Origin of the sequence: Kluyvera sp. CHPC 1.2972, from assembly GCF_036759925.1 — a bacterium.
GTDB lineage: Bacteria > Pseudomonadota > Gammaproteobacteria > Enterobacterales > Enterobacteriaceae > Kluyvera.
The window spans coordinates 1-57,671 of record NZ_JAPKIB010000003.1; the positions used below are offsets into that span (position 1 = coordinate 1).

The window sequence follows — 57,671 nt, forward strand, 5'->3', positions numbered from 1 at the left end:
CTCTTTAAGCCATCTTAAATGACTCTGAGGTGTCTGTTAAACCCGTGGCGATTCAATTGGCCGTAATATTGAGACTATTGCTAAGTATCTTTTGCCCGTTATTGACTACCTGCTTTTGCGTTTTGGTATCAACCTGTACTCTTGTCACGCCATCGTGACCGTCAGCACCATCTTTACCATTGGCTCCAGCTACGCCCTGAATACCCTGTAAACCCTGTGCGCCGGTGTCACCTTTGTCACCTTTGTCACCTTTAGCGCCATCATGACCGTCAGCACCATCTTTACCATTGGCTCCAGCGACGCCCTGAATACCCTGTAAACCCTGTGCACCGGTGTCACCTTTGTCGCCTTTAGCGCCATCGTGACCGTCAGCACCATCTTTACCATTGGCTCCAGCGACGCCCTGAATACCCTGTAAACCCTGTAAACCCTGTACACCGGTGTCACCTTTGTCACCTTTGTCACCTTTGTCACCTTTAGCGCCATCATGACCGGCAGCACCATCTGTACCATTGGCTCCAGCGACGCCCTGAATACCCTGTGCACCGGTGTCACCCTTGTCGCCTTTAGCGCCATCATGACCGTCAGCACCATCTGTACCATTGGTTCCAGCTACGCCCTGAATGCCTTGCAGACCCTGAGCACCGGTGTCACCTTTGTCGCCTTTGTCGCCTTTGTCGCCTTTAGCGCCATCGTGGCCATCAGCACCATCTTTACCATTGGCTCCAGCGACGCCCTGAATGCCTTGTAGACCCTGAGCTCCGGTGTCACCTTTGTCGCCTTTAGCGCCATCATGACCGTCAGCACCATCTGTACCATTGGTTCCAGCTACGCCCTGAATGCCTTGCAGACCCTGAGCACCGGTGTCACCTTTGTCGCCTTTGTCGCCTTTGTCGCCTTTGTCGCCTTTAGCGCCATCATGACCGTCAGCACCATCTTTACCATTGGCTCCAGCGACGCCCTGAATACCCTGTAAACCCTGTGCGCCGGTATCCCCCTTGTCGCCTTTAGCACCATCGTGACCGTCAGCGCCATTTTTACCGTCAATACCATCTCGTGGGGCATTAGCCGCCGCATATTTGCTGGTGGTAAGCGCCGCTTGCGCTAGTGCTCTTACATCAACAGGCTGGCCCGTAGGATCATTTTTGGTATAGCTAACGTTCAATACCGTATTACTTTTCGCTACGGTCACCGTGCTGACTGCAACAGGAGGCGATATGACAGCAAGAAGACCAGGTTCATTCTGAGGCACCGTAGGCGGTACAATGACGGGCTTATTCGCGTTTACCGCTACGGACGGTAAAGTAGGATTAAGTATTACTGTTGTGGTAGGGGGAGTAACGACATTACCAATCTGAGAAACATAAATAACCTCGTGTTTTACGGGGTCGTAATAGCTATTTCTCACCAGTTTATAGTTCGCATCTTTCAGCGTGTCGGACGACATGACCGCAGTGCGAATCCACGATGCGTATTTATCAATATCGGGGTGTGCGCTAAAGTATGCGTTAGCGGCATCCAGATCGGCACCTGTAAGTGATGCATTTGCAAAGGAATTAACCGCTAACAGCGTAGCAGTTATAAAAATACCTATAGCGGTGTTTTTCATTAGAGCGTTCTCAAAAATAATGGATAAGTAGCAGACAATCCATTACCCGCTCGTTTGATATTTAATAAAAAGAAACCCACAAGCCCAAAATACTCATAAATAATTGTTTTTAAAAAATTAATCTGCAATGAACAACCATCTTTTAATTGGTGTTTCTAGCCAAGGTGCTTGGCTATAATGCAAATAATATTTTCGTTTGAAAGCATGACGCCATCAAAAAAACAAAATAATTAACAACCTTCAAAAAAACCGAACTCAAATTAACAATTTAATAACTTATTTCGACTCGCGAACTAATGATAAAGATATTACATTTGCCATTTATATTTTCAATATAATAATTCTAATGAATGATGACATTAATATCAGGCTAAGTATTCATTGAAAAACACAAGTTATAACTTCGTAAATAAAAAGTGTTTTTTGTTTTATTTTGGCCTTCATATGAAAAATAAATCATGTCATCTGAGCGTCATTGCCTCCTGAACCTTCACATGAAACCAAACGATGACCACAGCACATTTATCGTTGGGTATCGCATTCACAAGAATGCAGAAATACTTGATCCAGTGTACTCTGCCAGGATAAGCATGGTTAACCGCCGCCAACTTCCCTTTGGAGTCGACGTATCCATAGATATCGCCTTCCCTTTGTGGGAAATATGAATAGTTAACACATTGAACGTTCGGTGATTTTCCATGAAAAAGCTGTTTGTACAGTTTTACCTGCTGCTGTTTGTCTGCTTTCTGGTCATGACCATGTTGGTCGGGCTGGTCTATAAGTTCACCGCCGAACGGGCCGGTCGTCAGTCGCTTGACGACCTGATGAAAAGTTCCCTGTATCTGATGCGTAGCGAACTGCGTGAAATTCCGCCGCGTAACTGGAGCAAAACGCTCAACGAGCTTGACCTTAATCTGTCGTTTGATCTGCGTATTGAGCCGCTGAGCAAATTCCAGTTGGGAGAAAGCTCCATGCAGCATCTCCGGGCGGGTGATATCGTCGCGCTTGATGACCAGTACACCTTTATTCAGCGCATCCCGCGCAGCCACTATGTGCTGGCCGTCGGGCCGATCCCCTATCTCTACTTTATGCATGAGATGCGGCTGCTGGATATTGCGCTTATGGCGTTTATCGCCATCTCACTCGCCTTTCCGGTGTTTATCTGGATGCGTCCACACTGGCAGGACATGCTGCGTCTGGAGAGCGCCGCACAGCGCTTTGGTGAGGGGCATTTGAATGAGCGTATTCACTTTGACAGTATGTCCAGCTTCGAACGTCTTGGCGTCGCCTTTAACCAGATGGCCGATAACATCAATGCGCTGATTGCCAGTAAGAAACAGCTGATCGACGGTATTGCCCATGAGCTGCGTACGCCCCTGGTGCGTTTGCGCTATCGGCTGGAAATGAGTGAAAACCTGACCGAAGCCGAGTCATTGGCGCTCAATCGCGATATTGGGCAACTGGAAGCGCTGATTGAGGAGCTGCTGACCTACGCGCGCCTCGACCGCCCGCAGACCGAACTGTCACTGACTACGCCAGACCTACCGCAGTGGATCGCCACACACGTCGAAGATGTGCAAGCAGTGAATCCGCAACGCGAAGTGACCGTTGACCAGATTACGCCAGGCGATTACGGCGCGCTGGATATGCGCCTGATGGAGCGCGTGCTCGATAACCTTATCAACAACGCCATGCGCTACAGCCAATCACGAATTCAGGTCAGCCTGATACTGCACGGCAGCATGGCCTGCCTGCAGGTCGACGACGACGGCCCCGGCATTGCCGAAGGCGAGCGTGAGCGCGTATTCGAACCGTTTGTCCGCCTCGACCCAAGCCGTGACCGGGCGACCGGTGGCTGTGGATTGGGGCTAGCCATCGTCCACTCTATCGCCGTGGCGATGGGCGGACAGGCGCACTGTGACGTCAGCCCGCTGGGCGGCGCACGTTTCAGCCTGACCTGGCCTATCTACCACCATATCACCCTGCCCGCGGCTAGCTGACCGCGGTTTGCACGGTGCCAGATTCTGGCTTATAGTGAACGGCACATATAGTATGTTGTAACTAATTTAATCGCGGAGTGCTAATCATGGCCAGCTACGACCTCGTTGAGCGGTTAACAGACACCTTTCGTCAGATAGAGCGTAACCTGCTGGATCTACGCGATGAACTCTCCGCCTTTCGTCTGCTCACCGCGCGGATATTTGAGCTGCCTGAAGTCAAGAAAACGTCAGAGCACGCGCCGCTATCCCAGATTCAGGTTGTCCAGCATCTGGGGCAAACCGCCTTTGAGATGGCACTGAAACACTTTAACCATCTGTTTATTCAGCAGCAGTCGGAGAATCTCAGCAGCAAGGCGGCGGTACGTCTTCCCGGTGCTATCTGCCTGCAGGCAACCAATGAGCAGCATGAAGCGCTCGCCGCACGCGTGCAGCACATTAACGCGTTAAAGGCCGCGCTGGAGCAGATAATCACCGTCGATTCGGGCCTGCCGTCGGTGGCGCGTTTTGAATGGGTTCACCGCTATATTCCCGGTTTGATCACCCTCAACGCCTACCGCTCGCTCACCCTGCTCTCCGACCCAAGCACCATCCGCTTCGGCTGGGCGAATAAACATATCATCAAGAATCTGACCCGCGATGACGTGCTGGCACAGCTCGAAAAAAGCCTGAAGTCACCGCGTGCGGTGCCGCCGTGGACCCGTGAACAGTGGCAGTCGAGGCTGGAACGAGAATATCAGGATATTGCGGCGCTGCCGCAGCAGGCGAAGCTGAAAATCAAACGCCCGGTGAAGGTGCAGCCGATTGCCCGCGTTTGGTACGCCGGCGAACAGAAACAGATACAATACGCCTGCCCTGGCCCGCTGATTGCGGTGATCTCCGGGCGTAACGGCGTCAGCGTGCCGGACCTTGGTGAATTGCTGAACTATGATGCCGATAACGTCCAACACCGACACAAACCGGAAGCGCAGCCGCTTAAGCTGATGATTGAGCGGCTGCACCTGTGGTTAGCGCCGGATTAAGCCCCGCTTACCTGACTGCCGACCATCTCTTCAGGTCGCACCCAGCGGTCAAACTCCTCGGCGCTGAGATAACCTAACGCCAGCGCCGCGTTCTTCAACGTCAGCCCCTCTTTATGCGCTTTTTTGGCAATCTCCGCCGCTTTGTCGTAGCCGATGTGGGTGTTTAGCGCCGTCACCAGCATTAACGACTCGTTAAGCAACTGGTCGATACGCTCACGGTTAGGCTCAATCCCCACCGCGCAGTGCTCGTTAAAGCTCTCCATGCCGTCGGCCAGCAGACGCACGGATTGCAGCACGTTGTGGATGATCATCGGGCGATAAACGTTAAGCTCGAAGTTGCCGGATGCGCCGCCCATATTAACCGCCACATCGTTGCCCATCACCTGGCAGCACAGCATGGTCATCGCTTCGCACTGGGTCGGGTTGACTTTACCCGGCATGATGGAGGAACCCGGTTCGTTTTCCGGAATAGCAAGTTCGCCGATACCGCAGCGCGGGCCGGAGGCCAGCCAGCGAACGTCATTGGCGATTTTCATCAGCGATGCCGCCAAACCCTTTAGCGCCCCGTGGGCATGAACCAGCGCATCGCAAGTCGCTAACGCTTCGAATTTATTCGGCGCCGTGATAAACGGTTGCCCGGTCAACGACGCCAGCTCTTTTGCTACACGGACGGCGTATTCTGGATGGGTGTTCAACCCGGTGCCGACGGCGGTGCCGCCCAGAGCCAGTTCGCTCAGGTGCGGCAGGCTCTGTTCCAGATGGCGACGATTGTGCTCCAGCATCGCCACCCAGCCGGAGAACTCCTGGCCGAGCGTCAACGGCGTAGCGTCCTGCAGATGCGTACGGCCAATCTTGACGATATCGCGGAAGCTTTCCGATTTCTGGCGCAGCGTCTCCTGCAATACCGCCAACTGCGGCAGCAGATGTTCGCGCAGCGCAATCACCGCCGCTACATGCATCGCCGTTGGGAAAACGTCGTTTGAGCTTTGGCTTTTGTTCACGTCATCATTCGGATGCACTTTGCGCGTCATGCCGCGATCACCGCCCAGCAGTTCGCTGGCGCGGTTAGCCAGCACCTCGTTCATGTTCATATTGCTTTGGGTGCCCGAGCCGGTCTGCCAGATAGCCAGCGGGAACTCGTCGGGGTGCTGGTCTTTCAGGACTTCATCGGCGGCAGCCATAATGGCATCGGCTTTATCCGCTGCTAACAGGCCTAAATCCTGGTTAACCTTAGCCGCCGCACGCTTGGTTAGCGCCAGGGCATAAATCAGCGAAAGCGGCATTTTCTCGGTGGAGATCCGGAAATGCTCCAGAGAGCGCTGGGTTTGCGCGCCCCACAGTTTGTCGGCAGGAACCTCAATCGGCCCCATAGAATCGCTTTCGCGGCGTGACGTTGTCATTACCTTCTCCTTGAATTCAAAGTGATTGTGAAGTGACATTGCTCTTGCGAAAAAGATAAGTATGAACGGAGAAACAAAAACCGCCCCGAAGGGCGGTAAAAGAGATTATTTTACGCAGCGAGCGCACTGCGACGCCTGAATCTGCTGGAAGAAGTCGTTGCCTTTGTCATCCACCAGGATAAACGCCGGGAAGTCTTCCACTTCAATTTTCCAGATAGCTTCCATACCCAGCTCCGGGTACTCCACGCATTCCAGACTCTTGATGCTGCTTTGTGCCAGCACCGCCGCCGGGCCGCCGATGCTGCCGAGGTAGAAGCCGCCGTGCTTATGGCAGGCGTCGGTCACCTGCTGGCTACGGTTGCCTTTTGCCAGCATGATCATGCTGCCGCCTTCCGCCTGCAGTTGGTCAACGTAGGAGTCCATGCGCCCTGCGGTGGTTGGCCCCAGTGAGCCTGAGGCATATCCTTCAGGGGTTTTCGCCGGGCCCGCGTAGTAGATCGGGTGATCTTTAATGTACTGCGGCAGCCCTTCGCCTTTATCCATACGCTCTTTCAGCTTGGCGTGCGCAATGTCGCGGCCCACGATGATAGTGCCGCTCAGCGACAGACGCGTAGAGACCGGGTACTGGGAAAGTTGCTTGAGGATGTCGCTCATCGGACGGTTCAGATCAACCTTCACCGCCTCGCCCTCGCCCGCTTTACGCAGTGATTCTGGGATGTACTTGCCTGGGTTATTTTCCAGTTTCTCAATCCAGATGCCGTGGCGGTTGATTTTGGCTTTGATATTACGGTCAGCGGAGCAGGAAACGCCCATCCCGACCGGGCAGGACGCGCCGTGACGCGGCAGACGCACCACGCGGATATCGTGCGCAAAGTATTTGCCGCCGAACTGCGCCCCGAGGCCCAGATTCTGCGCCTCAACCAGCAGCTCTTTTTCAAGCTGTACGTCGCGGAATGCCTGGCCGTGCTCGTTACCTTCGGTTGGCAGACCGTCATAATACTTGGTCGACGCCAGTTTCACGGTTTTCAGCGTGGCTTCCGCAGAGGTACCGCCAATCACAAAGGCAATATGGTACGGCGGGCAAGCAGCAGTGCCGAGGGTACGCATCTTCTCCACCAGGTAAGTTTTCAGCTTGGCTGGGGTGATCAGCGCTTTGGTTTCCTGGTAGAGGTAGGTTTTGTTAGCCGAGCCGCCGCCTTTGGCAATGCACAGGAACTTATATTCGTCACCATCCACGCTGTAGAGATCAATCTGCGCTGGCAGGTTAGTGCCAGTGTTGACCTCTTTGTACATATCCAGCGGCGCGTTTTGCGAGTAGCGCAAGTTGTCTTCGATAAAGGTGTCGTACACACCGCGAGCCAGCGCCGCTTCATCGCCGCCACCGGTCCAGACGCGCTGGCCTTTTTTACCCATGATGATCGCCGTACCGGTGTCCTGGCAGGTCGGCAGGATACCTTTCGCCGCGATATCGGAGTTACGCAGGAACTGCAACGCTACGTACTTGTCGTTTTCGCTGGCTTCCGGGTCATTCAGGATATCCGCAACCTGCTGCTGGTGCGCGGGGCGAAGCATAAAGGAAGCATCGTGGAAGGCGTGTTTGGCAAGAAGCGTCAACGCTTGCGGGGCAACTTTGAGGACTTCCTGCCCTTCAAATTCTGCGACGGAAACGTAGTCGTTGCTTAACAGGTAGTATTCGGTCTCATCCTTTTCTAACGGAAAAGGATCCTGATAGTAGAAAGGTTTATTCGACATTGTGCTCTCACTTACTGCTTTGATGATGTTATGAAGGGCAGGCTTTCCATTTGCCCAGGTTAAAAGCGAGTTACCCTATCGTACACAATTTTTTAACAAAAACTGAGACAAGTACGACTTTTTATTTCTGCGGCATACGACAGCGCATTTTTTTGCTTTAATACAGCCCAAAGAATCCACATTGAAACAGGGCTTGATAATGCAAAAACTCATCAACTCAGTGCAAAACTATGCCTGGGGCAGCAAAACTGCGTTAACGGAACTCTACGGTATGGCGAATCCTGAAGGTCTGCCGATGGCAGAGCTGTGGATGGGCGCACACCCGAAGAGCAGCTCAAAGATTACCGACAGCCACGGCGTCGAGCAGTCGCTGCGCGACGTGATTGATGCCGATAAAACCACGCTGTTGGGGGCCAACGTTGCCGCCCGCTTTGGCGAGTTACCTTACCTGTTTAAGGTACTTTGCGCCGCACAACCGCTCTCTATTCAGGTCCACCCGAGCAAAAAAGCAGCGGAAGTGGGTTTTGCGAAGGAAAACGCTGCCGGGATCCCGCTGGACGCTGCCGAACGCAACTACAAAGATCCAAACCACAAACCAGAGCTGGTCTTTGCGCTGACGCCGTTCCTGGCGATGAACGCCTTCCGTGAGTTCGCAGAAATCGCCTCACTGCTGCAGCCGGTTGCTGACGCAAACCCGGCTATCGGCGAGTTTATCGCCCAGCCGACCAGCGAACGCCTGAGCGCCCTGTTCGCGGGCCTGCTCAATATGCAGGGCGACGAGAAAGCCCACGCGCTGAAGGTGCTGCGCGCGGCGCTGGAAGGCCAACAAGGCCTTGCCTGGGATGCGATTCGCCTGATTGCTGAGTTCTATCCGGACGACAGCGGCCTCTTCTCCCCGCTGCTGCTGAACATTGTTCAGCTCAACCCGGGCGAAGCGATGTTCCTGTATGCCGAAACCCCGCACGCCTACCTGCGCGGCACCGGGCTTGAGGTGATGGCGAACTCCGATAACGTTCTGCGCGCTGGCCTCACGCCGAAGTATATTGATATCCCTGAACTGGTGGCGAACGTTAAGTTCACCGCCAAACCGGCAAACGAACTGCTGACCCAGCCGGCACAGCACGGCGAGACGCTGGACTTCCCGATTCCGGTTGAAGATTTCGCCTTCTCACTGCACACCCTTAGCGCCAGCGAAGCCACGCTGACTCAGGATGGCGCCGCTATTCTGTTCTGCGTAGACGGCGAATCCGTACTGAGCAAAAACGACCAGCGCCTGGTGCTGAAACCGGGTGAATCCGCCTTCGTCGCGGCGAATGAATCACCGATTCAGGTCAGCGGCAGCGGCCGTTTAGCGCGTGTTTATAATAAGTTAAAGTAAATACTGAAGTTTCAGGACAGGCTTGCTACTCTTTTGCATAGCCTTATGACTCAACCAGGCGGCTTTCCCGCCTGGTTTCATTTTTATGGACAAATACTATGAAAAAAACGCTGGTAGCCGCAGGTATTATCGTCGCTTTAGGGGTGGTCTGGACGGGTGGAGCCTGGTACACGGGCAAACAACTGGAATCACATATTGCGGAAATGGTCTCTCAGGCAAATGCCCAGTTGAAGCTGAGCGCGCCGGAAGCCGGTCTTGAGATCGGCTATCAGGACTACCAGCGCGGCGTCTTCAGCAGCCAGCTAAAAATGGTGGTGAAGCCGCTGACTGGCGCGGAAAATTCATGGTTAAAACCGGGTCAAAGCGTGATTCTGGATGAGTCCGTCAGCCACGGTCCAATCCCGCTGGCGTCGCTGAAATCCTTCAACCTTGCCCCTGCGATGGCAAGCGTGAATACCGTGTTGGTCAACAACGACGTGACCAAGCCGCTATTTGATATCGCCAAAGGCACCTCACCATTCGATATCAACACCCGCATCAGCTATAACGGCGATACCGAATCCACCATTGCGCTCAAACCGCTGGATTACGAAAAAGATGCCGAGAAGGTCACCTTCAGCGGCGGTGATTTTGTGCTCTCTGCAGACCGCCAGGGTAGCCTGGTATCGCTGACCGGTGAAGCCAAAAGCGGCCAGGTCAACGCGGTTAACGAATACGATCAGAAAGTGCAGTTCACCTTCAACAACCTGAAAACTGACGGCTCCAGCAAGCTGACCTCGTTTGAAGAGCGCATCGGTGATCAGACCCTCTCCCTGGAGCGCCTGGCGGTCTCCGTTGAAGGAAAAGATCTGGCCGAACTAACCGGTATGACCATTGCCGGGAAATCGACCCTGACGCCTGATGGCAAAAAAATTAACAGCCAGCTCGACTACACGCTGAATAACCTCAAACTACAGAACCAGGATTTCGGCAGCGGGCAGCTGACGCTGAAAGTGGACGGTATTGACGGCGTGGCGATGCATCAGTTCAGCCAGCAGTATCAGGCGCAGACTCAGGCGCTGATGGCGCAGCCGGATCTGGCGCAAAACCCAGAGTTGTACCAGCAAAAAGCGGTCGACGCGCTGTTCAACACCCTGCCGATTCTGCTGAAAGGCGATCCGGTTGTGACACTGTCACCTCTGAGCTGGAAAAACGCGAAAGGCGAAAGTTCGCTGAACCTCTCACTGGCGCTGAAAGACCCCGCACAGGCGACCGGTGAAGCCACCACGCTGGCTCAACAGGTTGACCGCGGCGTGAAATCGCTGGATGCCAAGCTGGTGATCCCAATGGAGATGGCAACCGAGTTGATGACTCAGGTCGCGCGCCTGGAAGGCTATCAGCAGGCAGATGCGGCCAAGCTGGCCGCACAGCAGATTCAGGGCCTGGCGGCGATGGGACAGATGTTCCGTCTGACCACCACACAGGACAATGCTATCAGCAGCAGCCTGCAGTACGGTGAAGGTCAGGTCACGCTGAACGGGCAGAAAATGCCGCTGGAAGAGTTTGTTGGTATGTTCGGCATGCCGGGCCTGGCCCAGCCGGATGAACCCGCAACCCTCCCTGCACCATAATCAAAAAAAGCGCCTTTAAGGCGCTTTTTTTATTACCGTAGTAATCCGAGCCCGGCCGAGCAACGCGACGCCGGGAACGTCTCCCGCACCCTATTTCCGCGCCACCAGCCGCGGCGGCATAATCACGTTTCTCGCCGTCCCTTGCCCGGTATCAATACGCTGCAAAATCCGCTCGGCAACGCTTTGCCCCATTTCGCGTGCTGGCGTCGTCACCCAGGTCAGCGGCACGTCATCAAGCGCCTTTTCAGGCACATCGGCAAACGCCGCCAGCGCGACGCGCTGCTCAAAATAGCTTTCGACACTGTCTTCACCGCTCTGCTTACCCGCCCGCATCAGACCAAACCACGCGCCCATCGCAATCACGCTGTTGTAGCACAGCACGGCGCTAATCGTCGGGTTATGGCGCAACAGTCTGGTGATCGCTTCCGACGCCTGCTTCTGGCTGGTCTCACACTCCAGCACCCAATCGCTGTGGAATGGCAGCCCGTATTTAATCAGCGTGGCACAGTAGCCGCCGACCCGCTCAGCGCGGGTCAACGATGAGCTCTGCCCACCGAGCCAGGCAATGCGCTGATGGCCCCGGCGGATCAGATGTTCGGTCACCAGTTGCGCCGCCTGCATATTGTCCGGACGAATAATGTCGACTTCATCGAGGTAGCTGGCGCGTGAAGCAAACACCAATGGTGTTTCCGTTTCTGCCGCTTTTGCCCGCAGTTCAGCGGCCTGATCGACCGAACCGGCGATCACCACCCCGTCAACGCCCTGCGACACCAGCGCATCGAAACGCTGCAGCATCTGCTCGCCCCGCTTCCCGCCCTGGGTCAAAAACACCATTTTGCCCTGCGATTCAAGGGCGGCGGTCATCCCCGCAGTCAGTTCGGCATAAAACGGTGACGAAAGGTCGCCGACAATCAGCCCAATCACCCCCGTTTGCCCCCCGCGCAGCGAGACGGCCTGGCGGTTACGCACAAAGCCTAACTGGTCAATCGCCTGGTAGACGCGCTCACCCGTCGCGGAAGATATTCGCCCTTTACCGCTGAGAACCAGCGAAACGGTACTGACGGACACACCGGCCGCCAGTGCAACATCGTTAATGGTGACTTTCTTTGCAATCGCCATGGTTCCAGCAGGGCTCCTTTTGCTCAAGAGATAAAACGTTTTATCAATAGACGTACTTTATAAACCTTATTATCACTTGCTTTTGTGATTTGTTTCTCACTAAAAAATGGTAAAACGTTTTATCTTCCTGTCCCGTGATTGTTAGAAACCCTTTTTTCAGGATTAAGGAGTCGTTTCATGACGGCGAATACCGCACCAAAAGTCACCCTCTGGGAATTTTTCCAGCAGCTTGGCAAAACCTTTATGCTGCCGGTTGCCCTGCTTTCCTTCTGCGGGATCATGCTCGGGATCGGCAGCTCGCTTAGCAGCCATGACGTCACCACGCTACTGCCGTGGCTTGATACGCCGTTCCTGCAGGCCGTCTTTATCTGGATGAGCAAAGTTGGCTCCTTCGCCTTTAGCTTCCTGCCGGTGATGTTCTGTATCGCCATTCCACTGGGGCTGGCGCGTGATAACAAAGGCGTCGCCGCTTTCGCGGGTTTCGTCGGCTATGCGGTGATGAACCTGGCCGTCAACTTCTGGTTGACCGCCAAAGGCATCCTGCCAACCACCGACGCCGCGATCCTGAAAGCCAATAACATTCAGAACATTATCGGTATTCAGTCCATCGACACCGGTATTCTCGGCGCGGTTATCTGCGGGATTATCGTCTGGATGCTGCATGAACGCTTCCACACCATCCGTCTGCCGGATGCGCTGGCCTTCTTTGGCGGCACCCGTTTTGTACCGATTATCACCACCATCGTGCTGGGTCTGGTCGGCCTGGTGATCCCGCTGGTATGGCCGGTATTTGCCATGGGCATCAACGCGCTGGGCCACGTGATCAACAGCGCCGGTGATTTTGGTCCGATGATCTTCGGTACCGGTGAACGTCTGCTGTTGCCGTTCGGCCTGCATCACATTCTGGTGGCGCTGATTCGCTTTACCGAAGCGGGCGGCACCATGGACGTCTGCGGCCATGACGTCAGCGGCGCACTGACCATCTTCCAGGCGCAGCTGAGCTGCCCGACCACCCACGGCTTCTCCGAAAGCGCGACCCGCTTCCTGTCTCAGGGTAAAATGCCAGCGTTCCTCGGCGGCCTGCCTGGCGCAGCGCTGGCGATGTACCACTGCGCTCGTCCGGAAAACCGTCATAAAATTAAAGGCCTGCTGATTTCCGGCGTTATCGCCTGCGTCGTGGGCGGCACCACTGAACCGCTGGAATTCCTGTTCCTGTTCGTTGCTCCGGTACTGTACGTAATCCACGCGCTGCTGACCGGTCTGGGCTTCACCATCATGGCGGTGCTCGGCGTGACCATCGGTAACACCGACGGCAATATCATCGACTTCGTGGTGTTCGGTATCCTGCACGGTCTGTCGACCAAATGGTACCTGGTGCCGGTCGTCGCAGCCATCTGGTTCGCGGTTTACTATGCGATTTTCCGCTTCGCTATCGTGCGCTTTAACATCAAAACGCCGGGTCGCGATGTGGATACCGCGCCTGCGGCAGAGCACACCTCCAGCGGCGTGACCGGAAAATCCGGCTACAACGTGCCGGTTATCCTTCAGGCGCTGGGCGGTGCTGAGAATATCGTCTCGCTCGACAACTGCATCACCCGTCTTCGCCTGTCGGTAAACGACATGGACAAAGTCGACGTCGATACGCTGAAAGCCAACCGTGCTATTGGCGTGGTAAAACTGAACCAGCACAACCTGCAGGTGGTCATTGGCCCGCAGGTACAGTCGGTGAAAGACGAAATGTCGGTACTGATGAACTCCGTTCAAGCGTAAGCCCTTTGCCCCTGTGCGTAACAGGGGCAAAATAGCCCAATCTTCCCTTCGTTAGGATCTCCACATGTTTGATTTTTCAACGGTGATTGACCGACACGGCACCTGGTGCACCCAATGGGACTATGTTGCCGACCGCTTTGGCGACGCAGACCTGCTGCCGTTTACTATTTCTGATATGGACTTCGCCACCGCGCCCTGCATTCTGGACGCGCTGAGCAAACGTCTTTCCCACGGTGTGTTTGGCTACAGCCGCTGGAAAAACGATGAGTTTCTTCCCGCCATTGCCCACTGGTACGCCCACCGTTTTCATGCGGTAATTGATACCAACACCCTCGTCTACGGTCCTTCTGTCATCTATATGGTGTCTGAAATGATCCGCCAGTGGTCAAAACCTGGTGACGGCATCGTGGTGCATACCCCTGCCTATGACGCGTTCTTTAAAACCATCGAAGGTAATCAACGCCGGGTGGTTGGTGTGCCGATGGATAAGCACGATGGCCAGTGGTTCTGCGATATGGGCAAACTCGAAGCCGTGCTCGCTGAACCTCATAACAGCGTGCTGTTGCTGTGTAGCCCGCAAAACCCGACGGGTAAAGTCTGGACGCGTGAAGAGCTCGAGACCATGGCGGCCCTGTGCGAAAAACATAACGTGCGCGTGATAAGTGATGAAATTCATATGGATATGACCTGGCAAGGCCATGCGCATATTCCATGGAGCGACGTGGCTCGCGGCGAGTGGGCACTGTTCACTTCGGGGTCTAAAAGCTTCAATATTCCGGCGTTGACCGGTGCATACGGCATGATTGTCGATGACGTCTCACGCGAAGCCTATATTACTGCGTTGAAAAACCGCGACGGCCTCTCTTCCCCCTCCGTTCCGGCGCTGGTCGCCCATATTGCGGCCTACAAACAGGGTGAACCCTGGCTGGATGCCCTGCGCGAATATCTGCAGGAAAATATGCGTTATATCGAGAAAACGCTGAACGCCGCCTTCCCGGAACTGCAATGGTCGATGCCGCAGGCAACCTATCTGGCATGGATTGATTTGCGTCCGCTGAAGATTGACGATCGTAAACTGCAGGATGTGTTAATTAAACAGCAGAAGGTCGCCATTATGCCGGGCTATACCTACGGCGAAGAAGGTAACGGTTTTATTCGTCTGAATGCCGGTTGCCCGCGAGTGAAGCTGGAACAAGGCGTCGAACGCTTGATTGCGGCGATTCGTACGCTGCGTTAACCCGCTATTGCGCAATGCTGCCAGGTATTGCGCAACAATAATGTATTAGCCCTAAGTTGTTAATATCAGATCTTGCCATTCACATCTCGTAGACATAGCACGATTACTCAATCTAAGAAAATTCCTAATCTTTATTCTCCGCCCCCCGTTAACACCCCACCCCAAAACAATTGAGAATTTAGTGAGTTTTAAAATGATTAACCGTCAAGCCACTGCATTAACGCTGACTGCGATTAGCATTTTATTTTCATCCGCCGCGTTTGCGGATGATTCATCCCTGACGGCATCTGCGGATATGCACGTCAATCTGACCGTTCAGAAATCCTGCCAGATAAACGTTGCGGATATGGATTTCGGTTCGCATGCCAGCGACTCCGGAGAAATTGATGTTTCCGCTGACGCTTCCGTGACCTGTACCTCAGGAACAAGCTATATGCTCAACAGCGAGAGCGGCCGCGCTTATTCCATGAAGAACAAGGATACGTCGGAAACGGTGGCCTACAACCTGTACAGTGACGCCAACAGAACAAGCGACCTCGCGACGACGGCTATTTCGGGTAGCGGTAGCGGCTCCGCCCAGGTGATCCCAATCTACGGTAAAGTGGCCGCCGATGCGCTGGCACAAGCTCCTGCAGGGGATTATGCCGACACCGTAACACTCACCGTCACCTACTAATTTAGCGCTGGATCAAAGCATATGAATCGTAAACTGGCTGGCATCTTGCTTTCAACATTGGGCTTGTTATTCGCCTTACCTTCATATGCTGCCACCCTCCAGGTGTACCCGGTTAACGTCGGTTTTTGCGCCAGGGAAACCGCGCAGGCTATCTACGTGAAAAACGTGGGTAGCGCTGCTATCGGCGCACAGATTCGCGTTTACGCCTGGCACCAGCAAAACAATAAAGACACGCTGAGCGACACTGAGGACTTACTGGTCAGCCCGCCGATGACCACCATTCCCGCTGCTCGCGAGCAGCTTATCCGCATTATCCTTCCGGTGCCGCCAGGCGGAGATACCGAACTGGCTTATCGTCTGGTGGTGGATGAACTTCCCAGCAGTAGCAACATGGCGGAGAAAGATGGCGTGCGGTTTCTCCTTCGCTACTCCATCCCGGTTTTTGTGAACTGCAAAGAGCAGCAACCGGATCTCAACAGCGTGACTTTCTCCATCGACCAGCTCGCGCATCCGGTGATGCTTAAAGTACGTAACAATGGCACACAGCATCTCAAGCTAAGCGACATCACGCTTCACGTTGGTGCCCAGAGCGTGCCGATGAGTAAAGGGTTACTCGGGTACGTACTGCCACAGAGTGAAAAGGAATGGCCTTTACCGAAAGGAATGACGACTGCGTCATCTTTATCACTAAATCTGAACGATAATGAGAAAATACAGACCATCAATATTACCCCGTAATACCTTACCGCTCTGGTTTTTGGTCTGTACTCACGCATATGCCGCAACAAATGCAACACTTTACCTGACCGCAACGGTTAACGGGCAGGTAGTTAAAGGATTTGTGAAGGCCAAAAATATTGATAATAAACTCTATATTTCCGCCAATGATGCTAAAAAACTCGACATCAAAACGGCCTCTCTGCCTGAAAAGCAGGGCTATCTCGATCTCAGCCCGCAGGACGGTCTGGACGTCACGTTTGATAACCTGAGTCAGAGTATCAACATCGTTGCCAGCAAAGAGTGGCTTGGCCGTGACAGCCGTCTGGCCAACCGCAATGGCTCACATCTCATTCATGCCTCCCAGCTTTCGCCTGAAGTGCGCGGGTTGGCGCTGAACTACAATGTGTTTACCAGCCATGAAAATGGTGAACAGGATGCCTCGCTATTTAGTGAGTTTAGAACCTTTGGGCTCGGCCCCGGTTTTTTTAGCTCATCATTCAACAGCAAAGACGCTACAGGCAGTAGCGACGCGGAGCGCGGCACGCATCGCTTGATGAGCAGTTGGGTCTATCAAAACGTCGACAATCTGTTCTCCATGACGCTGGGCGACAGCGTTACTACCACGCAAAGCTGGAACAACAGCGTGCGTTTTGGCGGTATCAATATCGCCCATAACTACGCAACGCAGCCTAACTTCAGTACATCGTCACAGGATATTCTGACCGATAGCGTTACCCTGCCATCCACCGTCGACCTCTACGTCCGCGGGGTGAAAACCTCCTCACAGCGAGTAGACCCCGGGCAATTTACGCTAAATACCGCACCGATTTTCACCGGTAATGAAGGTGCTCAGGTGGTGATCACCGACATCAACGGTCAGCAACGGGTGGTGAATCTGGATCTCTACGGCGCGACGCAATTACTCTCTGCCGGGCTGAACACTTGGGGCGTGAGCGCAGGCTGGATAAGGAAAGATTACACCTACAAATCGTTTAGCTACGACAGCGAATTTGTTGGCGTGGGCGACTGGCGATATGGGGCCAGTAATAAATCAACGCTTGGACTCCATGCCGAACAAAGCGCGCATTTACACAATCAGGGGTTAGGCTGGGATTATTTACTGTCGCCCACGCTCGGCGTGTTTCACCTTAATGCATCGAACAGCCAGTATGATAACGATAGTGGCACTCAGTGGGGTTCCGGATGGCAGTGGAATAACCGCCGTTATAATGTTGCGCTTAACCATTCGCAGGCAAGCCGCGGCTACCGGGATGTTTCATCTCTGGCAGATAACACCCTGACAACCCGAGAAGACTCTGCCTTTGCCAGCATAACCTTTGAGTCCAGCGGCACTTTCGGTGTGAGCTGGGTGAACCAGACCTATCCTGATTCCTCGTCGCAGTACGCTGGCCTTTCGTGGTCAAAAAGCTTCTCGCATGGCATTACCCTCGCCACTAGCCTTACCCGCGAGCTCGGCGACGAACGCAACACCACGCTTTACCTGAACTTCAGTATGCCTCTGAACCAACATAAAGATTACGTCTCGTTGCAGAACAGCCACGATAACGAGGGTAACGCCATGCAGGCAAGTCTGGCCCACTCGCTCGATGCGAATAAACCGGGCTGGGGATGGAACATGTCCGCGCAAAACGGTGATAACGCCGCGCTTCACGCCACCGTTCAGCACCGTAATAACTGGAGCGATATGGCGCTGGGCTTCAACCGCCAGGACAATAGCAGCGATTACTATGGCTCAATGTCGGGCGCACTCGGCTTGTTTATGGGCCATTTTTACGCCACTCGCGTGCTGGGCAGCGCCTTTGCCATTGTCGATACTTCAAACGTGCCGGACGTGCCGGTTTATCTGGAGCATCGACCGGTGGGTCACACCGATAAAAATGGGATGCTGTTCCTCAATAACCTCAACCCATATCAGGAAAACCATCTGGATATTGATGTACTCCAGTTAGACGAAGAGTACCGCGCACCCTATACCGGCGAAATATTGATCCCAAAAACCGCCAGCGGGGCGCTGGCTAAATTCGTCATCTATAAAACCCATGCGCTGCTAATGACGGTAAAAACTGCCGACGGTAAAAATGTTCCGTTCTCGGCGCAGGTCAACGTAAGTACGGCGCAAGGTGAAACCCCATCCCACGGCACGCAACAAACTATCGCGGGCTATGAGGGTAAAATTTACCTTGAGGACCCACCGGCTGGCGGCAAAGTCAGCGTTCAGTGGGGCTCCTCATCCTGTCAGGTGACGCTGCCGCAGCAGCTCAGCCGGTCCCACTCCGTAGATATGATGAAAACGCGATGCCAGTAACTCGTTCATTGGGCGTCATCAGCGTGCTGCTGGCGCTGATGTTTATATTGTGCCCTGCCGCCAAAGCGGCAGACTGCTGGAACGGCAGCCCTCCTGGGCTAAATTTTGGTACCATCACGCCCGGCCAAAGCAGTATCACCAGCACAAAGCTATCGTTTTCCTGTAACAACTTCGACGGCAAAACCGAGTACGTTCGCGCCTGTCTAAAACTCATGGCAAGCGACCCTATCCCCATGAGCCTGAATGAGCCGTCTACAACACCGCTTTATTTTTCCCTGTACTCGATCTACGACCTGCACCACCCGTTGAGTCAGAATGGTAACGTTTATGCACAAATTGATATGGAACTGGGTGGAGGACAAAACAACCTCGAGCATGATATTCCGCTGATCGGTAAAATATCCCCAGGGCAGACCAATATCAGTGCCGGAACCTATTACGACTACGCTACCAGCGTTCAGATACGCTATACATCAGCGTCGTCAATGCAGTCACTGCCATCGTGCAGTGCGGAGTCAGGCACGCTTATCACCGATCAAATCAGCGCCTCTGCGATAGTGAAAAATGGCTGCGAGATTGTCAGCGTCGACGACATGGAATTTGGTAGCAAAACGCCTGTCGAAGCGGAAACATTGCAGGCAAGTTCGACCGCCGGGGTCAATATTCAATGTCCGTCGGGCACCAGCTACTCCGTGAGTATCGGCTACGGGCTGCACGCCGATGGCAACGCCCGGCAGCTTTGCCACAACGGCGAGTGCATCAGCTACGACCTGTATCAGGATGCCGCACATGCTATCGAGTGGTCGCCGGACAACCCAGAAAAACAGTACGCCAGCGATGGTCAGCCGCAGAATCTGGTGGTCTACGGCAATGTACCCGCGCAAAAGTGGCCGTCAGCGGGGGGCTATTCCGACACGGTGGTGATTACGCTAACCTATTAACCGCTGGCAGCAGCGCATTCAGGATCTGCCCCAGTTGCGTCACAACGGCCTCAACGGGCAGCCCCATCTGCGCGTGCATAATCGCCCCGTCCAGCGCCACCACTACCGCCGCTGTCTCATGGCCCGGCCAGCGCCCTGCCAGTTCAGCGGCAACGGCGGCTTTATGTTCGCGGGTCAATTGCTCGACCTCGGGTAGCGCCTCGCCTATCTCCGCCGTCGCATTCAGAAAAGCGCAGCCGCGAAAATCAGGCTGTTCCCACCACTGCCGCATCGTAGCGACCAGCGCAGCAGCAGGTGCCTGCCCGGCGTCACTTTGCTGCTGTAGCGTGCAGCTAAACCACGTCATCCACAGCGTGTGGCGATAATCCAGATAGGCAATAATCAGCTGATTCTTGCTGGGAAAGTGACGATAGAACGTGACTTTAGTCACCCCGGCCAGCTCGATAATTTTATCAACACCGGTGGCACGAATGCCGTACTGATAAAAAAGCACATGCGCCGTGGTGAGAATTTTTTCCCTGGCGCTGAGGGCCTTTGAACCGTTTTTTACCGCGTTATTCATCGTTTTTTCACCGTTGACAAACTCCAGGGACGAGAATACGGTAGCACCAAGTAGACAGACCTGTCTACATTATCACTCTGGAGGTCTTTATGAGCAACCGTCGCCTGCCGCTGCCGCCTTTTACTCGCGAAAGTGCTATTGAAAAAGTTCGTCTTGCAGAGGATGGCTGGAACAGTCGCGACCCGGTGAACGTCGCGCTGGCCTACACCACCGATACCCAGTGGCGAAATCGCGCCGAGTTCATCCACGGACGCGCTGAGGCGCAGGCCTTCCTCGAGAGAAAATGGAAAAAAGAGCAAGAGTATCGGCTGATCAAAGAGCTATGGGCTTTTGAAGGCAACCGTATTGCCGTGCGTTATGCCTATGAATGGCATGACGATTCCGGCAACTGGTTTCGTTCCTACGGTAATGAAAACTGGGAATTTAACGAGGATGGCCTGATGCAACGTCGCTTTGCCTGTCTGAATGACCTACCGATTCGTGACGATGAGCGCCTGTTCCACTGGCCCCTGGGCAAACGCCCGGACGATCATCCGGAGCTTAGCGAATTAGGGCTGTAGCAATGGCACTCTCCGCGCAGTCGCGTGGGGAGTTTGTATCCACCGCAATATTATTGCGGCATCAGTACGGAAGCCACGCTCAGTAGAAAAATAGCAATCATCACAAGACTCATGATAATTACCGCTAGACGGGCGCTGCGCAAAGTCCTGGTCATTATGAATATCCTCACTGAGAAAAATAGTGACGTAACAGCGCCGTAGCGAACACGCCAATAATAACGGTCACCGGCATGGAAAAACGAATAGCGGCAATAAATGAGATCCCCAGGCCGATTAAATCAATAAAATTACCTGAGGCAAAATACGGGGCGATAAACGCCAGCATGACGCACCCAGGGGATGAACGCAGCACCGTCATTGCACCCGGCGTCAGCGTACGGTTCCGTAAAATAAGCCATGCGGAGATGCGCGTTAAATAGGTCGTTGCCGTCATCAATACGATGGCAAACAGCGTTTGTTGATCCGGCATTATTTCTCCCCCCACCGCCAGGCCACCGCCAACCCGGCCAGAGGCCCGGCGATAACGTACCAGACGCCGGGGATAAGGTGATATACCGCCACGGCCACCAGCAGACTGCTCAGCCACGGCAGCGCTTTGCAAACCCCGCGCCACATGCCCCGGACCAGCACCAGAAACACCGCCGGGAACGCCATATCAAAACCATAACGGTTAACATCGCCCAGCACCGGTCCCACCAGTGCGCCAAGGGCAGTGAAACCCACCCACATGGCATAAAACGACAGCGACGCACCAAGATAATAAGGCAGACTAAAACTGAGCATTCCACGCCCGGCGCGCTTTTGCGCATCGCTGTAGCTCAATGCCCAACTCTCGTCAGTCATCAAAAACAGCGCCGGGAGCACCTTGCGTTTCGGAAAACGCGCCAGCAGTGGCACCAGCGTCGCCCCCATCAGAATATGTCGGCTATTCACCAGAAAGGTCACGGCCACAATTAATAGAATATGCGGTGGATTGGTCCAGATTTGTATTGCTGCAAATTCAGAGCCCCCGGCAAAATTAAGCCCGGTCATTAACGGTACTTCAAAATGATTTAAGCCCTTATGACTCGCCTGTGCACCAAGCACCAGTGCGAAAGGAATAACGCCAAGTAATACCGGCAGTCCTTCTTTAATCCCACGACGAAATTCAGCCCCCACGGAATCATTTTGTGCGGACGTGTTTGGTCCGTCCGCAATAACGGAAATATCTTTTATGCTCATATTGAATGCCTGTTTCGGATGCGGCTTTAGCTGGCATTAGCATAGAATGCGTGACACTATTAGTAAATATATATAGTGTCACATTACACTTAGGTAATCAGATGCGCGAACGATCCCCCTGGCAGCCACGGCTTGCAGCACAGATAACATCCCCCACCGAACGGCTGGTACAGGCTTTATCGGAAGATATTCTTTCCGGCCTACTGCCCTACGGCGCACGTTTACCGGCGCATCGGGATCTCGCGGATACCCTGAGTATTGGCCTCGGCACGGTGACAAAGGCCTACGGGATACTCGAAAAGCGCGGCCTGGTCCGCAGCGTTAAGGGAAGCGGGATGTTTGTCGCACTGGCAAACGCGCGTAGCGCAGAGGTTATCGATCTTTCGCAGAATACGCCGCCTGCCGCTCTGACGGCGCGTTCGCTCGGCGCGACGCTCACCGCCATCGCACGCCGGCCGGATATGGATATGTTTAACTTTTATGCCCCTCCCGCCGGTCATGATGAGCACCGTCGACTACTGGCGCGTTGGTTCACCCAGCTTGGCGTTGAGGCCGATGCCGAACAGCTCATTATCACCAGCGGCGCGCAGCACGCACTGTCGGTGGCGCTCTCCACCGTCTGCAAACCGTTCAGTACGCTGTACGTTGAGGCGCAGACCTATTCCGGACTGATTCAGCTTTCACGGTTGCTTAATCTGACGCTGGTCGGCATCCCGATGGATGATGACGGTATGGATGCCAAGGCGTTGGCAGCCGCGCTCGACGCCCGCGGTGAACACAACGCGGCGGTGTATGTGACTCCGCTGCTGCAAAGCCCTTCGACGCGGGTGATGAGCCTGACGCGTCGTCATGAACTGGTGCGCGTTTGCCGAGAACGGAAGCTGTTTATCATTGAAGATGATGTTTATCGGCTGACCCGCAATATCGCCATACCGCAAATCACCCGTCTGGCACCAGATATCACCCTGTATGTAAATAGCCTGTCGAAGATCCTGAATCCGGCGCTTAGAATTGGTGGGCTTCTGCTGCCCAAGGCGCTCTACGCGCAGGGGGAATCGATGCTCAGAACAACGGCTATCATGGTTTCGCCGCTGAGCTGCGCCATTATGGAGCAGTGGCTGCTGGACGGTACCGCCGAAACCGTCACCCTTGCCATTGAGCAAGAAACCGCGCGGCGATACGCGCTGGCGCTCGATATTCTGGGCGAAGACCTGTACCACTCAGGGCTGCCAAGCTTCCACCTCTGGCTGCCACTCCCCCGGGAAAACGTACACCCTTTCTACGAGGCAGCGCTTGCCGCCGGTATTAAAGTGACGTCGCCTGCCTCAACGGAGGTGACACCGTTCGCCGATCAGGCGGGGATTCGGTTGTGTATTGGTGGGCCGGATATGGAGCAGTTGACTCAGGCGCTATTGATTATTAAGCGGGTTATCACCCAGCTTAAACGTCCAGCGGCGCTGAATTACCCGGTCTGAGGAAGATCCGGGTCGTCAACAGCAGGCTACCGTTCAAAATCGTGGCGCTATGCCATACTTCGGTGTTTTGATATTGGCAGCCCATACCTTGATATCATTTTGCAGCAATAGTGTGAAATCGGACTTGAGATGATTCACCATCTCATTGATTTGTTGCGAATCGTTTACGGCAAAGTGTTCAATCTTATTCTTGCCAATTGATACACAGCTGTACCTGGCTGGGATATTTTTACCATTGACATTAAACGCTTTATTCCCCGTACCACAGGCGCCCTCCGACATGTAAGAAACCAGCATATTGGCGCCATTCCGCCCAGGCTGAGCAATACTCAGCATGACCGGGAATCCCTCTGATGTCTGCGTCATGTCATAAAAGATGGCATTTTTTGAATACCAGGTATTGTACTCCCGCTCCAAAGGTTCTGAATGTGAAATTGGAGAAATAAAAAATAGCGCAATGAGTGTAATAGCATGAATTTTCATAGACATTGCCCTTATTGATTTTCATGTTCATTATTCAGATCAGCACAAAAACGACAACGAATTAAGATTATTCCTACTATTTTTGGCAGTGTGGGCTGGGCTGTTTACTCAACGCTGGCTCCAGAAGATCACCCGCCCTACTACGCGTATGCACATAAATGCTAAAAATGCCCCTGCTGCACTCCCAAGCGATTGTAAAAGCATCTATTTTTCAACACTTTTAACTGGTTACAACCCTGTTGTATAATGGTTTGCACTTTAACTAAAAAATGAGTGCGATCATGATTGATACCAACCTGCCTTTAACCGATGTACACCGCCATCTTGATGGTAATATCCGCGCCCAGACCATCCTCGAACTTGGCCGCCAGTACAATCTCGCGCTCCCTGCTACTACGCTTGAAACCCTGCTGCCCCACGTGCAGGTGACCAGCAATGAACCCGATCTGGTGAGCTTCCTGAGCAAACTTGACTGGGGCGTGAAGGTTCTGGCTTCTCTGGACGCCGTACGCCGCGTCGCCTATGAGAACATTGAAGATGCAGCCCGCAACGGCCTGCACTACGTTGAACTGCGTTTTTCTCCGCGCTATATGGCAATGACCCACCAGTTACCGGTTGACGGCGTGGTTGAAGCGGTCATTGCGGGCGTAAAAGAAGGCTGCAAAACCTTTCACGTCGAAGCGCGTCTTATCGGCATTATGAGTCGAACTTTCGGCGAAGCAGCCTGCGAAGAAGAGCTCAATGCCCTGCTGGCACACCGTGACGGTATTACCGCGCTCGACCTGGCCGGCGATGAGCTGGGCTTCCCGGGACATCTGTTCCTGAACCACTTTACCCGTGCGCGCGATGCGGGCTGGCGCATCACCGTTCACGCGGGCGAAGCGGCAGGCCCGGAAAGCATCTGGCAGGCCATTCGCGACCTCGGCGCTGAGCGTATTGGCCACGGCGTGAAGGCCATTCAGGATCCGGCACTGATGGATTTCCTCGCGGAAAAACGCATCGGCATTGAATCATGCCTGACCTCCAACATTCAGACCAGCACCGTGCCGTCGCTGGCGCAGCATCCGCTGAAAACGTTCCTTGAACACGGCGTGCTGGCAAGCATCAACACCGATGATCCGGCAGTTCAGGGCATTGATATTCAGCACGAGTATCACACAGCCGCCCCGGCGGCAGGCTTAAGCCCGGCACAGATTCGTCAGGCGCAGATCAATGGTCTGGAAATGGCGTTCCTTTCCGCTGCCGAAAAACAGGCGCTTATCGCCCGCGTTAAACAGGCATAAAAAAATCCCGGCAGGAATACCTGCCGGGATTGCTCAATGCTCTAACGATTACACTAACGTCAGCGCCGCACGGTGCTTCGCCGATTCCATCCCCAGCTCAATCAATTCCATAATCTGGATCGCCTGACCGGCCGGTACCGGATTCTCACCGATGCCGTTCAATGCATCACGAATTGCCGCGTAGTACGCAGGATAGTTACCCGGCTGCGTCAACAGCGTCGTTTCCACCCGCGTTTCACCGTCCACCGTCGTTAGCACGCCATCGCGCATATCGTAGCCCCAGTCGGCCTGCGGCAGACGCTCCCCGCTTTTCAGGCGATCTTCCTGTGGGTCGAGGCCAAACTTCACATAGCTTGCCTCGGAACCGTGGATGATATAACGCGCCGTTTCCGCCGCCGCCAGTAGCGTGCCGTGCAGCACGACGCGACGCTGTGGATAGGTTAACACCGCATGGAAGTAGTCCGTTGACTGTGCCCCGGGGCGCAACTGGCCGAGATCGACATACAGGCTTTGTGGTAAACCAAACAGGGTGACAGCCTGATCCAGAAGATGTGGGCCTAAGTCATACCAGATGCCGCTGCCCAGCCCGGCCTGCTCACGCCAGCGGGCGCGCACCTGCGGACGGTAGCGGTCGAAATGCGATTCAAAGTGAGCGATATCGCCCAGCTTACCTTCATTGATCAACGCTTTCACCGTCAGGAAGTCGCTATCCCAGCGGCGGTTATGGAACACCGACAGCAGTTTGCCCTGCTGTTTAGCAAGCGTATCCAGTTCACGCGCTTGTGACAGTGTCACGGTAAACGGTTTATCCACCACCACGTTTTTGCCAGCTTCCAGCGCCGCTTTCGCTAACGGGAAATGGGTATCATTCGGCGTCGGAATAACAATCAGGTCGATATCCGGATTGGTAAACAGCGCGGTCGGGTCGGAGACCACCTGTACTGCTGGCCAGTCGGCGTGAACCTTGCTGGCATCGCTGCTGGAGACGACGGCAAGCTCCATCCCCGGTGTGCCGCTGATGAGCGGAGCGTGAAATGTCTTACTGGCATAGCCATAACCCACTAATCCAACACGGATTTGGTCACTCATATGTCGCCTCACTTCTCTATTTGGTGTGCTTTAAACTGATTTTGTAATCGATTTCTTTATTTGAACTCATCTGAAGGTTCCATACAACAGTTTAATAACATTATGGCTTATCAGAACTCTAATTGATGAAATAACCACCGCCTGTCGAAACGATTCGGCTGAAAACTTGCGTTGTGACGCAGGCACGCTAAGATCTTGCTCTGGCTCTCTTTTATCAATGGACTGTAAGTATAATTTCATGACTTCCGTAATGACGCGTATTGTTGAATTAATTGGTTGGATTATTTTGGGTTTCTCCGTTCTGCTTCTGTTTGTGGCGCACCACATCGATAACTACCAGCCGCCGGAACCCACTACCGCGACGCTGCAAAAAAATGTCCCGCCGTCATCGTAAAAGAGTGATTCAGATCTCATCAATGGAACCGGTTTCAGAAACCGGTTGCTCCCCTTGAAAGCACTCCTTACACTCGTGTTATCACACAGGTAAGGAGTGTTATATGTCTGCTTTTCCCCCAAATTTTCTCTGGGGAGCTGCCACGGCAGCGTACCAGGTTGAAGGTGCACATAATGAAGACGGTAAGGGCCCGTCTATCTGGGATATTTTCTCCCACCAGCCAGGGACAACCTATCAGGGTACAAACGGCGACGTTGCCGTCGATCACTACCATCGCGTAAAAGAAGACGTCCAGTTAATGGCGGAAATGGGGCTGCAAAGCTACCGTTTCTCTATCTCATGGCCCCGCCTGCTGCCGAACGGCCGGGGCGAGATCAACGAAGCCGGGGTGAAGTTTTACAGCGATCTGATTGATGACCTGTTAGCACATAATATTGAACCCATGATTACGCTCTATCATTGGGATCTCCCGCAGGCGCTTCAGGACGAAGGCGGCTGGGAAGCCCGCTCCACGGCCGAAGCATTCGAAGAGTACGCGCGTCTGTGCTATGCCCGTTTTGGTTCCCGCGTGAAGAAATGGGCCACCTTCAACGAAACGATCGTCTTTATCGGTCACGGTTACATTACCGGTAGCCACCCCCCTTCCGTACGTAACCCTGCGCGCGCTATTCAGGCCTGCCACCACGTCTTTATCGCTCACGCGATGGCGGTCAAAGCGTTCCGTGGGATGCGAATCAACGGTGAAATTGGTTTTGTTAACGTGCTGCAACCGCACTCCGCGCTGACCGATAGCCCGGAAGACCAAGCCGCTACCGAGCTGGCGGACGCTATCCATACTCACTGGTTCTACGATCCGGTGCTGAAAGGCCGCTACCCTGATGAGCTGCTCGCGCAATCTCAGGCCCTTTGGGGTGTACCGCGCTTTGCGCCGGGAGATGATGAACTGCTGCGCAAAAACCGCTGCGATTTTATCGGCCTGAACTACTATCGTCGTGAAACCGTCTCTGCGACACCGCCAAAAGAGAAAGTCAGCGGCGAGCAAGGCGTTGAAGGATTGTTCTATTTCGTCCGCAATCCGGAAAGCGTCTACACCGAATGGGGCTGGGAGATTTGGCCTCAGGGGTTAACCGACGGCATCATGATGATCAAAGAACGTTACGGTGATATTCCTATCTATATTACCGAGAACGGCCTGGGTGCCGTCGACCCTATCGTCGATGGCGAAGTGGTTGATACCCCGCGTATCGATTTCTTACGCGTTCATATCGAGGCGCTGGAAAAAGCCATTGCGCTTGGCGCCGACGTTCGCGGTTATTATCCGTGGTCGTTTATCGATCTGCTGAGCTGGCTAAACGGTTACAAAAAACAATACGGTTTTGTTTATGTCGACCATAAGCAAAATCTGATGCGTAAACGTAAAAAAAGCTTCTTCTGGTATAAAGACGTGATTGCCAGCCGCGGTGAGAATCGTTAATTTCACTTTGTCAGGGCGCGCCAAGCGCCCTGACAGCCTAAAAAAGCACATTTTATGTATCGAAATCAATAAGGACATTTTCTGTTATTGTAATTCCCGCCTATAAGCCAAATAATCCAGGCTATCCTGCTGAGGTTTAGTCGTATACGCTGAACTCTCAATAAAAGCAGATGTCGATATACCTATTGGCTGCACTGACCCCATTATCCGCATCGTATTCCAGACCGCTCTGACGGCCTGAAGCACGCTGTACGGTGAGCCCCAACATTATAAAATGGATACCCTTAAATGACCGTTCTGGATTATTTATTAAAATTCCGTAAAGTCAGTTCGCTGGACACGCTTGAAAAACTCTACGATCACCTGAACTACTCACTGACCAACACCGAAGAAATTATCAATATGTATCGCGCTGCGGACCATCGTCGGGCGGAACTGGTCTCCGGCGGGCGACTGTTCGATGTGGGTCAGGTGCCAAAATCCGTTTGGCGATTCGTGCAATAGTAGTTTTTTCCAGAGCGCCAGTTGCTTATACTCCTCGGCCTGTATTTTTTCCTCTTCACTGGCGCTGATTTTCAGGAGACACAATGTCGGATAATTCTGCGGAACGTATCGGCGGATGGCTGCTTGGCCCGCTGGCCTGGCTGATTGTTCAGTTAATAAGCATCTGCATCACGTTAGTTAAATTTGGCTACGTCCTGCTGACACCGAACACCTTGAGTCTGATTAAAGAGATGGGGGCGGCCAATATTACCCTGCTCGCCCTTTCCTTCTTGTCGTTCGTCGCCATGTGCTATTACACGCTGTGGCTAACTATCGCCTTCTTCAAGCGCCGCCATAACGTGCCAAAACACTACATTATCTGGCTGATGATTGGCGTCCTGCTGGCGGTGAAAGCCTTCGCCTTCTCGCCGATTTCTGACGACCTTGCCGTACGACAGCTGCTGCTTCCACTGCTGGCCGCCGCGCTGATTGTGCCGTACTTCAAGCGTTCGCAGCGGGTAAAACGCACCTTTACCAACGCGTAATACCCCCACACTTAGCCTGTTGTCGCTTGAGACACTTTGTCAGATAATAGGCAGCTTTTTTTGTTACAGGTCGAATGATGTCTGACTATTTATTGCTCTTTATCGGTACCGTGCTGGTAAATAACTTCGTCCTGGTGAAGTTCCTGGGGCTCTGCCCGTTTATGGGCGTTTCCAAAAAGCTGGAAACGGCTATGGGGATGGGCCTGGCGACCACCTTCGTGATGACGCTGGCCTCTATTTGCGCCTGGCTTATCGATACCTGGATACTGATCCCGCTGGATTTGGTTTACCTGCGCACGCTGGCGTTTATTCTGGTCATCGCCGTAGTCGTCCAGTTCACCGAAATGGTGGTGCGTAAAACCAGCCCGGCGCTCTATCGCCTGCTGGGTATTTTCCTGCCGCTTATCACCACCAACTGCGCCGTCCTCGGCGTGGCGCTGCTGAACATCAACCTCGGCCACAATTTCCTGCAGTCGGCGCTGTACGGTTTTTCTGCCGCGGTCGGCTTCTCGCTGGTTATGGTGTTGTTCGCGTCCATTCGCGAGCGTCTGGTGGTCTCCGACGTTCCCGCGCCGTTTCGCGGCAACGCCATTGCGCTGATTACCGCTGGTTTAATGTCATTAGCCTTTATGGGCTTTAGTGGGCTGGTGAAGTTGTAATGATGACCTTCTGGATTGCTGTCGCTGCAATCAGCCTGTTAGGGCTGATTTTTGGCGTCATTTTGGGTTATGCCTCGCGCCGTTTTGCCGTTGAGGATGATCCGGTAGTTGAAAAAATTGATGAACTGCTGCCGCAGAGCCAGTGCGGCCAGTGCGGTTACCCCGGCTGCCGCCCGTACGCGGAAGCGGTCAGCAACGGTGAAAAAATTAACTGCTGCGCGCCCGGTGGTGAAGCCGTGATGCTGAAAATTGCCACGTTGCTGAACGTTGACCCGCAGCCCATCGGTGGTGACGAAGCGGCCGCTGAGCCAGCGCGCATGCTTGCCATCATTGATGAAAATAACTGTATCGGTTGTACCAAGTGCATTCAGGCTTGCCCGGTAGACGCCATTATTGGCGCGACCCGCGCCATGCATACGGTGGTCAGCGACCTGTGCACCGGCTGTAACCTGTGCGTGGCCCCTTGCCCAACGCAGTGTATCGAGTTACGCCCTGTCGAAACGACAACCGACAGCTGGAAGTGGGATCTGCACACTATCCCGGTACGAAACATTCCTGTGGAACGCCATGCTTAAGCTATTCTCCGCCTTCAGAAAAGACAAAATCTGGGATTTCGACGGAGGCATTCATCCGCCTGAAATGAAAACCCAGTCAAACGGCACGCCGCTGCGCCAGGTTCCCCTTGCCCAGCGCTTTGTTATTCCGTTGAAGCAGCACATTGGCGCAGAAGGTGAACTCAGCGTGAAGCTTGGGGATCACGTGCTCCGTGGTCAGCCGTTAACCCGCGGCTGGGGACGCATGCTGCCGGTCCACGCACCGACTTCCGGAACGGTGGTCGCCATTGAGCCTCATGCTACCGCCCACCCTTCCGCACTGCCGGAAATGAGCGTCATTATTGACGCCGATGGCGAAGACCGCTGGATAACCCGCGACGGCTGGAGTGATTACAAAAACCATAGCCGCGACGCGCTTATCGAACGTATCCACCAGTTTGGCGTTGCCGGTTTAGGCGGCGCAGGCTTCCCGACGGGCAACAAACTGCGCGGCGGCGGCGATAAAATCACCACGCTGATTATTAACGCCGCCGAGTGCGAGCCGTACATCACCGCTGACGATCGCCTGATGCAGGACTGCGCGGCGCAGATTGTCGAAGGGATTCAGATCCTCGCGCATATCCTGCAGCCGCAGCAGGTGCTTATCGGCATCGAAGATAATAAACCGCAGGCGATTTCGATGATGCGCGCGGTGCTCGCGGGCTGTCACGGTATTAGCCTACGCGTGATCCCAACCAAATACCCTTCCGGCGGCGCAAAACAGCTGACGCAAATTCTGACCGGTAAACAGGTTCCGCACGGCGGCCGTTCGTCGGATATTGGCGTATTGATGCAGAACGTCGGCACCGCCTATGCGGTCAAACGCGCGGTCATCGACGGCGAACCGCTGACCGAACGCGTGGTCACGCTGACCGGTGAATCGGTTGGCCAACCTGGTAACGTCTGGGCGCGTCTGGGCACGCCGGTACAGCATCTGCTCAAACATGCCGATTTTTGCCCGACCAGCGATCAGATGGTGATCATGGGTGGCCCGCTGATGGGCTTTACCCTGCCCTGGCTTGATGTACCGGTGGTCAAAATCACCAACTGTCTGCTGGCCCCTTCCGCCGCTGAAATGGGCGAGCCGGAAGAGGAGAAAGGCTGCATTCGCTGTAGCGCCTGCGCCGATGCCTGTCCGGCTGATCTGTTGCCGCAGCAGCTGTACTGGTTCAGCAAAGGCCAGCAGCACGATAAAGCCACGGCGCACAACCTTTCTGACTGCATCGAGTGCGGTGCCTGCGCGTGGGTCTGCCCAAGCAGCATTCCGTTGGTGCAGTACTTCCGTCAGGAAAAGGCCGAAATCAGCGCCATTCGTCAGGAAGAGCAGCGCGCAGTAGAAGCCAAGGCCCGTTTCGAAGCGCGCCAGCAGCGTCTGGAACGCGAGAAAGCCGCCCGTGAAGAGCGCCATAAAAAAGCGGCCGTTCAGCCTGCTGCCAAAGATCAGGATGCCATTCATGCGGCACTGGCTCGCGTACGAGAAAAACAGCAACAGGCCGCGCAGCCGATTGTGATTCAGGCTGGTGCCGTGCCGGATAACAGCGCAGTGGCGGCCGCCCGTGAAGCGCGTAAAGCTCAGGCTCGCGCCGCGCAGGCTGAAAAACAGCAGGCGACGGTTGAAGCGGTCGACCCGCGTAAAGCCGCGGTTGAAGCGGCTATTGCTCGCGCCAAAGCGCGCAAAGCGGCCCCGGCTGAAGCAGCAGAACCTGCTGCTGCCGCTGACGAGGCTAACGACCCGCGCAAAGCTGCCGTTGAAGCCGCCATCGCGCGTGCCAAAGCACGTAAAGTGGCACAATCAGTTGAAGCACCAGCCGTTACCGTTGAAGAGACAGCGGTCGACCCGCGTAAAGCTGCCGTTGAGGCCGCCATCGCGCGAGCCAAAGCGCGCAAAGCAGCCGCACCGGATGTGAACAAGCCAGCCGCCAACGACGACCCACGCAAAGCCGCCGTTGCTGCCGCTATTGCCCGTGTTCAAGCCAGGAAAGCCGCTCAGGCCGTTAACGAGGATTAAATGGTTTTCAAAATCGCAAGTTCCCCTTATACCCACAACCATCGCCAGACGTCGCGCATTATGATGCTGGTGGTCATAGCCGCACTGCCCGGCATTGTGGTCCAGAGCTGGTTTTTTGGTTGGGGAACCATCATTCAACTGGTTCTCGCTATTCTTACCGCCTGGCTTGCCGAGTCGCTGGTGCTCCGCCTGCGCAAGCAAAACATTGGCCAGACGCTCGCCGATAACTCCGCGCTACTGACCGGCCTGCTGCTGGCCATCAGTATTCCGCCGTTTGCCCCGTGGTGGATGGTGGTACTCGGTACCGTGTTTGCCGTGATTATTGCTAAGCAACTCTATGGCGGCCTGGGCCAGAACCCGTTTAACCCGGCGATGATTGGCTACGTGGTGCTGCTGATCTCCTTCCCGGTTCAGATGACCTCCTGGTTGCCGCCGCACGATATCGCCGCCAACGTGCCGGGCTTTATGGACGCGCTGCAGGTGATCTTCAGCGGTCATACCCCCGCAGGTCAGGACATGACGGCGTTGAAGATGGGGGTCGATGGCATAAGCCAGGCGACGCCGCTCGATACCTTCAAAACGTCGCTTCATGCCGGACATCCTGTAGATGAGATCCTGAAATCGTCGATTTATCACGGTGCGCTGGCCGGTGCCGGCTGGCAGTGGGTCAACGTGGCCTATCTGGTCGGCGGCCTGTTCCTGCTGTGGCAAAAAGCGATTCGCTGGCATATTCCAGTCAGCTTCCTGGTGAGTCTGGCCGTCTGCTCAACGCTCGGCTGGCTGTTCCACCCGGAAAGCGTCGCCTCGCCGCAGATGCATCTACTTTCTGGCGCGACCATGCTGGGTGCGTTCTTTATTCTTACTGACCCGGTCACCGCCTCCACGACCAACCGAGGTCGTCTTATCTTTGGTGCGCTAGCGGGCCTGCTGGTCTGGCTGATTCGCAGCTTCGGCGGCTACCCGGACGGCGTGGCGTTTGCCGTGCTGTTAGCTAACATCACCGTCCCGCTGATTGATTACTACACGCGACCGCGCGTTTACGGACACCGCTGAGGATTCACATGTTAAAGACCATGCGTAAACACGGTGTCACGCTGGCGCTGTTCGCAGCCGGTTCTACCGGGCTGACGGCGGCAATCAACCAGTTAACCAAGCACACCATCGACGACCAGGCCGAGAAGCAGCAAAACGCCCTGTTCCAGCAGGTGATCCCGGTAGGCAGCTATAATAATGACCTGTTGAAGAGCTGCTTTGTGGTGGAAGCCCCGGCGCTCGGCAAAGGCGCGCATAAGGTTTATATCGCCCGTCAGGACGATAAGCCGGTCGCCGCCGTACTCGAAGCCACCGCACCGGACGGCTATTCCGGCGCTATTCAGCTGTTGGTGGGTGCCGATTTTAACGGTACCGTGCTCGGTACCCGCGTGACCGAGCACCACGAAACGCCCGGGCTGGGCGATAAAATAGAGCTTCGCCTGTCTGACTGGATAACCTTCTTCGCCGGTAAAAAAATCAACGGTGCGAACGATAGCCAGTGGGCAGTGAAGAAAGACGGCGGTCAGTTCGACCAGTTCACCGGGGCGACCATAACCCCTCGTGCGGTAGTGAATGCGGTAAAACGCGCAGGGCTGTATGCCCAAACGCTGCCCGACCAACTGTCACAACTGCAAGCCTGTGGAGGATAAACGATGAGCGAAGTTAAAGAGGTTATTGTCCAGGGGCTATGGAAGAATAACTCCGCGCTGGTTCAGCTTTTAGGCATGTGTCCGCTGTTGGCAGTCACCTCAACCGCCACTAACGCCCTCGGTTTAGGCCTTGCCACGACGCTAGTGCTGACCTTGACTAACCTGGCCATCTCCAGCCTACGCCGTTGGACGCCGGCGGAAATTCGTATCCCCATCTACGTGATGATTATTGCGTCGGTGGTCAGCGCCGTGCAGATGCTGATCAACGCCTATGCGTTCGGCCTGTACCAGTCGCTGGGGATCTTTATCCCGCTTATCGTCACCAACTGTATCGTCGTAGGGCGCGCAGAAGCGTTTGCAGCCAAAAAAGGGCCGGCGCTGTCAGCGCTGGACGGTTTTGCTATCGGCATGGGCGCCACCTGCACCATGTTTGTACTCGGTTCCATCCGTGAACTTCTCGGTAACGGCACGCTGTTTGACGGCGCGGATGGGCTGTTGGGCAACTGGGCGAAATCGCTGCGTATTGAAGTCTTCCATACCGACACCCCTTTCCTGCTGGCGATGCTGCCACCGGGTGCGTTTATCGGCCTGGGAATGCTGCTGGCTATCAAATATCTTATCGATGAACGGACTAAGAAACGCCATGCTCAGCAGGTTATTGCCGCCGATAGCGTGAACGTAGATGGGGCCGAGAAAGCCTGATGAACAAAACCAAGCGTCTTGAAATATTGACTCGACTGCGGGACAACAATCCGCACCCGACCACCGAACTCAACTTTACTTCACCGTTCGAGTTGTTGATTGCGGTTCTGCTCTCCGCTCAGGCGACGGACGTGAGCGTCAACAAAGCGACCGCCAAACTTTACCCGGTAGCGAACACCCCGCAGGCGATGCTCGATTTGGGCGTCGATGGCGTGAAGGCGTACATCAAGACGATTGGCCTGTTCAACAGCAAAGCGGAGAACGTCATCAAGACCTGCCGCATGCTGCTGGAACTGCACGGCGGTGAAGTTCCGGAAGACCGGGCGGCGCTGGAAGCACTACCGGGTGTTGGGCGTAAAACGGCGAATGTGGTATTAAACACCGCTTTTGGCTGGCCCACCATCGCCGTCGATACGCACATCTTCCGCGTCTGTAACCGCACGCAGTTTGCACCAGGCAAGAACGTTGAACAGGTGGAGGAGAAGCTGCTGAAAGTGGTTCCCGCCGAGTTTAAGGTCGACTGCCACCACTGGCTCATTCTGCACGGCCGTTACACCTGCATCGCCCGTAAGCCGCGCTGCGGTTCCTGTATCATCGAAGATCTGTGTGAATTTAAAGAGAAAGTGGAGCTGTAGTCCATTTTTTGCGGCGTGGCAAATCGGTCCGCCGCCCCCTTTCGAGTGACTAGACCGCGTTTAATCCCATCTAATTATTCATTTTTTGGCATATCCAACGCCTATATAACACTTTTACAGATTAAACAGGCCATCACTAACGAAATTTTCTATACAAAAACTGACCAGATCATCACCACAACATGGTGTTGCATTTATGTTTATTTACGAGCATTTCGCTTACATCATTAGGATGAATCCTCCGTAACGCACAATATGATCATCCAGTTATTTTTCAGAATCCAGCCTATATCACTATATGAAAGCGCAATCAGCAGAAGATATCGTTAAATTGCCGTTTTTGCCCCTCTATTTCAGAATAAAAAACCGCTTAATTTTAAAGCGTGAAATTTAACGCTAAATAACATTTATATGTCTGGTTAATTATTCCACTCTTTTTATTTGTAACGGAGTATTACAAAGGCCTTGTCTGAAAGCGCAGGATAGTGAACATTACTTCCCGTTTCCCTCCAGAATAACTATAAGGTGGATGCCAATGAGCACTCCGCCCAGTACACCCCCCATTAGAATGGGATGTAAATAAGAGGTATATGTGTCTACTGCAAACAATAAACCAACTGAAAGCGTCAGTTTAAACGCCTTCAAACAACCTAAAGCGTTCTATCTCATCTTCTCTATCGAGTTATGGGAGCGTTTTGGTTTCTACGGCCTGCAAGGCATTATGGCCGTTTACCTGGTTAAACAGCTGGGTATGTCAGAAGCAGATTCCATCACGCTGTTCTCTTCCTTTAGTGCATTAGTGTACGGTCTGGTTGCTATCGGCGGCTGGCTGGGCGACAAAGTACTGGGTACGAAACGCGTGATTATGCTGGGTGCCGTGGTGCTGGCTATCGGCTATGCGCTGGTCGCATGGTCTGGTCACGATGCAGGCATCGTTTATATGGGTATGGCGGCAATCGCCGTGGGTAATGGCCTGTTTAAAGCCAACCCGTCTTCCCTGCTCTCTACCTGCTATGCCAAAGACGACCCGCGTCTGGACGGTGCATTCACCATGTACTACATGTCCGTGAACATCGGTTCGTTCTTCTCCATGCTGGCAACGCCATGGCTGGCCGCAAAATACGGCTGGAGCACCGCGTTCGCGCTGAGCGTCGTCGGTATGCTGATCACCGTGGTTAACTTCGCTTTCTGCCAGCGTTGGGTTAAACAGTACGGTTCCAAGCCTGACTTCGAGCCGATCAACTACCGCAACCTGCTGCTGACTATCGTTGGCGTTGTGATTCTGGTTGCTGTTGCCACCTGGCTGCTGCACAACCAGGGCATCGCACGTATGGTTCTGGGCGTGATTGCGCTGGGTATCGTGTTCATCTTTGGTAAAGAAACCTTCGCGATGAGCGGTGCGCCACGTCGTAAAATGATCGTAGCATTCATCCTGATGCTCGAAGCGATTATCTTCTTCGTGTTGTACAGCCAGATGCCGACCTCGCTGAACTTCTTCGCGATTCGTAACGTTGAGCACTCCATTCTGGGTATCGCGTTCGAACCGGAACAGTATCAGGCACTGAACCCATTCTGGATCATCATCGGTAGCCCAATTCTGGCCGCTATCTATAACAAGATGGGCGACAACCTGCCAATGCCGACCAAGTTCGCAATTGGTATGGTGCTGTGCTCCGGTGCCTTCCTGGTGCTGCCGCTGGGCGCGAAATTCGCCTCCGACGCGGGTATCGTTTCCGTTAACTGGCTGATCATCAGCTACGGCCTGCAGAGCATCGGTGAACTGATGATTTCTGGTCTGGGTCTGGCGATGGTGGCACAGCTGGTTCCACAGCGTCTGATGGGCTTCATCATGGGTAGCTGGTTCCTGACGACTGCCGGTGCGAACATCATCGGTGGTTACGTTGCAGGCCAGATGGCGGTTCCGGAAGATGTGACTGACCCACTGATGTCTCTGAACATTTATGGCCACGTATTCCTGCAGATTGGTGTCGCAACGGCCATTATTGCCGTGCTGATGCTGCTGACCGCTCCGAAACTGAACCGTATGACTCAGGACGACGCAAAACCTGCTGCTGACGGTAAAGTCGCTTCCGCATAACGTCATCGGGAAACGAATAAATATTTAGGCCGCTAACTTCTGTTAGCGGCTTTTTTTTTATCGCTTCAGGCACGAACATACCTCCATATCCCTCGGCTGCCCTTCGGCTGAGGGAAAACAAAAATAACCAAGTCTGAAGGAGTTACCCATGAAATTGTTCTACAAACCCGGCGCCTGTTCCCTTGCATCGCACATCACGTTGAGGGAGAGCGGAAAGGACTTCACGCTTATCGGCGTCGACCTGATGCACAAACGTATGGAAAACGGTGACGATTTCCTGAAGGTCAACCCGAAAGGCCAGGTTCCTGCGCTGCTGCTGGACGACAACACCCTGCTGACGGAAGGCGTGGCTATCATGCAGTACATCGCCGATAGCGTTGCGGATCGCCAACTGCTGGCACCGGTTGGTACCATCAATCGTTACAGAACGCTGGAATGGCTGAACTATATCGCGACAGAGCTGCACAAAGGCTTTACGCCGCTTTTCCGCCCGGATACCCCGGAAGATTACAAACCAACGGCGCGCGCGCTGCTGGATAAGAAGCTGGCCTACATCGATGAATCGCTGGCGAACGCGCAGTGGATTAGCGGTTCACGCTTCACTATTGCCGATGCCTATCTGTTTACCGTGCTGCGCTGGGCGTTTGCCGTGAAGCTGGAAATGGCGGGATACAAAAATATTGCGACCTACATGGAGCGTGTTGCGGCACGTCCTGCGGTGGCGGCAGCCATGACGGCTGAAGGTCTGAAGTAGTCGTGGTGCGTTGGCTCCCCGGAGTCAGCGCTTCGCACCTCGTCCGGGCTACAAGCTAGTGTAGCCCGGCAGAGCTTCGCGACGCCGGGAAAATTTACAGCTGAGTCGCGCTAAAACAGTGCTCTGGCTTGGCAATATGATCCTGCGCCGCCACTACCTGCAACTCATACTCGCCCATCGCTTTCGTCGTCACCATAATCTCGTACACCGCCGCGGTCACATGCTCCAGCGCGTCGCGAAGGCTAGCCCCTTGCAGCAGCTTAACCAGCAGCAGACCGCTGGTCACATCGCCCACACCGACGGGATGACGTGTCCCAAAATCGATCAACGGGCGGCTGATATGCCAGGCTTCATCCGCCGTCACCAGCAGCATTTCGAAGCGATCCTGGCTGTATCCTGCACGAGCAAGATGTTTGACCAGCACGATTTCCGGCCCCTGAGCAATCAGCTCACGCGCAGCCAGCACCGCATCATTCACATCCTTCACGTCACGACCGGCGAGAATCTCCAGCTCAATCAGATTAGGCGCGATGATATCGCTTGCTGGCATGGCATAGCGCTTATGAAATTCCGCCACGCCTGGAGCCACGATGCAGCCCTTTTCCGGGTGCCCCATAACCGGGTCGCAGAAAAATTTCGCCTTCGGGTTCGCCGCTTTGACCTGACGCACGATGCCAAGAATATGCTCGCCCTGCTCCGCAGAGCCCAGATAGCCGCTCAGCACCGCGTCACAGCGCTTCAACTGGTCGATAGCCGCAATGCCCTGCACAATCTCTGTCAGATGCGTTGGTGGCATCACGCAGCCCGTCCACTGGCCATACTGGGTATGGTTGGAAAACTGTACCGTGTTCAGCGGCCAGACGTTCGCACCAAGGCGACGCATAGGAAACTCAGCGGCGCTATTGCCCGCATGCCCAAAAACGACGTGAGATTGAATGGCGAGGATGTTGTTCATTAGCTCTACTCAAACGACAAAAAAGAAGGGGGCGTAGTTTCCCACGCCCCCTCGTTTCGGAATATTACTTCCAGCAGATCAAACAGTAATTTTTCTTACCACGGCGTAACAGGGTGTAACGACCGAAGAGAATATCGCTTTCCTGGAAGAAATATTCCGGGTCAGCCTGTTTTTCACCGTTGATGGTGACCGCGTTAGAGGCGATGGTTTTACGTGCCTGGCCGCGAGACGGCTGCAGCTCGGAGTCCACCAGCGCCTGCATCAGGTCGGCACCTTTTTCCATCTCAACCATCGGCACACCGTCCTGCGCCAGCTGCTCGAAATCTGCTTCGCTCAGCGCGCTCAGTGAACCGCTGAACAGGCTATCGGTGATGCGTTTTGCCGCCACCAGACCTTCTTCGCCATGCACCAGACGGGTAACCAGCTCGGCCAGTACGTACTGGGCGCGAGGGGCTTTACCGCTGTTTTTGTCTTCTTCTTCCAGCGCATTGATCTCTTCAATGTCCATAAAGGTGAAGAACTTCAGGAAGCGATAAACGTCGGCATCCGCGGTGTTGATCCAGAACTGGTAGAATTTGTACGGGCTGGTTTTCTTCGGATCCAGCCAGACTGCGCCACCTTCGGTCTTACCGAACTTGGTGCCATCCGCTTTGGTAATCAGCGGAACGGTCAGGCCAAATACCTGGTTCTGGTGCAGACGACGGGTCAGGTCGATACCGGAGGTGATGTTACCCCACTGGTCGGAACCGCCAATCTGTAGCGCAACGCCGTGCAGTTTGTTCAGGCAGGCAAAGTCATAACCCTGCAGCAGGTTGTAGGAAAACTCGGTGAAAGAGATGCCCTGATCGTCACGGTTAAGGCGCTGCTTCACCGCTTCTTTGTTAATCATCTGGTTAACAGAGAAGTGTTTACCGATATCACGCAGGAAGGTCAGCACGTTCATGCCGCCGAACCAATCATAGTTGTTGGCCGCGATAGCCGAGTTGTCGCCGCAGTCGAAATCGAGGAACGGTGCCACCTGTTTGCGGATTTTATCCACCCACTCCTGCACGGTATCTTCGGTATTCAGTTTACGCTCGGCCGCTTTAAAGCTTGGGTCGCCAATCAGACCGGTTGCGCCGCCGACCAGAGCAACAGGCTTATGCCCTGCCTCCTGGAAGCGTTTCAGGCATAACAAAGGAACAAGATGCCCCAAATGCAAGCTGTCGGCGGTAGGGTCGAAGCCGCAATAGAGCGCGATCGGGCCTTGCGCCAGTCGCTCTGCTAACGCTACCTCGTCCGTTACCTGGGCGACTAGCCCCCGCTCTTGCAGTTGTTTAATCAAGTTACTGCTTGCCATCAAATTCTCCATCTATATACGACTGCACCTTTGCCGGTACACGACTTTTCGCCAGACGCGAAAGCTCTATAGAATAAAGCGCTGGCGCACTCAGCGCTAGCGCTTAACACAACAAATTTCAGAGATTACGGTGCCAGACGGTCGATTTTCCAGGCATCTGCGTCGCGCTGGTATAAAAAACGATCGTGCAGGCGATGTTCACCGCCCTGCCAGAATTCCATTTGCTCAATAGAAACGCGGAAACCGCCCCAGAAACTCGGCAGCGGGACTTCGCCTTGCTGGAATTTCTGCTTCAGTTCCATGAACTTGCTTTCGAGGATACCGCGCGCGGAGATGCGGCTGGACTGCTTAGATACCCAGGCGCCGATTTGGCTGTCGCGCGGGCGGCTGTGGAAATATTTCACGACTTCGAGGGTCGACAGGCGTTCTGCCTTGCCGATAACCATCACCTGACGCTCCAGCATATGCCACGGGAACAGCAGGCTGATACGCGGGTTGTTCTCCAGCTGATGTGCCTTACGGCTACCCAGGTTGGTATAGAAAACCAGCCCTTTCTCGTCATAGTGCTTAAGCAGAACGATACGCTGATACGGCTGACCGTTTTCATCAACCGTGGCAACCACCATCGCCGTAGGGTCAGCCAGTCTGGCATCACATGCCTGGCGTAACCAACGTTCGAACAGAGGCAGCGGTTCAGCAGGAAGGTCATGGCGACGCAGGCCGCCACGGGTGTACTCACGGCGCAGATGCGCGATTTGTTGCAGATCGTCGTTATCAGACATGGCGTTTAAGAGAGTAGTCAACGGGTGGCGTTATTGTGCGCCGCCCGCCTGAAAATCTCAACGCTTGGGGTTTTGTAACTGGCAGTTATTCAACACGATGTGGTCGCGTTTGTAGACGGTTGCTTCGTTACCTTTAGACCAGAACACGTAGATCCCGTCGGTATAACGAGCGCCCGACGCGGAGATACCCTGCTGGAGATTCAGCTGCTGGTTGTCATAGATAAAGTTCACCTGCTGACGCTGATTGTTGAGATGCACGGTCAGCGGTTTTTCCTCACACTGGTATTCCAGCGTGTCGGTCTGCATGCGTTCCATAAACTGATTGTACGCGCTGCAGCCAGCGAGCATAAAAGGGAGAACAGCAATAAGTAGCTTTTTCATTGTTTTGGGCCTTCCGACATTCCTGGTCAAGGAGCGATTGTCACACTCCCGTTCAAGTTAAGTCTACCGGCCCACTGTAAAAGAAGATGTCAGTTAACTCTGATTATGCTGCGGATTTGCTGGATAAATAGCCCCTAGCACGGTCGCCGCCGAAGCTCCGGTCACCGACGGTAGATTTCCTGGCAGCCCTGCGACGGTTCGCCAGGCAAGCCAGGCAAATGCCAACGCTTCCATATCGTCGCCGCTGATCCCGTAAGCATCGGTGCTCGCCACTTCCGTTCCGGCAAGCAGACCGGCCAGACGCGCCATCACTAATGGATTACGGCTGCCGCCGCCGCAGACCAGCAGACGTTCGCATCCGCCGCTCAACATCACCTGTTCACTGATGGTCACGGCGGTCAGTTCAGTCAGCGTCGCCTGGACGTCCTGCGGACGCAGGCCCGGGTAGCGCGCCAGGAACTGCGCCAGCCAGCCGTAGTTAAAGTACTCGCGTCCCGTGCTTTTTGGTGCAGGTGCCGAGAAGTACGGGTCGCTCAGCATATCCTGCAACATCGGCAGGATAACCTTACCTTCGCTCGCCCACTCGGCATCTTTGTCGTAAGGCTTGCCGAGGCTGCGCCAGATCCATGCGTCCATCAGCATATTACCCGGGCCGGTATCAAAACCGCGCACCGGCATGCCGGGAACGAGTAAAGAGAGGTTGGCAATGCCGCCGATGTTAAGGATCATCCGACGTTCGTCAGGATGCGCCAGTAGCGCCTGGTGGAAAGCAGGCACCAGCGGCGCGCCCTGCCCACCTAGCGCCATGTCGCGGCGGCGGAAATCGCCCACCACGCTCACGCCGGTGCGGGCGGCGATAATGTTGTTATCGCCAATCTGCATCGTGTGCGGTGCCGCGCCCGTCGGCTCATGCCAGACCGTTTGTCCGTGGCAGCCGATAGCGACGATATCGTGCGCCTCAAGATGCTCCTGAGACATTAGCGCTATTACTGCTTCAGCAAACAGATTCCCCAGCCGATTGTCGAGCTGACCAAGCTGTGAAAGCGTCAGCGCCTGCCCCTGGCAGATGGCCAGCACGGCCTCTTTTAGCACTACCGGTATTGGCCAGGTGAGGCTGGCAAGCTGGGCTACGCGGCTTTCATCAATAGCCGCGAGCACGACGTCCACGCCGTCAAGACTGGTTCCTGACATCACGCCAATATATCGCCCGGATTTCATACGCCGTCCTTAGTCATCTTTGCAAAGTCAACACTGAATCATAAAGTGACACTTAATGCTATTAACTAATAATACTTTTTAACAATATACCGATCATTGACCCGCATGGTAGTTTCCCTTGCGTTTAACGTTGGTTAAGCCGTCATGGATTATTCTTTTAATAATAAATGCGGAATATATGACCGCTCGAATCAAATACCATATAATTGTTTAGTACGGATGCTCACAAGAGCGATTCTGAGTGAACTGGAGATTCATATAATGATGTTACGCGTATTGGCTGTTTCAATGATTGGTTTATCCCTGGCCGGATGTGTCAGCAACAGCGGGTTGTCAGGCGATGTTTACTCGGCATCCGAAGCGAAACAGGTCCAGAATGTGACCTACGGTACCATCGTCCACGTGCGTCCTGTCCAGATTCAGGGCGGCGATGATAGCAACGTGATCGGCGCGATTGGTGGTGCAGTTCTGGGTGGCTTCCTGGGTAACACTATCGGTGGCGGCACCGGTCGTTCCCTGGCAACTGCGGCAGGTGCCGTGGCAGGTGGCGTAGCAGGTCAAGGCGTTCAGGGTGCGATGAACAAAACTCAAGGCGTTGAGCTGGAAATTCGCAAGGATGACGGCAACACCATCATGGTGGTACAGAAACAGGGTGATACCCGCTTCTCTGCTGGTCAGCGTGTGGTTATGGCGAGCAACGGCAGCCAGGTTACCGTTTCCCCGCGTTAAGCCCCACTTCGCGTACGTGGCCGCTACGGCCACGTACCTTTCCATCACTCAGTATTATTTCTAATACTTTTTTTCAGATAATCATTTAATTCATGCCATGAATACATAAACGACATTTAGCTTATGTATTATTTGCGCGTGGACAATATTTCCTGACAGTTTATCTATTACACTCCCTGCGTATAGGGCTGGATGCCCATTGCATGCCCGGCGTTGCGTACACAGGACACATATATGCTGCTAAAATTTCCGCTACAGCGCTTTTTGATTTATCTGACCATCACCCTTATTGGCACACTTGTTCTGAATCATTTTTCGAACGCAGTTATCCGAAACGTTCCTGCCATTTCGCCAATATTGTTCCCAACGCTGACGATTTTTCTCATGGTTTTCCACACCATGATCGCCGTGTTTATGATCATGAAGTATTTGTGTGATAAACGTCGTCTCTACCTTATGCCCATCGCCTGCGCCTTTGCCAGCTCCGCACTATTGATGCTGGGAACGCTGAATAGTTACCCAGACTGGTTCCTATGCGGTGGCGTAAATGTCACGAATTATAATGATGCCCTGATCTTTTACGTATTCCGTAATATATTAATGGCACTACTATTTATGACCGCTGTCATTCTCTACGCATTTAAACAACGTGAGATGCACACCCGCAAAATCCATTTTTTCATTCTTAGCGCTATCGTTATTTTCTGCGCATTCATTATGGAATTAGCGTGGCTATATTCCAGTAACGATCCATTACTCAGCGTTGCCTTTATTGATAATCTTACCTTTATATATACTGAAATCTGGAAAGAGATTATTAGCTGGATATTGTTTGGTCTTTGGGTGATAACGCTTTTAACCATTCTGATTACAACGCAACTGCGCAATATATTCTGGTACAGCGGGGCCTTCTTCTGCGCCTGCTATATCTTCACGCTGTTTGTCCTGATGACCGGCCAGGATACCGCCAGCTACAGCTGGTATCAGGCGCGTCTGTTCGAAACGATCTCGACCCTGTTCCTTATCTTTGTCTTGTTTTGCGATGTGTTCACACTCTATCGCCAATCCAATGCGAAGTACCATGACTCGTACCAGAACTCCATCCGCGACCCGTTAACGCGACTGTACAATCGCAGCTATTTCTACGACTCGTTCACCGCGCTGCTACCCACCATTGCTAACGGCCAGCCGGTGTCGGTGATCGTCAGCGATCTGGACCACTTTAAGCGCATTAATGACAAATATGGTCACCTGCAGGGCGACAAGGTGATTCAGTTCGTGGCGAAAGTGCTGCAGGATTCGGTGCGGCAAAATGACGTTGCCGCACGTATCGGCGGCGAGGAGTTTGCCCTGCTGCTGGTCAACACCTCTCCAGAAGTGGCACGAACAATTGCCGAGCGTATTCGCCTGGCCATCAGCCAGCATGATGCCGAAAGCAGCCATGCGCAACTGCCGGAGTCTATCACTATCAGCATGGGCGTTTTCACCGCCGTCGATCTGTCGGTACCGGTAGAAGAGTGCGTCAGACGTGCGGATGAAGCGATGTACCGCGCCAAAGCGGCGGGCAGAAACCGTGTGGTAGTCTGGGAATAATCGAGATGAAAAAAACCCGCGAATATCGCGGGCTTTTTTGAATCTCAATGAGTATCAATCGCGCGATTGCAGCTCAATGATATTCTGCTCTAGTTTGCGGATGAGCGTGGTCAACATCTCCAGCTCTTCAGCGGATATCCCCGACAGGATATCACCGCGCGTGTGGCTGATGACCGCTTCCATCTCCTGGATCAGCGGTTCCGCTTTCTCAGTTAACTTAATGCGTTTAGCACGACGGTCGTTCGCACAGGTCTGGCGTGAGATCAATCCCTTCTCTTCCAGCTGATCCAGAGTACGAACTAAAGACGGCTGCTCGATGCCGATCGCTTTTGCCAGTTGGATTTGCGACTGTTCGGGCGGCAGCTGATGAATATTATGCAGCGTAACCCAGTGAGTCTGCGTGAGTTCCAGAGGTTTGAGGCGATGGTCAATCAAAGCACGCCAAATGCGCACCAACCGTGCCAGATCAGAACCTAATGGCGATTCCAATTTCATCTCCTTATAATTAGCTTGCTAAGTTATTATACTGATTTTAGAATAGTGTGCAGTATTTAAATTAGCAAAACAAATGAATTGCCACGTGCACGCAAACCAGATCCGTGAGTTACACTGTTTCAAATGATGTGATTTTATGTCAAAAGACGACATACTATCGAGCCATAACTCTTCAATTGCAAAGGATTTCTGCTTGTGAAGTCTATTTTCCACATTCCTGGAGTCCCGCTGCAAGACCTTGTGGTTGGTGCTTCTATTTATTTCCCCCCTGTATTTAAAGCCGTCCTGCTTGGCTTCCTGTTCTGGCTGATTATTCACCGTTTATTGCGCAACTGGATGTATGCCGGTGATATCTGGCACCCGCTATTAATGGATCTCTCTTTCTTTGCGCTTTCCGTGTGTTTGGCGCTGTTGATACTGGTTTGGTGGTGATGTAATCCCATGAAAAAATTAAAATACTTCTCAACGCTGCTTATCGCCGCCCTGGCCATTATCGCCTGCTGGCTGGTCTGGAATTACTACATGCAGTCGCCATGGACGCGCGACGGCAAAATCCGCGCCGAACAGGTCGATATCACCCCGCAGGTTTCCGGCAGCATTCTGACGCTTAACGTGAAGGACAATCAGTTTGTCCACGCGGGCGACGTACTGTTCCAGATAGACCCGACGCCATGGAAAATCGCGGAGATGAATGCCGACGCGAAGCTTGCGAAGGCCCAATCAGACCTCGCGCGTGCCAGCCATGAAGTGGAGCGTCGCCGAGGATTGTCGCAAAACTTTATTTCCGCCGAAGACCTCGATACCGCCAATATGACGCTGAAAGCGGCGCAGGCCAACTATGACGCCGCCAAAGCCGAACGCGAGCATGCCCGCTGGCAGTTGGCTCAAACTGACGTAAAAGCGCCGGTTGATGGCTGGGTCACTAACCTCTCAACCCGTGTCGGGAACTATGCCGCCGTCGGGCATCCGGTCTTTGCGCTGATCGATAGCCACTCCTTCTATGTCGTTGGCTACTTTGAAGAGACCAAACTGCGCCACATCCGCGAAGGTGACCGCGCCGACGTGGTGCTCTACAGTGATGACAAGAAGTTACAGGGTCACGTATCCAGCATTGGCCGTGCCATTCACGATCAGAGTCTGGCGACGGACGGCAAGCTGGTTGCCGATATCAAGCCGACCATTCCATGGGTACGCCTGGCCCAACGCGTGCCAGTACGTATTGAGTTAAACGCGCTACCTGCGGATACCGTGCTGGTTGCTGGTACCACCTGCACCGTCTCTATTGTTGGTGGGAAGCAATGACCTTACCCGCTTTAACATGGCGGTCACTGCCCTGGTTTAAAGCGACCGTACCGCAATGGCGCTACGCCATGCGCAACGCCATTGCCATGTGTCTCGCGCTGAGCATCGCCTACTGGCTCAACCTTGATGAACCATACTGGGCGATGACCTCCGCCGCGGTGGTCAGCTTTCCGACCGTTGGCGGCGTTATCAGTAAAAGCCTCGGGCGTATTGCCGGCAGTATGCTTGGCGCCTGCGCGGCGCTGCTTATCGCCGGCCATACCCTAACCGACCCCTGGTTGTTCCTGTTTGCCATGTCCGGCTGGCTGGCCTTCTGCACCTGGGCCTGCGCGATGTATACCAACAACGTCGCCTACGCCTTTCAGCTGGCGGGCTATACCTGCGCCATCATTGCCTTTCCGATCATTAATGTGGTTGATGCCACCCGACTCTGGGACATTGCTCAGGCACGCGTGTGTGAAGTGATTGTCGGTATTCTGTGCGGCGGTCTGATGATGATGATCCTGCCCAGCACCTCCGACGGCAGCGCCCTGCTGACGGCGCTTAAAAATATGCACGCCCGCCTGCTGGAGCACGCCAGCCTGCTCTGGCAACCGGTCACCACCGATGCCATCCGCACCGCGCACCAGAGCGTGATAAGCCAGATCCTGACGATGAACCTGCTGCGTATTCAGGCCTTCTGGAGCCATTATCGCCTGCGTCGACAAAACACGCTGCTCAACTATCTGCTGCATCAGCAACTCCGTCTGACCAGCGTTATCTCCAGCTTACGTCGTCTGATGCTGAACTGGCCGGATGCGCCGCAAACCATCCGCCCGGTACTGGAAGAACTGTTGCTGGCACTGGCGAAGCCTGACTGCGATGCCTATACCATCGCGCGAATTATCGCTCCGCTGGCGCCGAGCGACCCGCAGGATTATCGCCACCACGCATTCTGGCACCGTTTACGCTACTTCTGCCGACTCTATCTCACCACCAGCCACTGGCTACAGCGGCTGGAAAACGCTACCGCGGTGACCGAGTTTACCGTGCCTGCCGCCCCGGCCCTGATGCGCCATACCGACCACGCCGAAGCCGCCTGGAGCGGTATCCGTACCTTCTTCGCGCTGGTGAGCGTCGGCGCGCTAAGCATCAGCACCCAGTGGGAATCGGGCGCAGCGGCATTAACCCTGGCGGCCATTTGTTGCGTGCTCTATTCCAACGTGCCTTCCCCGTTCAGTTCGCTCACGTTGCTCATGCGAACGCTGATTCTGCTGTCGATCTTCAGCTTTGGCATCAAGTTTGGCCTGATGGTGCAAATTAGCGATCTCTGGCAGTTTATGCTGTTCCTCTTCCCCCTGCTGTTAACCATGCAATTGCTAAAACTGCAGATGCCTAAACAGGCGAGACTGTGGGGTTCGCTGATTGTCTTTATGGGATCATTTATCGCAGTGACCAATCCGCCGGTCTACAATTTTGGCGATTTCCTTAACGATAACCTGGCCAAAATCATCGGCGTTGGGCTGGCGTGGCTGGCGTTTGCCGTGCTTACCCCCGGCTCTGACGCACGCAAAAGCCGCCGTCACATTCGGGCGTTACGGCGTCACTTTGTCGATCAGCTTAGCCGCCACCCGGCAAACCGCGAGCATGAATTTGAATCGCTGGTTTATCATCATGTTAGCCAGCTCAGCAGCAGTCAGGATGAACCGGCACGTCGCTGGTTGCTGCGATGGGGCGTGGTGCTGCTGAACTGTTCGCACGTGGTCTGGCAGCTTCGCGCCTGGGAATCACGTTCTGACCCACTGTCTCAAGTGCGCGATATGTGTATTAGCCTGCTGCGGGATGTAATGAGCGAACGCGGTGTTCAACAGCGTCCGCTGGCCGCCACGCTTCAGGAGCTGCAACGAATTTGCGACACACTTGCCCACCACCATCAACCGGCTGCGCGCGAGCTGGCCTCGATTCTGTGGCGTCTGTACTGTTCGCTTTCACAGCTGGAAACGGCACCGCCGCCCGGTACGCTGACCGAACAACCGGCGTAGAAGGAAGGATGCAGGCGGTGAAACCGCCTGCATTACTGGCATTACGGAACGTCGTAACCTAATGCCGCTTTACGAATGCGGAACCATTGCTGACGCGTCATATCCAGAGATTGCGCGACAATGGCCGAGCGTACACGTTCGATTTTGCCGGAGCCAATAATCGGCAGCGGCTGTGACGGTAAACGCATCACCCACGCATACACCACCTGTTCAATGCTACCCGCGTTCAGCTCGTTCGCCACCTTCGCCAGTTCATCGCGCAGCGGCTGGAATTCGTCGTCATTAAACAGGCGACCACCGCCGAGGCAGGACCAGGCCATCGGGCGAATACGCAGTTGCTGTAGCTGATCCAGCGTGCCGTCAAGAATGGCCGGCTGGTGAATTGGCGAGATCTCAACCTGGTTGGTGGCAAGGGTAAACGGCAGACGAGACTGCAGCAGCGCAAACTGCGCTGGGGTAAAGTTGGAGACGCCGAAGTGGCGCACTTTTCCACTTTGATGCAGCGCAGTAAACGCCTGCGCCACTTCATCGGCATCCATCAAAGGATCCGGACGGTGGATCAGCAGCAGATCCAGCACGTCGGTAGCCAGGTTGCGCAGCGACTGCTCGGCGCTATGAATAATGTGGTTGCGGTCGGTAATATAGTGACCCAGCGCGTGTTCCGGCTTCGCCGTAGTCGCGATCCCGCACTTGGTGACAATTTCCATTCTTTCACGCATGTGTGGCGCCAGCTTCAGCGCTTCACCGAACGCAGCTTCACACGCGTAGCCACCGTAAATATCGGCGTGGTCAACGGTTGTCACCCCAAGATCGAGATGCTCTTCAATAAAGCTCACCAGCTGACGCGGCGTCATGTTCCAGTCCATCAGACGCCAGTAGCCCATCACGAAACGGGAAAATTCTGGCCCTTGTGGTGCCAGGGTAATACGTTGAACCATAACCACTTCCTCAACAAAAAAAGTTGGAATGAGTATACGCACTTTTGCGCTTAAAACAGTGAGGGCTGCTGAGGATCTTCAGTATTCGTCGCTTTACCCGCGCGTAATTTACGCAGCAGACGCTGGCGACAAAGCCGCAGCACCTCCTGTTTTTGCGCATCGTTCATACTTTGCCAGTTGAAGCGTTCGTCACGGCTGCGAAAACAGCCGCGGCAAAACCCGCGCTCATCCGACTGACAAATTCCCCGGCACGGACTTTGAACCGGGAAAAACTCCAGTTGCTCCGCCACGTTAGCCCCCTTTTACCTCGTCATACTTTCATTGAAGACGTTTAATCTCCGGGGCGCAACTTTTCTCCCACATTGTGCGGACGAACCAGCATTGTCAAAAATTCATTTGCATTAGACCAATCGGTCTATTACAGTGCATCGCATGAGCAAATTGATTGAACATGATACCCGTGAACACATTCTGGCTACCGGCGAGCGTCTTTGTATGCACCGGGGGTTTACCGGAATGGGACTTAGCGAACTCCTGAAGACGGCGGAAGTGCCGAAGGGGTCGTTCTATCACTATTTCCGTTCAAAAGAGGCGTTTGGCGTCGCGATGCTGGAACGGCACTTTGCCGATTATCACCAGCGCCTGGTGCAGCATTTTACCCAGGGCGCGGGCAACTACCGTGACCGCCTGCTGGACTATTACCAGCACACGCTCACCCAGTTTTGCCAGCAGGGGCTTATCAGCGGTTGTCTGACCGTGAAACTCTCTGCCGAAGTGTGCGATCTTTCCGAAGATATGCGCACGGAAATGAATAAAGGTGCCAGCCAGATTATGGTTCTGCTGGCGCAAGCGCTGGAAAATGGCCGCCGTGAAGGCTGCCTGACCTTTAGCGGCGAAGCCGAAGCCACGGCGCAGGTACTCTACTCGCTGTGGTTGGGCGCAAATCTGCAGGCGAAAATGGCCCGCAGTTCAACGCCGCTTGAAAGCGCGCTGACGCACGTCAGGAATCTGATTGCCGCGCCGGACTAATCCCGGCGTTTTTATTTCGTTAATCACTAGACGACCGGTCTACTCAGGAGTCACCATGTCGCAAGAAAAACTGTTTACCCCACTGAAAGTGGGTGCGGTTACTGCCCCGAACCGCGTGTTTATGGCCCCGCTGACGCGTCTGCGCAGCATCGTTCCGGGTGACATTCCTACCCCGCTGATGGCCGAATACTACCGCCAACGTGCCAGCTCCGGTCTTATCATCTCCGAAGCGACCCAGATTTCCGCTCAGGCGAAAGGCTACCAGGGAGCTCCTGGCCTGCACAGCCCTGAACAGATTGCCGCATGGCAGAAAATCACCGCTGGCGTTCACGCAGAAGATGGTCGAATTGCCGTTCAGCTGTGGCACACCGGGCGTATCTCCCACTCCAGCCTGCAGCCAAACGGTGAAGCACCGGTTGCCCCTTCCGCGCTGAGCGCCAATACCCGAACTTCACTGCGCGATGAGAACGGTCACGCCACTCGCGTTGACACTTCTATGCCACGTGCGCTGGAAACGGAAGAGATCCCTGGCATCGTCAACGATTTCCGTCAGGCGATCGCTAACGCCCGTGAAGCTGGCTTTGACCTGGTTGAACTGCACTCCGCGCACGGCTATCTGCTGCACCAGTTCCTGTCGCCATCCTCTAACCATCGTACCGACCAGTACGGCGGCAGCGTCGAAAATCGTGCGCGTCTGGTGCTGGAAGTGGTTGATGCTGGGATCAAAGAATGGGGCGCAGACCGTATCGGTATCCGCGTGTCACCAATTGGGACTTTCCAGAACGTCGACAACGGCCCGAACGAAGAAGCGGATGCGCTCTACTTAATTGAAGAGCTGGGTAAACGCGGTATCGCCTACCTGCACATGTCTGAACCAGACTGGGCCGGTGGTCAGCCATACAGCGAAGCCTTCCGCGAAAAAGTACGTGCCCGTTTCCACGGCCCGATTATCGGTGCTGGCGCCTACACCCCGGAAAAAGCGGAAGCCCTGATTGAGAAAGGCTTAATTGATGCCGTGGCTTTTGGTCGCGACTACATCGCCAACCCGGATCTGGTCGCTCGTCTGCAGCATAAAGCCGAACTGAACCCGCAGCGTCCGGAAAGTTTCTATGGCGGCGGCGCGGAAGGTTACACCGACTACCCTGCTCTGTAATCCCACGTTGATTGATAGCGGCGGCCTTCCGCCGCTATACTAGCCAGATTATTCATAAGTAAGGACGAGGGATAACATGCGTTTACTGCATACCATGCTGCGCGTCGGCGACCTGCAACGCTCCATTGATTTCTACACCAAAGTGCTGGGCATGAAGCTGCTGCGCACCAGCGAAAACACCGAATATAAATACTCTCTGGCTTTCGTCGGCTACGGCGAAGAGAGCGATGAAGCGGTGATTGAGCTGACCTACAACTGGGGCGTGGATAACTATGAGCTGGGCACCGCCTACGGCCATATCGCCCTGAGCGTGGACAACGCCGCAGAAGCCTGTGACCGCATTCGCCAGAACGGCGGCAACGTCACTCGTGAAGCAGGCCCGGTTAAAGGCGGCACCACGGTGATCGCGTTTGTTGAAGACCCGGACGGCTATAAAATCGAACTGATCGAAGAGAAAGATGCCGGCAAAGGCCTTGGCAACTAACTCCTCCACGGGTGCCTAAGGCGCCCGTTTTTTTACCCCGCCTTTCCAAGCCGCGGCAAAATTTGCCATAATGCGCGCTACTTTTTCTAAGTGAAGAGATTCTGATGTCCGACAATGTGCAACTTAATGGTCTATGCGACCGTTTTCGTGGGTTTTATCCGGTAGTGATTGATGTGGAAACTGCGGGATTCAATGCCAAAACGGATGCCCTGCTCGAAATAGCGGCAATTACGTTGAAAATGGATGAGCAAGGCTGGCTGATGCCGGACACGACGTTGCATTTCCACGTTGAACCTTTTGAAGGCGCTAACCTCGAGCCGGAAGCGCTGGCGTTCAACGGTATCGACCCGAACAACCCGCTGCGCGGCGCGGTCAGCGAGTACGACGCGCTGCATGCCATCTTTAAGATGGTGCGCAAGGGCATGAAAGACAGCGACTGCAATCGCGCCATTATGGTGGCGCATAACGCCACCTTCGACCACAGCTTTATGATGGCTGCCGCCGATCGCGCTTCGCTCAAACGTAACCCGTTCCACCCGTTCGTGACCTTCGACACCGCCGCACTGAGCGGGCTAGCACTGGGGCAAACCGTGCTGTCAAAAGCCTGTACCGCGGCGGGCATGGATTTCGACAGCAGCCAGGCGCACTCGGCGCTGTACGACACCGAACAGACTGCCATTCTGTTCTGCGAAATCGTCAACCGCTGGAAACGTCTCGGCGGCTGGCCGCTGCCGATAGCGGCCGAAGAATAGCAGCATAAAAAAAGCGACCTGAAGGTCGCTTTTTTGCTTCTGTGCCCGCTATCCGGGCGAACCGATTATTCTGCTTTCGGTTCTTCAGCGTATTTCGCCGCGGTCTCTTTAATCAGAGGCTGCAGCTCACCGCGCTGATACATTTCAATGATGATGTCGCAGCCGCCAACCAGTTCGCCGTCAACCCACAGTTGTGGGAAAGTCGGCCAGTTCGCATATTTCGGCAGTTCGGCGCGGATGTCCGGGTTCTGCAGGATGTCGACATAAGCAAAGCGCTCACCGCAGGCAGACAGTGCCTGAACGGCCTGGGCAGAGAAACCGCAGCTAGGCAGTTTCGGGGAACCTTTCATGTACAGCAGGATTGGGTTCTCAGCGATCTGGCGCTGAATTTTTTCAATTGTCTCGCTCATTATCTTGCTTCCTCAAACTTCTTTTTACGGCAGTAGTCTGACATTGTAACGTTTCAGAGCCTGAACAGAAAATAACATTTTGTTCACGCATTACTATTTTATCGTCTGAACCGTTAAGTTGCTTTATAAATATGAGTTTATCGGCAGCAGCGGAAAAATCTTGCTCATTTTTTGACTCATGATGTATCAAATGATGTTTTTTTTTGCAGTTGCTAACGAAACAGGGTTTTAGACATAAAAACACTATTAACAATTCGTGTTTTTATGGATTAGAATCGTTGGGTTTTGTAAACCATACCCAGGCAAGGACATTTAGCCTGCATCTTACTCAGAGGGTTGTTCAGTGGCGCAGATAAAAAAATGGTCGTTCACGCTCTGTGCATTGCTGTTTACATCGTTATCCTTCACGCCGTTGGCGCATGCTACAGGGCATGCCAAAACCCCAACGGCGCAAAAGTCGCTTCCTGTAAAAAGCAGTGAACGCAAGAAAAAGAACGCGGACAATAAATCTAACACTAAGAAAAAATCCACTCCGGTTGCCGCTAAGAAGAAAACCACGCCAGCCGTAGCGAAAAAAGTTGCTCCAGCCTCCAGCAAATCGAAAACAGCCTCCGCTAAAACCCACGCGAAAAGCAGCGCGGTCAAAACCGCCAACGTCACCACGACCTGTAAAGTTCGCAAAGGGTACAAGAAACGCTGTACCACCGCTCCTGTAGAAACCCAACCCACGACCATCGCCGCCGCGCACAAAGTTCGCGTGCAGAAAGTACAGAAAACCGCGATGAATAAGCTGATGGGTCAGTTAGGCAAGCCGTATCGCTGGGGTGGCAACTCCCCACGCACCGGCTTCGACTGCAGCGGTTTGGTCTATTACGCTTATAAAGATCTGGTCAACATCCGCATTCCACGTACTGCCAACGAAATGTATCACCTGCGCGATGCGCGTCCGGTTGAACGTGGCGAACTGGAAAGCGGCGATCTGGTATTCTTCCGCACCCAGGGCCGCGGTACAGCCGATCACGTTGGCGTGTACGTCGGGAACGGCAAATTTATTCAGTCCCCGCGTACCGGTCAGGACATCCAGATAACCTCGCTGAGCGAAGATTACTGGGTCCGCCACTATGTCGGCGCCCGTCGCGTTGTAACACCAAAGACAATTCGTTAATCACTTACCCCGTTTGTTAATAAACGGGGTAAGCTTATCTTTTATCTCACCTTTTAATTTGCTACTCTATCCCTACTCAGTACATGGTTATTGAGTGTACAAATATAATAAAGGAGAGTAGCAATGTCGTTCGAATTACCTGCATTACCGTATGCCAAAGACGCTCTTGTTCCACACATTTCCGTGGAAACGCTGGAGTATCATTACGGCAAACACCACCAGACCTACGTCACCAACCTGAACAACCTGATCAAAGGTACGGCGTTTGAAGGCAAAACGCTGGAAGAGATCGTCCGTACCTCTGAAGGCGGCGTGTTCAACAACGCAGCGCAGGTCTGGAACCACACCTTCTATTGGAACTGCCTGGCACCTAACGCCGGTGGCGAACCAACCGGTGCCGTCGCTGATGCGATCGCTAAATCCTTTGGCTCCTTCGCTGAATTCAAAGCACAGTTCACCGACGCCGCAGTGAAAAACTTCGGCGCAGGCTGGACCTGGCTTGTGAAGAAGGCGGATGGTTCCCTGGCTATCGTTTCAACGTCTAACGCGGCAACCCCGTTGACCACCGACGCGAAGCCACTGCTGACCGTTGACGTGTGGGAACACGCTTACTACATCGACTACCGCAATGCGCGTCCAAACTATCTGGAGCACTTCTGGGCTCTGGTGAACTGGGCGTTTGTGGCTGAGAATCTGGCAGCGTAAGCAAAAAATAACCCGGCATCGCCACGCTCCGCCGGGTTATCTCGTATCACGCAGAAGGTCTCCCTTCTGCGTTTTTGTTTTTATTGGCTGGCCAGCGCCTCTTCACCGCGTGAACGACCGCTCAGGAATACCACCAGCAGCGCCAGCGCGGCAACAATCGCCCCCATCACCGGTACAAAGCTGTAACCCAGACCACCGGAGATCACTGCTCCGCCCGCGACCGCCCCCAGTGCGTTACCCAGATTGAACGCCCCGATATTCACCGAGGAAGAAAGACCCGGTGCTTCGTGAGCCACGCGCATCACGCGCATTTGCAGCGGTGGCACCACCGCGAAGGTTGCCGCACCCCACACCACCATACTGAAGGCCGCGCCTACCTGCGTTTGCGCAAGGAACGGAATCGCCAGCATAATTGCCATCAGCAGCAACAGGAAGCCTTTCAGCGTACCGCTCACCGAACGGTCAGCAAATTTGCCGCCGAGGTAGTTACCGATGGAGAAGCCCACGCCAATCAGCACCAGCATCAGCGTAATAAACGCTGGCGTGGCGTGAGTTATCGTACGCAACACCGGTGAAATATAGGTATAGAGCGTAAACATCGCCCCTGCGCCCAGTACAGTGGTCAGCAGCGCCGACAGCACCTGCGGACGTACCAGCACCGACAACTCGCGCTTCACGTCCGGCTTTTCACCCGCCCCGCCCTTCGGCAGAGAGAACCACAGCCCCAGAATAGCAATAATGCCGAGGCCTGCCGTTGCCAGGAATGACATCCGCCAGCCGATGGTTTCGCCAAGCCAGGTTGCCGCTGGAACGCCACCAATATTGGCAATCGTCAACCCCATAAACATGGTCGCCACGGCGCTGGCCTGTTTATGCTTCGGTACCACGCTGGCGGCAACAACGGAACCGAGGCCGAAGAATGCACCGTGGTTAAGGCTGGTGATAATGCGCGACAGCATCAGCGTGGTGTAGTCCGGCGCCATCGCCGACAGTACGTTGCCGAGGGTAAAAATCGCCATCAGGAAGATCAAGGCGTTACGGCGAGCACGATGTGAAAGGAGCAGCGTCATCAGCGGTGCGCCAACCATCACCCCTACGGCATAGGCGCTAATGAGCATCCCGGCAGCGGGAATGGAGACGTCTACGCCCTTAGCGATGACCGGCAGGAGCCCCATTGGCGAGAATTCGGTGGTCCCGATGCCAAAGGCCCCAATGGCTAACGCCAGTAAGGGAAAGTTAATTTTCATGCAAATGCTCCGGTTGGCCGCACGACAGACGCGGCATGTCGATAATGGGCAAAAGCATGACATCAATCACATAAAAACAGAAGTGTACAAAACAGCAAAAGATTATTGCTAAACGGGTAACAATCAGACAGGAGGGAGCGGACGCCCCCTCGCAGAGGAATTAATGCAGTACAGCAGTCAAACTTGCGGCAACAATCAGCGCAAGGGTAATGACGGTGGTGGTGAGTGACATCTTAAGTTCGGTACTCATCAACTTTTCTCCTTTTTATCGCTACAGCAAAACTGTGCTAACGCATTTTTGCACAGTATTGCGCAAAAATCTTCACAGATTTAGCAGGATGTTGGTTTTTACTCTTCCACTTTGCGTCAGGATAAGTCAAAATTCGACGCTTATTTATAAGCGTACCGGCCATTGACCCCCTCCTGTCGTCCTGTATCGTTTTCCCGGCGAATCGCAATCCACAAAATTGCGTCAGGGTGTGTGAAGGCAAACGTTTTCCTTTCGATTTTATCAGGGGCAGGCCAGGGTCTGGAGTGAGATGGAATGGCAACTATTAAAGATGTAGCGAAGCGCGCAAACGTTTCCACTACAACCGTATCACATGTAATTAACAAAACGCGTTTTGTCGCCGAGGAGACGCGTGAAGCCGTCTGGGCGGCGATCAAAGAGTTGCACTACTCTCCGAGCGCCGTTGCCCGTAGCCTGAAGGTGAACC

Annotated in this window: 58 protein-coding genes (1 of these 58 running past the window's edge); 38 read left to right on the top strand and 20 right to left on the bottom strand. The window is 54.2% G+C overall.

Annotated features, from left to right (window positions below; translation table 11 throughout):
• Positions 1-52: 52 nt before the first annotated feature.
• Complete coding sequence (locus tag V6944_RS05980; protein ID WP_333498255.1) at positions 53-1,609, bottom strand: hypothetical protein; 1,557 nt, start codon at positions 1,607-1,609, stop codon at positions 53-55.
• A gap of 698 nt (positions 1,610-2,307) precedes the next feature.
• Between V6944_RS05980 and rstB the strand changes: the two genes are divergently transcribed.
• Positions 2,308-3,609, top strand: a complete 1,302-nt coding sequence (gene rstB, locus V6944_RS05985) for a two-component system sensor histidine kinase RstB (protein ID WP_333498256.1) — start codon at positions 2,308-2,310, stop codon at positions 3,607-3,609.
• Between the two features lie 86 nt (positions 3,610-3,695).
• Positions 3,696-4,628, top strand: a complete 933-nt coding sequence (gene tus, locus V6944_RS05990; protein WP_333498257.1) for a DNA replication terminus site-binding protein — start codon at positions 3,696-3,698, stop codon at positions 4,626-4,628.
• Here the strand turns inward: tus and fumC are convergent.
• Both fumC and fumA read right to left on the bottom strand, forming a co-directional pair.
• Positions 4,625-6,028: a class II fumarate hydratase gene (fumC, locus tag V6944_RS05995; RefSeq protein WP_333498258.1), complete on the bottom strand. Its 1,404-nt coding sequence runs from the start codon at positions 6,026-6,028 to the stop codon at positions 4,625-4,627. The genes tus and fumC overlap by 4 nt on opposite strands.
• 105 nt (positions 6,029-6,133) lie before the next feature.
• Positions 6,134-7,780, bottom strand: coding sequence for a class I fumarate hydratase FumA (fumA, locus tag V6944_RS06000; RefSeq protein ID WP_333498259.1), 1,647 nt, complete (start codon positions 7,778-7,780; stop codon positions 6,134-6,136).
• Positions 7,781-7,979: 199 nt separating this feature from the next.
• Here fumA and manA point away from each other — a divergent pair, with 199 nt between their 5' ends.
• Both manA and V6944_RS06010 read left to right on the top strand, forming a co-directional pair.
• Positions 7,980-9,158: a mannose-6-phosphate isomerase gene (gene manA / locus V6944_RS06005; protein ID WP_333498260.1), complete on the top strand. Its 1,179-nt coding sequence runs from the start codon at positions 7,980-7,982 to the stop codon at positions 9,156-9,158.
• 98 nt (positions 9,159-9,256) lie between these two features.
• On the top strand, positions 9,257-10,768 hold the full coding sequence (locus V6944_RS06010) for a YdgA family protein (protein ID WP_333498261.1): 1,512 nt from the start codon (positions 9,257-9,259) through the stop codon (positions 10,766-10,768).
• 90 nt (positions 10,769-10,858) lie between these two features.
• On the opposite strand, the gene V6944_RS06015 is transcribed toward V6944_RS06010, so the two are convergent.
• Positions 10,859-11,887 carry a Mal regulon transcriptional regulator MalI gene (locus V6944_RS06015; protein ID WP_333498262.1) on the bottom strand — a complete coding sequence of 343 codons (1,029 nt, stop codon included), beginning with the start codon at positions 11,885-11,887 and terminating at the stop codon, positions 10,859-10,861.
• Positions 11,888-12,064: 177 nt separating this feature from the next.
• On the opposite strand from V6944_RS06015, the gene malX reads away from it, so the two are divergent.
• The 6 genes from malX to V6944_RS06045 all read left to right on the top strand — a co-directional run bounded on the left by malX (position 12,065) and on the right by V6944_RS06045 (position 19,557).
• The gene (gene malX / locus V6944_RS06020; RefSeq protein WP_333498263.1) at positions 12,065-13,657 is read left to right on the top strand and encodes a maltose/glucose-specific PTS transporter subunit IIBC; all 1,593 of its coding nucleotides are present in this window, start codon (positions 12,065-12,067) and stop codon (positions 13,655-13,657) included.
• 64 nt (positions 13,658-13,721) lie between these two features.
• Positions 13,722-14,894 (top strand): MalY/PatB family protein, encoded by a 1,173-nt coding sequence (locus V6944_RS06025; RefSeq protein ID WP_333498264.1) that lies wholly within the window; start codon positions 13,722-13,724, stop codon positions 14,892-14,894.
• A 193-nt stretch (positions 14,895-15,087) separates the two neighbouring features.
• Positions 15,088-15,570, top strand: coding sequence for a Csu type fimbrial protein (locus tag V6944_RS06030; protein ID WP_333498265.1), 483 nt, complete (start codon positions 15,088-15,090; stop codon positions 15,568-15,570).
• 21 nt (positions 15,571-15,591) lie between these two features.
• Positions 15,592-16,308, top strand: coding sequence for a fimbrial biogenesis chaperone (locus V6944_RS06035; protein WP_333498266.1), 717 nt, complete (start codon positions 15,592-15,594; stop codon positions 16,306-16,308).
• A 103-nt stretch (positions 16,309-16,411) separates the two neighbouring features.
• Entirely contained in the window at positions 16,412-18,616 is a 2,205-nt protein-coding gene (locus tag V6944_RS06040) for a fimbria/pilus outer membrane usher protein (RefSeq protein ID WP_333498267.1), read from the top strand.
• Complete coding sequence (locus tag V6944_RS06045; protein ID WP_333498268.1) at positions 18,607-19,557, top strand: Csu type fimbrial protein; 951 nt, start codon at positions 18,607-18,609, stop codon at positions 19,555-19,557. Before V6944_RS06040 ends, V6944_RS06045 begins: the two co-directional genes overlap by 10 nt.
• Here V6944_RS06045 and V6944_RS06050 read toward each other — a convergent pair.
• A complete protein-coding gene (locus V6944_RS06050) occupies positions 19,541-20,119 on the bottom strand; it encodes a TetR/AcrR family transcriptional regulator (protein WP_333498269.1) in 579 nt (192 codons plus the stop codon). The two genes, V6944_RS06045 and V6944_RS06050, sit on opposite strands and share 17 nt — an antisense overlap.
• 89 nt (positions 20,120-20,208) lie before the next feature.
• Between V6944_RS06050 and V6944_RS06055 the strand changes: the two genes are divergently transcribed.
• On the top strand, positions 20,209-20,679 hold the full coding sequence (locus V6944_RS06055; RefSeq protein WP_333498270.1) for a nuclear transport factor 2 family protein: 471 nt from the start codon (positions 20,209-20,211) through the stop codon (positions 20,677-20,679).
• A gap of 166 nt (positions 20,680-20,845) precedes the next feature.
• Here the strand turns inward: V6944_RS06055 and V6944_RS06060 are convergent, their stop codons facing one another.
• Positions 20,846-21,148, bottom strand: coding sequence for an AzlD family protein (locus V6944_RS06060; protein WP_333498271.1), 303 nt, complete (start codon positions 21,146-21,148; stop codon positions 20,846-20,848).
• Complete coding sequence (locus V6944_RS06065; RefSeq protein WP_333498272.1) at positions 21,148-21,900, bottom strand: AzlC family ABC transporter permease; 753 nt, start codon at positions 21,898-21,900, stop codon at positions 21,148-21,150. The genes V6944_RS06060 and V6944_RS06065 overlap by 1 nt, the downstream gene beginning before the upstream one ends.
• Positions 21,901-22,001: 101 nt before the next feature.
• Between V6944_RS06065 and V6944_RS06070 the strand changes: the two genes are divergently transcribed.
• Positions 22,002-23,375: an aminotransferase-like domain-containing protein gene (locus V6944_RS06070; protein WP_333498273.1), complete on the top strand. Its 1,374-nt coding sequence runs from the start codon at positions 22,002-22,004 to the stop codon at positions 23,373-23,375.
• A gap of 33 nt (positions 23,376-23,408) precedes the next feature.
• Here V6944_RS06070 and V6944_RS06075 read toward each other — a convergent pair whose 3' ends face one another.
• Complete coding sequence (locus V6944_RS06075) at positions 23,409-23,858, bottom strand: hypothetical protein (protein ID WP_333498274.1); 450 nt, start codon at positions 23,856-23,858, stop codon at positions 23,409-23,411.
• Between the two features lie 281 nt (positions 23,859-24,139).
• Here V6944_RS06075 and add point away from each other — a divergent pair, with 281 nt between their 5' ends.
• The gene (gene add / locus V6944_RS06080; protein ID WP_333498275.1) at positions 24,140-25,141 is read left to right on the top strand and encodes an adenosine deaminase; all 1,002 of its coding nucleotides are present in this window, start codon (positions 24,140-24,142) and stop codon (positions 25,139-25,141) included.
• A gap of 48 nt (positions 25,142-25,189) precedes the next feature.
• Here add and V6944_RS06085 read toward each other — a convergent pair whose 3' ends face one another.
• Positions 25,190-26,230, bottom strand: coding sequence for an oxidoreductase (locus tag V6944_RS06085; RefSeq protein ID WP_333498276.1), 1,041 nt, complete (start codon positions 26,228-26,230; stop codon positions 25,190-25,192).
• A 238-nt stretch (positions 26,231-26,468) separates the two neighbouring features.
• Between V6944_RS06085 and blr the strand changes: the two genes are divergently transcribed.
• The 13 genes from blr (at position 26,469) to gstA (ending at position 38,257) form a co-directional block, all read left to right on the top strand.
• A complete protein-coding gene (gene blr, locus V6944_RS06090) occupies positions 26,469-26,624 on the top strand; it encodes a division septum protein Blr (RefSeq protein WP_333498277.1) in 156 nt (51 codons plus the stop codon).
• A gap of 103 nt (positions 26,625-26,727) precedes the next feature.
• Positions 26,728-28,098, top strand: a complete 1,371-nt coding sequence (locus V6944_RS06095) for a GH1 family beta-glucosidase (RefSeq protein ID WP_333498278.1) — start codon at positions 26,728-26,730, stop codon at positions 28,096-28,098.
• A 288-nt stretch (positions 28,099-28,386) separates the two neighbouring features.
• Complete coding sequence (gene ydgT, locus V6944_RS06100) at positions 28,387-28,602, top strand: transcription modulator YdgT (protein ID WP_333498279.1); 216 nt, start codon at positions 28,387-28,389, stop codon at positions 28,600-28,602.
• A gap of 83 nt (positions 28,603-28,685) precedes the next feature.
• Positions 28,686-29,126, top strand: a complete 441-nt coding sequence (locus V6944_RS06105) for a DUF2569 domain-containing protein (RefSeq protein WP_333498280.1) — start codon at positions 28,686-28,688, stop codon at positions 29,124-29,126.
• 77 nt (positions 29,127-29,203) lie between these two features.
• Entirely contained in the window at positions 29,204-29,785 is a 582-nt protein-coding gene (rsxA, locus tag V6944_RS06110; RefSeq protein ID WP_185666174.1) for an electron transport complex subunit RsxA, read from the top strand.
• Positions 29,785-30,360, top strand: coding sequence for an electron transport complex subunit RsxB (gene rsxB, locus V6944_RS06115; protein ID WP_333498281.1), 576 nt, complete (start codon positions 29,785-29,787; stop codon positions 30,358-30,360). The genes rsxA and rsxB overlap by 1 nt, the downstream gene beginning before the upstream one ends.
• On the top strand, positions 30,353-32,386 hold the full coding sequence (gene rsxC, locus V6944_RS06120; RefSeq protein WP_333498282.1) for an electron transport complex subunit RsxC: 2,034 nt from the start codon (positions 30,353-30,355) through the stop codon (positions 32,384-32,386). The genes rsxB and rsxC overlap by 8 nt, the downstream gene beginning before the upstream one ends.
• Complete coding sequence (gene rsxD / locus V6944_RS06125) at positions 32,387-33,439, top strand: electron transport complex subunit RsxD (protein ID WP_333498283.1); 1,053 nt, start codon at positions 32,387-32,389, stop codon at positions 33,437-33,439.
• 8 nt (positions 33,440-33,447) lie between these two features.
• A complete protein-coding gene (gene rsxG / locus V6944_RS06130) occupies positions 33,448-34,068 on the top strand; it encodes an electron transport complex subunit RsxG (RefSeq protein WP_333498284.1) in 621 nt (206 codons plus the stop codon).
• 3 nt (positions 34,069-34,071) lie between these two features.
• Positions 34,072-34,770 (top strand): electron transport complex subunit E, encoded by a 699-nt coding sequence (locus V6944_RS06135; RefSeq protein ID WP_333498285.1) that lies wholly within the window; start codon positions 34,072-34,074, stop codon positions 34,768-34,770.
• On the top strand, positions 34,770-35,405 hold the full coding sequence (gene nth, locus V6944_RS06140; protein WP_333498286.1) for an endonuclease III: 636 nt from the start codon (positions 34,770-34,772) through the stop codon (positions 35,403-35,405). The genes V6944_RS06135 and nth overlap by 1 nt, the downstream gene beginning before the upstream one ends.
• A gap of 592 nt (positions 35,406-35,997) precedes the next feature.
• Entirely contained in the window at positions 35,998-37,503 is a 1,506-nt protein-coding gene (gene dtpA / locus V6944_RS06145; protein ID WP_333498287.1) for a dipeptide/tripeptide permease DtpA, read from the top strand.
• A gap of 148 nt (positions 37,504-37,651) precedes the next feature.
• Positions 37,652-38,257, top strand: a complete 606-nt coding sequence (gstA, locus tag V6944_RS06150; protein ID WP_333498288.1) for a glutathione transferase GstA — start codon at positions 37,652-37,654, stop codon at positions 38,255-38,257.
• A gap of 94 nt (positions 38,258-38,351) precedes the next feature.
• Here gstA and pdxY read toward each other — a convergent pair whose 3' ends face one another.
• The 5 genes from pdxY to anmK form a co-directional block, all read right to left on the bottom strand.
• Positions 38,352-39,212, bottom strand: a complete 861-nt coding sequence (gene pdxY, locus V6944_RS06155; RefSeq protein ID WP_333498289.1) for a pyridoxal kinase PdxY — start codon at positions 39,210-39,212, stop codon at positions 38,352-38,354.
• A gap of 64 nt (positions 39,213-39,276) precedes the next feature.
• A complete protein-coding gene (tyrS, locus tag V6944_RS06160) occupies positions 39,277-40,551 on the bottom strand; it encodes a tyrosine--tRNA ligase (RefSeq protein ID WP_333498290.1) in 1,275 nt (424 codons plus the stop codon).
• Between the two features lie 125 nt (positions 40,552-40,676).
• Entirely contained in the window at positions 40,677-41,333 is a 657-nt protein-coding gene (pdxH, locus tag V6944_RS06165) for a pyridoxamine 5'-phosphate oxidase (RefSeq protein ID WP_035897054.1), read from the bottom strand.
• A gap of 57 nt (positions 41,334-41,390) precedes the next feature.
• Positions 41,391-41,714, bottom strand: coding sequence for a C-type lysozyme inhibitor (gene mliC / locus V6944_RS06170; RefSeq protein ID WP_185666163.1), 324 nt, complete (start codon positions 41,712-41,714; stop codon positions 41,391-41,393).
• 93 nt (positions 41,715-41,807) lie between these two features.
• The gene (gene anmK, locus V6944_RS06175; RefSeq protein WP_333498291.1) at positions 41,808-42,932 is read right to left on the bottom strand and encodes an anhydro-N-acetylmuramic acid kinase; all 1,125 of its coding nucleotides are present in this window, start codon (positions 42,930-42,932) and stop codon (positions 41,808-41,810) included.
• 261 nt (positions 42,933-43,193) lie between these two features.
• Here anmK and slyB point away from each other — a divergent pair, with 261 nt between their 5' ends.
• Together slyB and V6944_RS06185 are read left to right on the top strand one after the other, a co-directional pair.
• Positions 43,194-43,661 (top strand): outer membrane lipoprotein SlyB, encoded by a 468-nt coding sequence (gene slyB, locus V6944_RS06180; protein WP_052281529.1) that lies wholly within the window; start codon positions 43,194-43,196, stop codon positions 43,659-43,661.
• A 234-nt stretch (positions 43,662-43,895) separates the two neighbouring features.
• Positions 43,896-45,254 carry a sensor domain-containing diguanylate cyclase gene (locus tag V6944_RS06185; RefSeq protein WP_333498292.1) on the top strand — a complete coding sequence of 453 codons (1,359 nt, stop codon included), beginning with the start codon at positions 43,896-43,898 and terminating at the stop codon, positions 45,252-45,254.
• A gap of 54 nt (positions 45,255-45,308) precedes the next feature.
• On the opposite strand, the gene slyA is transcribed toward V6944_RS06185, so the two are convergent.
• Positions 45,309-45,749, bottom strand: coding sequence for a transcriptional regulator SlyA (gene slyA / locus V6944_RS06190; protein WP_333498293.1), 441 nt, complete (start codon positions 45,747-45,749; stop codon positions 45,309-45,311).
• A gap of 195 nt (positions 45,750-45,944) precedes the next feature.
• Here slyA and V6944_RS06195 point away from each other — a divergent pair, with 195 nt between their 5' ends.
• Genes V6944_RS06195 through V6944_RS06205 form a run of 3 tightly spaced genes read left to right on the top strand, consistent with a single transcriptional unit; the run spans position 45,945 to position 49,072 of the window.
• The gene (locus V6944_RS06195; protein WP_333498294.1) at positions 45,945-46,181 is read left to right on the top strand and encodes a DUF1656 domain-containing protein; all 237 of its coding nucleotides are present in this window, start codon (positions 45,945-45,947) and stop codon (positions 46,179-46,181) included.
• 9 nt (positions 46,182-46,190) lie between these two features.
• Positions 46,191-47,051, top strand: a complete 861-nt coding sequence (locus tag V6944_RS06200) for an HlyD family secretion protein (protein ID WP_333498295.1) — start codon at positions 46,191-46,193, stop codon at positions 47,049-47,051.
• Entirely contained in the window at positions 47,048-49,072 is a 2,025-nt protein-coding gene (locus V6944_RS06205) for an FUSC family protein (protein WP_333498296.1), read from the top strand. The genes V6944_RS06200 and V6944_RS06205 overlap by 4 nt, the downstream gene beginning before the upstream one ends.
• Positions 49,073-49,113: 41 nt before the next feature.
• Here the strand turns inward: V6944_RS06205 and V6944_RS06210 are convergent, their stop codons facing one another.
• The gene (locus V6944_RS06210; protein WP_333498297.1) at positions 49,114-50,010 is read right to left on the bottom strand and encodes an aldo/keto reductase; all 897 of its coding nucleotides are present in this window, start codon (positions 50,008-50,010) and stop codon (positions 49,114-49,116) included.
• Between the two features lie 50 nt (positions 50,011-50,060).
• Entirely contained in the window at positions 50,061-50,300 is a 240-nt protein-coding gene (locus tag V6944_RS06215) for a DUF1289 domain-containing protein (protein ID WP_333498298.1), read from the bottom strand.
• A 142-nt stretch (positions 50,301-50,442) separates the two neighbouring features.
• On the opposite strand from V6944_RS06215, the gene V6944_RS06220 reads away from it, so the two are divergent.
• From V6944_RS06220 to rnt, 4 genes are all read left to right on the top strand, one after another.
• Positions 50,443-51,039, top strand: coding sequence for a TetR/AcrR family transcriptional regulator (locus V6944_RS06220; RefSeq protein ID WP_333498299.1), 597 nt, complete (start codon positions 50,443-50,445; stop codon positions 51,037-51,039).
• A 55-nt stretch (positions 51,040-51,094) separates the two neighbouring features.
• Positions 51,095-52,192: an alkene reductase gene (locus tag V6944_RS06225; protein WP_333010932.1), complete on the top strand. Its 1,098-nt coding sequence runs from the start codon at positions 51,095-51,097 to the stop codon at positions 52,190-52,192.
• 76 nt (positions 52,193-52,268) lie between these two features.
• Positions 52,269-52,676, top strand: a complete 408-nt coding sequence (gloA, locus tag V6944_RS06230; RefSeq protein WP_333498300.1) for a lactoylglutathione lyase — start codon at positions 52,269-52,271, stop codon at positions 52,674-52,676.
• Between the two features lie 104 nt (positions 52,677-52,780).
• Positions 52,781-53,428 (top strand): ribonuclease T, encoded by a 648-nt coding sequence (rnt, locus tag V6944_RS06235; RefSeq protein WP_333498301.1) that lies wholly within the window; start codon positions 52,781-52,783, stop codon positions 53,426-53,428.
• 65 nt (positions 53,429-53,493) lie between these two features.
• On the opposite strand, the gene V6944_RS06240 is transcribed toward rnt, so the two are convergent.
• The gene (locus V6944_RS06240; protein ID WP_035896299.1) at positions 53,494-53,838 is read right to left on the bottom strand and encodes a Grx4 family monothiol glutaredoxin; all 345 of its coding nucleotides are present in this window, start codon (positions 53,836-53,838) and stop codon (positions 53,494-53,496) included.
• 343 nt (positions 53,839-54,181) lie between these two features.
• On the opposite strand from V6944_RS06240, the gene V6944_RS06245 reads away from it, so the two are divergent.
• On the top strand, positions 54,182-55,003 hold the full coding sequence (locus V6944_RS06245) for a C40 family peptidase (RefSeq protein WP_333498302.1): 822 nt from the start codon (positions 54,182-54,184) through the stop codon (positions 55,001-55,003).
• Between the two features lie 123 nt (positions 55,004-55,126).
• On the top strand, positions 55,127-55,708 hold the full coding sequence (gene sodB / locus V6944_RS06250) for a superoxide dismutase [Fe] (RefSeq protein ID WP_185666148.1): 582 nt from the start codon (positions 55,127-55,129) through the stop codon (positions 55,706-55,708).
• Between the two features lie 80 nt (positions 55,709-55,788).
• On the opposite strand, the gene V6944_RS06255 is transcribed toward sodB, so the two are convergent.
• Both V6944_RS06255 and cydH read right to left on the bottom strand, forming a co-directional pair.
• Positions 55,789-56,955, bottom strand: coding sequence for an MFS transporter (locus tag V6944_RS06255; protein WP_185666147.1), 1,167 nt, complete (start codon positions 56,953-56,955; stop codon positions 55,789-55,791).
• Positions 56,956-57,115: 160 nt separating this feature from the next.
• Positions 57,116-57,205 (bottom strand): cytochrome bd-I oxidase subunit CydH, encoded by a 90-nt coding sequence (gene cydH / locus V6944_RS06260; protein WP_185666146.1) that lies wholly within the window; start codon positions 57,203-57,205, stop codon positions 57,116-57,118.
• A 294-nt stretch (positions 57,206-57,499) separates the two neighbouring features.
• On the opposite strand from cydH, the gene purR reads away from it, so the two are divergent.
• On the top strand, positions 57,500-57,671 hold the 5' end (the start) of the coding sequence (gene purR, locus V6944_RS06265; RefSeq protein WP_333496470.1) for an HTH-type transcriptional repressor PurR. The gene runs 854 nt beyond the window's last position; the window shows 172 of its 1,026 coding nt (coding positions 1-172); the start codon lies at positions 57,500-57,502; its stop codon lies off the right edge, out of view.

Coding starts and splice junctions, on each gene's coding strand:
- pdxH (WP_035897054.1), bottom strand. CDS start 41,333: ATGTCTGATAACGACGATCTGCAACAAATCGCGCATCTGCGCCGTGAG.
- V6944_RS06045 (WP_333498268.1), top strand. CDS start 18,607: ATGCCAGTAACTCGTTCATTGGGCGTCATCAGCGTGCTGCTGGCGCTG.
- V6944_RS06210 (WP_333498297.1), bottom strand. CDS start 50,010: ATGGTTCAACGTATTACCCTGGCACCACAAGGGCCAGAATTTTCCCGT.
- fumC (WP_333498258.1), bottom strand. CDS start 6,028: ATGACAACGTCACGCCGCGAAAGCGATTCTATGGGGCCGATTGAGGTT.
- rsxC (WP_333498282.1), top strand. CDS start 30,353: ATGCTTAAGCTATTCTCCGCCTTCAGAAAAGACAAAATCTGGGATTTC.
- tus (WP_333498257.1), top strand. CDS start 3,696: ATGGCCAGCTACGACCTCGTTGAGCGGTTAACAGACACCTTTCGTCAG.
- V6944_RS06135 (WP_333498285.1), top strand. CDS start 34,072: ATGAGCGAAGTTAAAGAGGTTATTGTCCAGGGGCTATGGAAGAATAAC.
- V6944_RS06025 (WP_333498264.1), top strand. CDS start 13,722: ATGTTTGATTTTTCAACGGTGATTGACCGACACGGCACCTGGTGCACC.
- ydgT (WP_333498279.1), top strand. CDS start 28,387: ATGACCGTTCTGGATTATTTATTAAAATTCCGTAAAGTCAGTTCGCTG.
- sodB (WP_185666148.1), top strand. CDS start 55,127: ATGTCGTTCGAATTACCTGCATTACCGTATGCCAAAGACGCTCTTGTT.
- rsxA (WP_185666174.1), top strand. CDS start 29,204: ATGTCTGACTATTTATTGCTCTTTATCGGTACCGTGCTGGTAAATAAC.
- V6944_RS06060 (WP_333498271.1), bottom strand. CDS start 21,148: ATGCCGGATCAACAAACGCTGTTTGCCATCGTATTGATGACGGCAACG.
- rsxD (WP_333498283.1), top strand. CDS start 32,387: ATGGTTTTCAAAATCGCAAGTTCCCCTTATACCCACAACCATCGCCAG.
- V6944_RS06225 (WP_333010932.1), top strand. CDS start 51,095: ATGTCGCAAGAAAAACTGTTTACCCCACTGAAAGTGGGTGCGGTTACT.
- malX (WP_333498263.1), top strand. CDS start 12,065: ATGACGGCGAATACCGCACCAAAAGTCACCCTCTGGGAATTTTTCCAG.
- V6944_RS06015 (WP_333498262.1), bottom strand. CDS start 11,887: ATGGCGATTGCAAAGAAAGTCACCATTAACGATGTTGCACTGGCGGCC.
- V6944_RS06010 (WP_333498261.1), top strand. CDS start 9,257: ATGAAAAAAACGCTGGTAGCCGCAGGTATTATCGTCGCTTTAGGGGTG.
- V6944_RS06030 (WP_333498265.1), top strand. CDS start 15,088: ATGATTAACCGTCAAGCCACTGCATTAACGCTGACTGCGATTAGCATT.
- tyrS (WP_333498290.1), bottom strand. CDS start 40,551: ATGGCAAGCAGTAACTTGATTAAACAACTGCAAGAGCGGGGGCTAGTC.
- V6944_RS06070 (WP_333498273.1), top strand. CDS start 22,002: ATGCGCGAACGATCCCCCTGGCAGCCACGGCTTGCAGCACAGATAACA.
- rstB (WP_333498256.1), top strand. CDS start 2,308: ATGAAAAAGCTGTTTGTACAGTTTTACCTGCTGCTGTTTGTCTGCTTT.
- V6944_RS06095 (WP_333498278.1), top strand. CDS start 26,728: ATGTCTGCTTTTCCCCCAAATTTTCTCTGGGGAGCTGCCACGGCAGCG.
- nth (WP_333498286.1), top strand. CDS start 34,770: ATGAACAAAACCAAGCGTCTTGAAATATTGACTCGACTGCGGGACAAC.
- pdxY (WP_333498289.1), bottom strand. CDS start 39,212: ATGAACAACATCCTCGCCATTCAATCTCACGTCGTTTTTGGGCATGCG.
- V6944_RS06220 (WP_333498299.1), top strand. CDS start 50,443: ATGAGCAAATTGATTGAACATGATACCCGTGAACACATTCTGGCTACC.
- V6944_RS06185 (WP_333498292.1), top strand. CDS start 43,896: ATGCTGCTAAAATTTCCGCTACAGCGCTTTTTGATTTATCTGACCATC.
- fumA (WP_333498259.1), bottom strand. CDS start 7,780: ATGTCGAATAAACCTTTCTACTATCAGGATCCTTTTCCGTTAGAAAAG.
- rnt (WP_333498301.1), top strand. CDS start 52,781: ATGTCCGACAATGTGCAACTTAATGGTCTATGCGACCGTTTTCGTGGG.
- V6944_RS06255 (WP_185666147.1), bottom strand. CDS start 56,955: ATGAAAATTAACTTTCCCTTACTGGCGTTAGCCATTGGGGCCTTTGGC.
- V6944_RS06085 (WP_333498276.1), bottom strand. CDS start 26,230: ATGAGTGACCAAATCCGTGTTGGATTAGTGGGTTATGGCTATGCCAGT.
- V6944_RS06035 (WP_333498266.1), top strand. CDS start 15,592: ATGAATCGTAAACTGGCTGGCATCTTGCTTTCAACATTGGGCTTGTTA.
- add (WP_333498275.1), top strand. CDS start 24,140: ATGATTGATACCAACCTGCCTTTAACCGATGTACACCGCCATCTTGAT.
- anmK (WP_333498291.1), bottom strand. CDS start 42,932: ATGAAATCCGGGCGATATATTGGCGTGATGTCAGGAACCAGTCTTGAC.
- manA (WP_333498260.1), top strand. CDS start 7,980: ATGCAAAAACTCATCAACTCAGTGCAAAACTATGCCTGGGGCAGCAAA.
- V6944_RS06050 (WP_333498269.1), bottom strand. CDS start 20,119: ATGAATAACGCGGTAAAAAACGGTTCAAAGGCCCTCAGCGCCAGGGAA.
- blr (WP_333498277.1), top strand. CDS start 26,469: ATGACTTCCGTAATGACGCGTATTGTTGAATTAATTGGTTGGATTATT.
- V6944_RS06240 (WP_035896299.1), bottom strand. CDS start 53,838: ATGAGCGAGACAATTGAAAAAATTCAGCGCCAGATCGCTGAGAACCCA.
- slyA (WP_333498293.1), bottom strand. CDS start 45,749: ATGAAATTGGAATCGCCATTAGGTTCTGATCTGGCACGGTTGGTGCGC.
- slyB (WP_052281529.1), top strand. CDS start 43,194: ATGATGTTACGCGTATTGGCTGTTTCAATGATTGGTTTATCCCTGGCC.
- gstA (WP_333498288.1), top strand. CDS start 37,652: ATGAAATTGTTCTACAAACCCGGCGCCTGTTCCCTTGCATCGCACATC.
- V6944_RS06200 (WP_333498295.1), top strand. CDS start 46,191: ATGAAAAAATTAAAATACTTCTCAACGCTGCTTATCGCCGCCCTGGCC.
- gloA (WP_333498300.1), top strand. CDS start 52,269: ATGCGTTTACTGCATACCATGCTGCGCGTCGGCGACCTGCAACGCTCC.
- rsxG (WP_333498284.1), top strand. CDS start 33,448: ATGTTAAAGACCATGCGTAAACACGGTGTCACGCTGGCGCTGTTCGCA.
- V6944_RS06075 (WP_333498274.1), bottom strand. CDS start 23,858: ATGAAAATTCATGCTATTACACTCATTGCGCTATTTTTTATTTCTCCA.
- V6944_RS06105 (WP_333498280.1), top strand. CDS start 28,686: ATGTCGGATAATTCTGCGGAACGTATCGGCGGATGGCTGCTTGGCCCG.
- V6944_RS05980 (WP_333498255.1), bottom strand. CDS start 1,609: ATGAAAAACACCGCTATAGGTATTTTTATAACTGCTACGCTGTTAGCG.
- V6944_RS06205 (WP_333498296.1), top strand. CDS start 47,048: ATGACCTTACCCGCTTTAACATGGCGGTCACTGCCCTGGTTTAAAGCG.
- V6944_RS06055 (WP_333498270.1), top strand. CDS start 20,209: ATGAGCAACCGTCGCCTGCCGCTGCCGCCTTTTACTCGCGAAAGTGCT.
- cydH (WP_185666146.1), bottom strand. CDS start 57,205: ATGAGTACCGAACTTAAGATGTCACTCACCACCACCGTCATTACCCTT.
- V6944_RS06065 (WP_333498272.1), bottom strand. CDS start 21,900: ATGAGCATAAAAGATATTTCCGTTATTGCGGACGGACCAAACACGTCC.
- mliC (WP_185666163.1), bottom strand. CDS start 41,714: ATGAAAAAGCTACTTATTGCTGTTCTCCCTTTTATGCTCGCTGGCTGC.
- rsxB (WP_333498281.1), top strand. CDS start 29,785: ATGATGACCTTCTGGATTGCTGTCGCTGCAATCAGCCTGTTAGGGCTG.